50 protein-coding genes (2 of these 50 cut by a window edge) are annotated in these 57,671 nt (G+C 64.8%); 11 read left to right on the forward strand and 39 right to left on the reverse strand.

Going from position 1 to position 57,671, the window contains the following annotated elements:
- Together GPA22_RS08615 and GPA22_RS08620 are read left to right on the forward strand one after the other, a co-directional pair.
- Positions 1-1,126 carry the 3' portion of an ABC transporter substrate-binding protein gene (locus GPA22_RS08615; protein WP_169255685.1) on the forward strand. It extends 26 nt beyond the left edge of the window, so the window shows 1,126 of its 1,152 coding nt (coding positions 27-1,152); its start codon lies off the left edge, out of view; the stop codon is at positions 1,124-1,126.
- A gap of 238 nt (positions 1,127-1,364) precedes the next feature.
- Positions 1,365-2,570, forward strand: coding sequence for an NnrS family protein (locus GPA22_RS08620; RefSeq protein WP_169255686.1), 1,206 nt, complete (start codon positions 1,365-1,367; stop codon positions 2,568-2,570).
- Between the two features lie 265 nt (positions 2,571-2,835).
- Here the strand turns inward: GPA22_RS08620 and GPA22_RS08625 are convergent, their stop codons facing one another.
- Together GPA22_RS08625 and GPA22_RS08630 are read right to left on the reverse strand one after the other, a co-directional pair.
- Positions 2,836-3,420, reverse strand: coding sequence for a hypothetical protein (locus tag GPA22_RS08625; RefSeq protein ID WP_169255687.1), 585 nt, complete (start codon positions 3,418-3,420; stop codon positions 2,836-2,838).
- Positions 3,421-3,589: 169 nt separating this feature from the next.
- Positions 3,590-4,714, reverse strand: coding sequence for an EVE domain-containing protein (locus GPA22_RS08630; RefSeq protein WP_169255688.1), 1,125 nt, complete (start codon positions 4,712-4,714; stop codon positions 3,590-3,592).
- A gap of 279 nt (positions 4,715-4,993) precedes the next feature.
- Between GPA22_RS08630 and GPA22_RS22610 the strand changes: the two genes are divergently transcribed.
- The 3 genes from GPA22_RS22610 (at position 4,994) to GPA22_RS08645 (ending at position 7,547) form a co-directional block, all read left to right on the forward strand.
- Positions 4,994-5,215, forward strand: coding sequence for a recombinase XerD (locus GPA22_RS22610; RefSeq protein WP_211169017.1), 222 nt, complete (start codon positions 4,994-4,996; stop codon positions 5,213-5,215).
- A gap of 428 nt (positions 5,216-5,643) precedes the next feature.
- Positions 5,644-6,450: a response regulator transcription factor gene (locus tag GPA22_RS08640; protein WP_169255689.1), complete on the forward strand. Its 807-nt coding sequence runs from the start codon at positions 5,644-5,646 to the stop codon at positions 6,448-6,450.
- Positions 6,447-7,547, forward strand: coding sequence for a sensor histidine kinase (locus GPA22_RS08645; RefSeq protein ID WP_169255690.1), 1,101 nt, complete (start codon positions 6,447-6,449; stop codon positions 7,545-7,547). Before GPA22_RS08640 ends, GPA22_RS08645 begins: the two co-directional genes overlap by 4 nt.
- A gap of 326 nt (positions 7,548-7,873) precedes the next feature.
- On the opposite strand, the gene GPA22_RS08650 is transcribed toward GPA22_RS08645, so the two are convergent.
- The 25 genes from GPA22_RS08650 to GPA22_RS08775 form a co-directional block, all read right to left on the reverse strand.
- Positions 7,874-8,296, reverse strand: a complete 423-nt coding sequence (locus GPA22_RS08650) for an iron-sulfur cluster assembly scaffold protein (RefSeq protein ID WP_169255691.1) — start codon at positions 8,294-8,296, stop codon at positions 7,874-7,876.
- On the reverse strand, positions 8,293-9,369 hold the full coding sequence (locus GPA22_RS08655; RefSeq protein WP_169255692.1) for a molybdopterin-binding protein: 1,077 nt from the start codon (positions 9,367-9,369) through the stop codon (positions 8,293-8,295). Before GPA22_RS08655 ends, GPA22_RS08650 begins: the two co-directional genes overlap by 4 nt.
- The gene (meaB, locus tag GPA22_RS22615) at positions 9,366-11,192 is read right to left on the reverse strand and encodes a methylmalonyl Co-A mutase-associated GTPase MeaB (protein WP_211169018.1); all 1,827 of its coding nucleotides are present in this window, start codon (positions 11,190-11,192) and stop codon (positions 9,366-9,368) included. The genes GPA22_RS08655 and meaB overlap by 4 nt, the downstream gene beginning before the upstream one ends.
- Before the next feature lie 111 nt (positions 11,193-11,303).
- Positions 11,304-11,696, reverse strand: coding sequence for a hypothetical protein (locus GPA22_RS08670; RefSeq protein WP_169255693.1), 393 nt, complete (start codon positions 11,694-11,696; stop codon positions 11,304-11,306).
- A gap of 9 nt (positions 11,697-11,705) precedes the next feature.
- The gene (locus tag GPA22_RS08675; protein ID WP_018992080.1) at positions 11,706-12,098 is read right to left on the reverse strand and encodes a RidA family protein; all 393 of its coding nucleotides are present in this window, start codon (positions 12,096-12,098) and stop codon (positions 11,706-11,708) included.
- Between the two features lie 211 nt (positions 12,099-12,309).
- Positions 12,310-14,280 carry an oxidoreductase gene (locus GPA22_RS08680; protein WP_169125478.1) on the reverse strand — a complete coding sequence of 657 codons (1,971 nt, stop codon included), beginning with the start codon at positions 14,278-14,280 and terminating at the stop codon, positions 12,310-12,312.
- A gap of 60 nt (positions 14,281-14,340) precedes the next feature.
- Entirely contained in the window at positions 14,341-14,580 is a 240-nt protein-coding gene (locus GPA22_RS08685; protein WP_169255694.1) for a hypothetical protein, read from the reverse strand.
- 307 nt (positions 14,581-14,887) lie between these two features.
- Positions 14,888-15,898: an AraC family transcriptional regulator gene (locus GPA22_RS08690; RefSeq protein WP_169255695.1), complete on the reverse strand. Its 1,011-nt coding sequence runs from the start codon at positions 15,896-15,898 to the stop codon at positions 14,888-14,890.
- A gap of 236 nt (positions 15,899-16,134) precedes the next feature.
- Positions 16,135-17,517 (reverse strand): NADH-dependent phenylglyoxylate dehydrogenase subunit beta, encoded by a 1,383-nt coding sequence (padI, locus tag GPA22_RS08695; RefSeq protein WP_246264190.1) that lies wholly within the window; start codon positions 17,515-17,517, stop codon positions 16,135-16,137.
- Positions 17,518-17,521: 4 nt separating this feature from the next.
- Positions 17,522-18,808 carry an NADH-dependent phenylglyoxylate dehydrogenase subunit epsilon gene (padH, locus tag GPA22_RS08700; RefSeq protein WP_169255696.1) on the reverse strand — a complete coding sequence of 429 codons (1,287 nt, stop codon included), beginning with the start codon at positions 18,806-18,808 and terminating at the stop codon, positions 17,522-17,524.
- Positions 18,809-20,071, reverse strand: coding sequence for an NADH-dependent phenylglyoxylate dehydrogenase subunit alpha (padG, locus tag GPA22_RS08705; RefSeq protein ID WP_169255737.1), 1,263 nt, complete (start codon positions 20,069-20,071; stop codon positions 18,809-18,811).
- A gap of 194 nt (positions 20,072-20,265) precedes the next feature.
- On the reverse strand, positions 20,266-20,556 hold the full coding sequence (gene padF / locus GPA22_RS08710; RefSeq protein WP_169255697.1) for an NADH-dependent phenylglyoxylate dehydrogenase subunit delta: 291 nt from the start codon (positions 20,554-20,556) through the stop codon (positions 20,266-20,268).
- Positions 20,553-21,125, reverse strand: coding sequence for an NADH-dependent phenylglyoxylate dehydrogenase subunit gamma (padE, locus tag GPA22_RS08715; RefSeq protein WP_169255698.1), 573 nt, complete (start codon positions 21,123-21,125; stop codon positions 20,553-20,555). Before padE ends, padF begins: the two co-directional genes overlap by 4 nt.
- Positions 21,126-21,135: 10 nt before the next feature.
- A complete protein-coding gene (locus GPA22_RS08720) occupies positions 21,136-21,924 on the reverse strand; it encodes a cyclase family protein (protein WP_169255699.1) in 789 nt (262 codons plus the stop codon).
- A 10-nt stretch (positions 21,925-21,934) separates the two neighbouring features.
- Complete coding sequence (gene fdhD / locus GPA22_RS08725; protein ID WP_169255700.1) at positions 21,935-22,903, reverse strand: formate dehydrogenase accessory sulfurtransferase FdhD; 969 nt, start codon at positions 22,901-22,903, stop codon at positions 21,935-21,937.
- A gap of 22 nt (positions 22,904-22,925) precedes the next feature.
- Positions 22,926-23,825 carry a DmsC/YnfH family molybdoenzyme membrane anchor subunit gene (locus tag GPA22_RS08730; RefSeq protein WP_169255701.1) on the reverse strand — a complete coding sequence of 300 codons (900 nt, stop codon included), beginning with the start codon at positions 23,823-23,825 and terminating at the stop codon, positions 22,926-22,928.
- Between the two features lie 11 nt (positions 23,826-23,836).
- Positions 23,837-24,451: a 4Fe-4S dicluster domain-containing protein gene (locus GPA22_RS08735; protein ID WP_169255702.1), complete on the reverse strand. Its 615-nt coding sequence runs from the start codon at positions 24,449-24,451 to the stop codon at positions 23,837-23,839.
- Positions 24,451-27,066 carry a molybdopterin-dependent oxidoreductase gene (locus GPA22_RS08740; RefSeq protein WP_169255703.1) on the reverse strand — a complete coding sequence of 872 codons (2,616 nt, stop codon included), beginning with the start codon at positions 27,064-27,066 and terminating at the stop codon, positions 24,451-24,453. The genes GPA22_RS08735 and GPA22_RS08740 overlap by 1 nt, the downstream gene beginning before the upstream one ends.
- A 372-nt stretch (positions 27,067-27,438) precedes the next feature.
- Positions 27,439-28,134 carry a hypothetical protein gene (locus GPA22_RS08745; protein ID WP_169255704.1) on the reverse strand — a complete coding sequence of 232 codons (696 nt, stop codon included), beginning with the start codon at positions 28,132-28,134 and terminating at the stop codon, positions 27,439-27,441.
- 258 nt (positions 28,135-28,392) lie between these two features.
- Positions 28,393-29,034 (reverse strand): hypothetical protein, encoded by a 642-nt coding sequence (locus tag GPA22_RS08750; RefSeq protein ID WP_169255705.1) that lies wholly within the window; start codon positions 29,032-29,034, stop codon positions 28,393-28,395.
- Between the two features lie 479 nt (positions 29,035-29,513).
- Positions 29,514-30,290 carry a hypothetical protein gene (locus GPA22_RS08755; RefSeq protein WP_169255706.1) on the reverse strand — a complete coding sequence of 259 codons (777 nt, stop codon included), beginning with the start codon at positions 30,288-30,290 and terminating at the stop codon, positions 29,514-29,516.
- A 411-nt stretch (positions 30,291-30,701) separates the two neighbouring features.
- Complete coding sequence (locus tag GPA22_RS08760; protein WP_169255707.1) at positions 30,702-32,003, reverse strand: DUF1329 domain-containing protein; 1,302 nt, start codon at positions 32,001-32,003, stop codon at positions 30,702-30,704.
- 17 nt (positions 32,004-32,020) lie between these two features.
- The gene (locus GPA22_RS08765; protein ID WP_169255708.1) at positions 32,021-34,033 is read right to left on the reverse strand and encodes a DUF1302 family protein; all 2,013 of its coding nucleotides are present in this window, start codon (positions 34,031-34,033) and stop codon (positions 32,021-32,023) included.
- Between the two features lie 28 nt (positions 34,034-34,061).
- Complete coding sequence (locus tag GPA22_RS08770; RefSeq protein WP_169255709.1) at positions 34,062-36,437, reverse strand: MMPL family transporter; 2,376 nt, start codon at positions 36,435-36,437, stop codon at positions 34,062-34,064.
- Between the two features lie 9 nt (positions 36,438-36,446).
- On the reverse strand, positions 36,447-37,436 hold the full coding sequence (locus tag GPA22_RS08775) for a YCF48-related protein (RefSeq protein ID WP_169255710.1): 990 nt from the start codon (positions 37,434-37,436) through the stop codon (positions 36,447-36,449).
- Between the two features lie 757 nt (positions 37,437-38,193).
- Here GPA22_RS08775 and GPA22_RS08780 point away from each other — a divergent pair.
- Entirely contained in the window at positions 38,194-39,249 is a 1,056-nt protein-coding gene (locus GPA22_RS08780; protein WP_169255711.1) for a GTP pyrophosphokinase, read from the forward strand.
- A gap of 498 nt (positions 39,250-39,747) precedes the next feature.
- On the opposite strand, the gene GPA22_RS08785 is transcribed toward GPA22_RS08780, so the two are convergent.
- Genes GPA22_RS08785 through GPA22_RS08795 form a run of 3 tightly spaced genes read right to left on the reverse strand, consistent with a single transcriptional unit; the run spans position 39,748 to position 43,552 of the window.
- Positions 39,748-42,129 carry a xanthine dehydrogenase family protein molybdopterin-binding subunit gene (locus GPA22_RS08785; RefSeq protein WP_169255712.1) on the reverse strand — a complete coding sequence of 794 codons (2,382 nt, stop codon included), beginning with the start codon at positions 42,127-42,129 and terminating at the stop codon, positions 39,748-39,750.
- Positions 42,126-42,638: a (2Fe-2S)-binding protein gene (locus GPA22_RS08790; RefSeq protein ID WP_169255713.1), complete on the reverse strand. Its 513-nt coding sequence runs from the start codon at positions 42,636-42,638 to the stop codon at positions 42,126-42,128. Before GPA22_RS08790 ends, GPA22_RS08785 begins: the two co-directional genes overlap by 4 nt.
- 32 nt (positions 42,639-42,670) lie before the next feature.
- Positions 42,671-43,552: an FAD binding domain-containing protein gene (locus GPA22_RS08795; RefSeq protein WP_246264193.1), complete on the reverse strand. Its 882-nt coding sequence runs from the start codon at positions 43,550-43,552 to the stop codon at positions 42,671-42,673.
- A gap of 326 nt (positions 43,553-43,878) precedes the next feature.
- Here GPA22_RS08795 and GPA22_RS08800 point away from each other — a divergent pair, with 326 nt between their 5' ends.
- Entirely contained in the window at positions 43,879-44,271 is a 393-nt protein-coding gene (locus GPA22_RS08800) for a universal stress protein (protein ID WP_169255714.1), read from the forward strand.
- A 9-nt stretch (positions 44,272-44,280) separates the two neighbouring features.
- Here the strand turns inward: GPA22_RS08800 and GPA22_RS08805 are convergent, their stop codons facing one another.
- On the reverse strand, positions 44,281-45,246 hold the full coding sequence (locus GPA22_RS08805) for a LysR family transcriptional regulator (RefSeq protein ID WP_169255715.1): 966 nt from the start codon (positions 45,244-45,246) through the stop codon (positions 44,281-44,283).
- 216 nt (positions 45,247-45,462) lie between these two features.
- Here GPA22_RS08805 and GPA22_RS22920 point away from each other — a divergent pair, with 216 nt between their 5' ends.
- From GPA22_RS22920 to GPA22_RS08825, 4 genes are all read left to right on the forward strand, one after another.
- A complete protein-coding gene (locus GPA22_RS22920) occupies positions 45,463-45,591 on the forward strand; it encodes a hypothetical protein (protein ID WP_281374117.1) in 129 nt (42 codons plus the stop codon).
- 180 nt (positions 45,592-45,771) lie between these two features.
- Positions 45,772-46,245 (forward strand): (2Fe-2S)-binding protein, encoded by a 474-nt coding sequence (locus GPA22_RS08815; protein ID WP_169255716.1) that lies wholly within the window; start codon positions 45,772-45,774, stop codon positions 46,243-46,245.
- 11 nt (positions 46,246-46,256) lie between these two features.
- Complete coding sequence (locus GPA22_RS08820; RefSeq protein WP_169255717.1) at positions 46,257-48,497, forward strand: xanthine dehydrogenase family protein molybdopterin-binding subunit; 2,241 nt, start codon at positions 46,257-46,259, stop codon at positions 48,495-48,497.
- 41 nt (positions 48,498-48,538) lie between these two features.
- Complete coding sequence (locus tag GPA22_RS08825) at positions 48,539-49,582, forward strand: XdhC family protein (RefSeq protein ID WP_169255718.1); 1,044 nt, start codon at positions 48,539-48,541, stop codon at positions 49,580-49,582.
- A gap of 46 nt (positions 49,583-49,628) precedes the next feature.
- Here GPA22_RS08825 and pcaF read toward each other — a convergent pair whose 3' ends face one another.
- The 8 genes from pcaF to paaA form a co-directional block, all read right to left on the reverse strand.
- Positions 49,629-50,819, reverse strand: a complete 1,191-nt coding sequence (pcaF, locus tag GPA22_RS08830; RefSeq protein ID WP_169255739.1) for a 3-oxoadipyl-CoA thiolase — start codon at positions 50,817-50,819, stop codon at positions 49,629-49,631.
- Positions 50,820-50,847: 28 nt separating this feature from the next.
- Entirely contained in the window at positions 50,848-52,167 is a 1,320-nt protein-coding gene (paaK, locus tag GPA22_RS08835; RefSeq protein WP_169255719.1) for a phenylacetate--CoA ligase PaaK, read from the reverse strand.
- 217 nt (positions 52,168-52,384) lie between these two features.
- Positions 52,385-54,046 (reverse strand): phenylacetic acid degradation protein PaaN, encoded by a 1,662-nt coding sequence (gene paaN / locus GPA22_RS08840; protein WP_169255720.1) that lies wholly within the window; start codon positions 54,044-54,046, stop codon positions 52,385-52,387.
- 78 nt (positions 54,047-54,124) lie between these two features.
- Positions 54,125-55,201: a 1,2-phenylacetyl-CoA epoxidase subunit PaaE gene (gene paaE / locus GPA22_RS08845; RefSeq protein ID WP_169255721.1), complete on the reverse strand. Its 1,077-nt coding sequence runs from the start codon at positions 55,199-55,201 to the stop codon at positions 54,125-54,127.
- 28 nt (positions 55,202-55,229) lie between these two features.
- Positions 55,230-55,763, reverse strand: a complete 534-nt coding sequence (gene paaD, locus GPA22_RS08850; protein WP_169255722.1) for a 1,2-phenylacetyl-CoA epoxidase subunit PaaD — start codon at positions 55,761-55,763, stop codon at positions 55,230-55,232.
- Between the two features lie 22 nt (positions 55,764-55,785).
- Complete coding sequence (paaC, locus tag GPA22_RS08855; protein WP_169255723.1) at positions 55,786-56,541, reverse strand: 1,2-phenylacetyl-CoA epoxidase subunit PaaC; 756 nt, start codon at positions 56,539-56,541, stop codon at positions 55,786-55,788.
- Between the two features lie 20 nt (positions 56,542-56,561).
- Positions 56,562-56,843 carry a 1,2-phenylacetyl-CoA epoxidase subunit PaaB gene (gene paaB / locus GPA22_RS08860; RefSeq protein WP_169208644.1) on the reverse strand — a complete coding sequence of 94 codons (282 nt, stop codon included), beginning with the start codon at positions 56,841-56,843 and terminating at the stop codon, positions 56,562-56,564.
- Between the two features lie 25 nt (positions 56,844-56,868).
- Positions 56,869-57,671, reverse strand: the 3' portion of a protein-coding gene (paaA, locus tag GPA22_RS08865; protein WP_169255724.1) for a 1,2-phenylacetyl-CoA epoxidase subunit PaaA. It continues 199 nt past the right edge of the window; only the last 803 of its 1,002 coding nucleotides appear in the window; the start codon falls outside the window, past its right edge — the gene reads right to left on this strand; it ends in the stop codon at positions 56,869-56,871.

Below are 57,671 nucleotides of genomic sequence, written 5' to 3' on the forward strand. Positions count from 1 at the left end.
CCTCGCGATCGCCCTGGCCGCCTTCGCGTCGCAGTCCGCCCTCGCCCAGGTGAAGATCGGCGTCGTGTCGTCGGCGACCGGCCCGACCGCGCTGGTCGGCATTCCGCAGAAGAATACGGTACCGCTGCTGCCGGCGAAGATCGGCGATCTCAGCGTCGAGTACGTCCCGCTCGACGACGCGAGCGATCCCACCGCCTCGGTCACCGCAGTGAAGAAGCTGATCTCGGAGCAGAACGTCGATGCGATCATCGGCCCCTCGGGCTCGCCCAACGCGATGGGCGTGATCCAGTTCGTCGCCGACGCAGGCGTGCCGCTGCTCGCGCCGGTCGGCACCGCCGCCGTCGTGACGCCGATGGACGACAAGAAGAAGTGGGTGTTCAAGACCACGCAGAACGACGACATCATCGCCACGGCGCTGGTCGAGCACATGGTGAAAAGGGGCGTGAAGACGGTCGGCTTCATCGGCGTCGGCGACCCCTACGGCGAGAACTGGTACAAGGTGTTCTCGGCGCTCGCCGAAAAGAACGGCATGAAGATCGTCGCCAACGAGCGCTACCAGCGCCAGGACGCATCGGTCACCGGCCAAAGCCTGAAGATCCTCGCCGCTAAACCCGACGCGGTGCTCGTCGCCGCCGCCGGCGGTCCCGCGGTGCTGCCGCAGACCACGCTCGTCGAGCAGGGCTACAAGGGCCAGATCTACCAGACCCACGGCGCCGCCCTGCCCGACTTCCTCAAGCTCGGTGGCAGGAAGGTCGAGGGCACGATCCTCGCCGCGAGCCTGATGCTGGTGCTGCCCGAGATCGCCGACAGCCATCCGTCGAAGAGGATCGCCGCCGACTACATCGCCGCCTACGAGAAGGCGCACGGCACGAAACCCGCGACCTTCGGCGCCAACGTCTTCGACGCCGGCCTGCTGCTGCAGCAGGCGATCCCGGCCGCCGCGAAGGTCGCCAAACCCGGCACGAAGGAGTTCCGCGCCGCGCTGCGCGACAGCCTCGAGCAGACCCGCGAGCTCGTCGGCACCCAAGGCATCTACAACATGAGCGCCACCGACCACAGCGGCTTCGACGAGCGCGGCCGCGTGCTCATCGCCGTCAGGGACGGCGGCTGGACGCTGGCGAAGTAAGCCGGTCATTGCATAACCCGTAGGGCGGAACAAGCGCAGCGCATTCCGCCGGATGGCGCCCCTCGCGGATCGGCATCCGGCGGATTACGCCTGCGGCTAATCCGCCCTACGGTTCACGTCCCGCACACGAAACACTCGCACCACCCTCACCACCCTCACCACCTTTGACAACGGACAGAATCCCCGCGCGACATCCCCTCTAGACTGAAGCAATTCCAACAATTGCCCGGTCACCGAAATGCTCGCAACCCTGCCCCGCATCGTCCCGGTGTCGCTATGGGTGAGCGCGTTCCGCCCCTTCTTCCTGCTCGGCACCCTGTACGCCCCGCTGCTGATGGGTGCCTGGCTCGGCGCATGGCTCGGCTGGTGGAGCGGCCCGGTCGGCAACATGCCGGCGGCGCTGTGGCACGGTCACGAGATGATCTTCGGCTTCTCCACCGCAATCATCCTCGGCATCGTGCTCACCGCGCTGCCGAGCTGGGCCGGCACCGAGGAGATCCACGGCACTCGCCTCGCCCTCATCGTCGCCGCATGGCTCGCCGGCCGGCTCGCCTTCTGGGCCCTGCCGCTGCTGCCCGCCGGCGTCGCGGCCGTGGCCGACTGCCTGCTGTTTCCGCTCGTGTTCGCGACGGTCGCACCGCAGCTGCTGCGGGCGGCGAACCGCCTGTACCTGTTGCTGCTGCCGGTTCTCGCGGCCTTCTTCACGGCGAACCTCGCCTTTCATCTCAGCATCGGCGCAGGCAATCCGGCCTTCGCCACGCTCGCCCTGCACGGCGGCGTCTATACGATCCTCACGCTCTACGTGCTCAAGGGCGGCGTGCTCACGCCGATCTTCACCGGCAACGCGCTGCGCGAAAAAGGGCGCGGGGAACAGGCGCCGTTCCGGATGTGGCTCGACGTCACCGCCGTCGGCCTCGTCGTCGCGCTCGCCGCGCTCGACCTCGCCGGCGCGCCGGCCCGCTGGGTCGGCCTCGCCGCCCTCGCCTGCGCTCTCGTCCATGCGGGGCGCGTCGGCCGCTGGAAAGGCTGGCGCGTCGCCGACGTCCCCCTCCTCCTCGTCATGCACCTCGGCTTCGCCTGGCTGATCCTCGCCTTCGCCCTCAAGGCGCTCGCGGCGCTCACCGGCCTCGTTTCCGGCACCGCATGGCTGCACGCCTTCACGGTCGGCAGCCTCGGGATGATGATGCTCGGCCTGATGACCCGCGTAAGCCTACGCCACACCGGCCGCCCCCTCGCGCTGCCGTCCGCAATGCGCCTCGCCTGCGCGCTCGTCTTCACCGCGGCAATCGCGCGGCTACTGCTGTCGATGCCCGAAGTGCGACCAGCCGCGATCACCGCGGCCGCGGTGCTCTGGGCGGGGGCTTTCGCAATCTACTTGTCCAGGTTCGGGGCGCTGCTGGCAAGACCGAGCCTTCCGCGCAAGAGTGGCGGACTCAACAATTGAAGCCGAGAACCCGTGCCCGACTCAAGATAAATGCAGGGGCCATCCTTCTCTTCTAAGCGACTGGCAAGTCGCGAGCCCGAGCTCCCGTTCTGACTCCCCAGCGCGAACGTCAGCTGTATGTGTTGCAGTTGCTCGAAATCGTGGTCGACACCCTCGCAGGTACTCAAGCTTTGCGCAGCGATCGGCGCTGCCCCTGTTCATCATCTCATCCGGCCGTGCTACGCCTTGATGTTTCCAAATTGAATTTCTCCGAATCCAATGATCATCAAGGAAGCCGACGACAAGCGCGCACAACTTGGCCGCGGGGTGTATTGGATGAGGGGAGGGGAAAAGCTGGATTCCCTCGTGCGATGACAGACTCGATGCCGATCCATTCAAAGTTGTCATGTCCATCGATCCAGATTGGAAGGGTCAGCAAGTCCTCAGGCAGACCTTTCATGTTCTCCCACCAGCAGATCGGAATCATGCCGCCACCTTCGAGGAAGCCGACAAGCTCTGAAAGCCAACCCGAATATTCCCAGTCACGGCCTTTGCCTTTTGCGGCAATCTCTGGGAAGCATTCGAGAAATTTTTCAGCCAACGCCCTGGCGTCCTTTCCAGAAGCGTCCTTCCATCCGAAATATTCGCCAGAACCCGTGATTGCAACAAGCTCGTTGTCACCTGCGAGTCTTCCGGCAGGAATTGCTATTCCGTTTTCGGCGAAGCAGTGTTTCGGGGCAATCGCGAAACGGAAGCCGAGTGGGTTCATGTACGGCATACCACGCAACTGTTGGTAGCCAAGTCGGTGAAGCTCGGAGAGCATACGAAGGCATCTCTGTGCCCTACGAACCCATTCGATCCTAGATTTCATTCGTCTCTCCGTTTTTCACAAGACTAGCATTTAGAGATAATTCTGGACAGATCGTTCCGCCAACCGCGAGTCCGTGGGCGTTCTTGAATTTTCCAGAAATGCATACGATGCTAAGTCTTCCATCTCATTGGCCGGGACCGACTTCTATCAAGTCATTTTTATCACATAACTATTCAGCTTCGTCGGCTGACTCCTCGAGCTTTTCGAGCACTTCTTGTTTTAGGTACTCGAGGTTCGGGTCCTCTGCAAGTTGCTGAACCTTCTCATATGGCAGATATGTACAAAGTTTTGATAATGCACCTTGATTGAATATAGCGAAAGCCGGGCGACGTAGTTCCTGGAATACCTTCTTGCGACGTTCCTCTGGCGCGACGATGTGCAATTTCGTGTGGAAATTGGGCTGCAAGGCAAGTAAGTCAGCCATGCGCAGTAGGCCTGAGTAGATCGCTGTCGTGTGCTCCACCTCGAAGGCACGAACGATCGATTTCTTCTGGAGCCAAAGTACATCTATCTGCTCGACAGTTTTGATTGCGGGCTCTGAAAACTGGGCGTATGGAAGTTGGTTGAGCAGAATGGGCTCATCCATCTCTGAGGCGACAGCCTCCTTGTCAGCCTTCGGAATCCAGACCTCAAAACCCATCGCTAGACCAATATTCGCGAGCAAGGCCTGCATCTTGTGAGAGGTCCGAACCGGGCCCGCTTCAGCTTGGCTGTCAGTTTGCTGATCTACCACTGTGTCTTCTGGAGGCTCCGGTTCAGGGATGTGAACGGAAACGGCTTGGCCAACGACGTTGGTCATTTTGTAGCTTCGCCGCTTGTCCCAGTCGTCCTTAGTGATGCCGTCTGAAATTGGCTTGGCGGCTTGGCTGGCAAGTAGTTCCTCGACAAATTGACCGTCGACTTCGGAAAGTCTGACGCCGCTGCTGCGAAGGATTGCGTTCCAACCGCCAGCGCCCTGTTCTACATTCTTCGTGAATGATAGGGCAGTCCAAACGTCCTTCCGTTTGATAGGAACTAGGGAACCTTTATCTAGCCATATCAGCGGTTTGCAGGCGAACTGTAGAGAGTATTCTTGGATGACCTCGTCTCCAGGCGCCGCCTCAGATAAGTTACCCGTGACTTCTAGAATGCCAACCCAGCAGGACAGACCTTTCAGGTAGCAGACGATCTTGTCGCCGGGCTTGATCTTGGTAACCCACGCTCTTCGGTTAGGGTGAAAGCCGCAGATGGACTTTTCTGTCTTGGAGAATTCTTCGTAGGTCTCAACGGAAAAAATATCGACAAAGTAGGTCATGACTACGGGCCTTTGTGTGTTTCTTTGGCGGAGGTGGGCGTGGGAAGTAATCTACGCCAGAAGCATGAGCATGGGAACTGCTCAGCCAATAATCGACCGCCCAAGTTGAATGTAGGCTGTCAGGCTGGTTACAGCGTGAAGCCGCCATCCGAATGACAGGTTTGTCGCCTGGACAAGTGCCAGGAGGTGGCCGGTAGTACGCTCTGGGCATCTACCCCGATAGCCGCCGGAGGCAGCCAGTTCAAGAATCAGGCTCCGTTCAACAGCAAGGAGCCGATCATGGAAACCCATGAGCATCGGCATCGGGAAGCTTGGAACAAGGGGAAGTTGGCTAGTCAGAAAGCACCGCTCAAACCCAAGGACATCTGGGCGATCCGCATCCGTCTGCAGAATGCGCATGCGGTGCGCAACCTGCCCATGTTCAACCTCGCGATCGACAGTAAGCCCAGCGACTGCGATCTAGTCAGCGTGAGGGTGCGCGACGTGACGCACGGAAACTAGGTCCTCTCACGCGCGACGGTAGTGCAAAGGAAGACGCAGCGGCCCGCGCAGTTCGAGCTGACCGAGTCTACGCGCACTGCGGTCGCTCCCTGGATCGCGAAGGCCGCGCTGAGGCCCGAGACCAACCTCTTTTAGATTCGCCTGCACCAAACTCCACATGTCTCCACCTGGCAGTACGCGACTCGCCATCCCGGAACTTGAAAAATGTCCATTTAGGTCGCTCATGGGTCGCTGGCACGTGCAACTAAGAATACTTTCCGCCTGGTCTCAACTCATGTAGCCGACCGCATGTACTCCGGATTACGCGAGGCGTCAAGGATATGAGAAATCTTGTCATCATAATGCCAGTACATTACCCTAGCTGCCTCTACGTACTTTCATGTATCCATAGCCCCCGTGTTACTTGAGCAGGGGCAATCGAGCTAATAATGGACCCGATTTCATTAATCGAAACAGCAAAGCAATTTTTTGACGGGCAAGGTGCCCTGGCAAACGCCGCTGGCATAGTAAGTTTTATCGGAGGCGGCGCGATCGCCGCTTGGAAGATTTCTGCGTACGTCCTTCAACGGGTTTCAACGAAAAAATTTAACTCCATTTCCGAGTGGGCTCTTGCCAAATACGGAAACAACGGCGGTCTTTTAACCGAGAAATTGCGGCAATCCATAAGAATATCATTTGTGGATGACAACCTTGCAGACCTCCCAGAAGCATACATTCGCAGCCTAAAATATGATCTAACGACGTTCGACCATATTTCGCTTGCCGATATATCTATACTAGAAAGATTTGATGTTGTTGTTCTCGATATAACAAACGTAGTCCCTGAGGACATGAGAAACGGCGGACTTGAAATCATCAAGCGATTAAAATCACTGCCGACCCCGCCCCTTGTTATAGCCGTCTCCCAAAAAAAATATGATCCGACTGTCTCAAATTTTTTTAAGCTAGCTGACGCGGTATTGAAGAAACCTGTCAAGGAAGCGGAGTTAGAAGCCGCATTAAATAGGCTACTAATTACCCTCGTCACCCCAAATGGGCTGGCAAAATCTATCGACACCTTGCTAGACACGTATGTGATAAGCGAGAATGATAGAAAAAATTTAAATGGCCAATTGATCAAGGCATTGGAGACAAACGGGAAAATCATGCCAGAATTTGAGAATATCAAACCAATTTCCAACCGAATTAACAATTTACTGCAGCGGTTCTATCGTTTCTCAGTGTGCTACGTATGAATCTCATTGATGCTTTTGAGAGCGGAGCTATCGCAATACCATGGGCAGTGTCTATAGATGGGAAATACTTCCCATCTTCCACTGGACGTGATGCGCCGATGCACTGCATTACCGATTGCAATGATAAATACTGTCAGAATCCAGGAGGAACGTTACTTGGCCATCAGTGCACCGTAGGCTTCACCTATTATCACGGCAAAGTTGGCGAGGCAATCATTATCCTCTTTGGGACATTAGGTTCAAAAGGATGGGAGTCCGTTGATACCGGAATTAGGCAAAAGAATAAAGACGATCTAAAGGGAAGATCTGTCTCCGCAAGAGATTTTTCCAGTTGGCTGGAAAAATTAAAGTCGCTGAATAAACTATTTGTTGACTATAAAAATAACATTCTAAGTGAAGCTCTTCATCCATTGCATGAGACGCCAAAGATTGCCGAAGAAATACGAAATCTGGCTGATTCACTAGTAAACTTAAAGCCAGGCAAGACTTTTGACGAGCGCTTTTCCGCCGCATTGCCAGCGGAGAGAGGTATCTACAAAGGCGCGCAACTCTTGGTTGACTCATTTGACATGCTGAGTATTTTCTTTAACCCGGAAAGTGCCAAATTGGGCGAAAAACGGATTGCTGAGCCATACAAGCTTATACACAAATTAGTCTTGCTTCTTTCCAATAGCAATAATGGCTTGACCCGACGACGTCCAAAAATTTACGGTGAATCGTACAAGAAGTATCTTGCTCTAGAGTCCTTTCGGATAATACCGCTTGCCCTATTGAATAATGCGATCAAGTACTCCATGACGGAAGAAGTTATAATCGACGTTCGCGACGTTGATAATGGAACATTATTTTCACTTGTAAGCACAGGACCTTATATTTCTGAAGAAGAATGTGGCCGCATTTTTGAGCGAGGATTTCGTGGAAAATACGCGCAGTCGATCGACCGAGACGGCATGGGAATAGGCCTTTACGTTGCACGAGAGGCTGCCATTGCCAATAGAACCACTATTAAGGTCGTTAGTGAAGACTTGGGTTACAGTTTGAAGAGCATTCCCATGGCACGTAATACATTCAGCTTTGTTGTCAGAGATGTAGTCTGATGGCGCTGATTGTATTATTCGCTCTTTCGTCTGCTCCACTGCGCGTTAGCGGATGTGCAAAGCGTTAGACCGTGCAGAACCTTACGTTGAAAGGTTCGCTATGGCTGCGAATTTGCCAGCAAACAGTCCTCAGGTGCGACTGGATTCGAACTTCGAAGCGGATGCGGCAGAAAACGTGCGGAGCTACAACGGCTGACCGACGCGTTGCTGCCTTAGGCGTGGCTATACGCCAACGGCAGGTCAGGCCGACCAACTGCCCTCGCTCGGAGACTCCCCCGATCAGTCTGCGCTAGCGCCCGGCAAGCCGGGCACGCCGGATGCGCGCCTCAGCTGGCGCCAAGGGCGATCGTCAGGGCTTCGAACGGGATCATCACGCAGCCATGCCGGCTGCGGTACCCCTGCACCGGCGCGAACAGCGCGATCTCTTCAGCCCCCTCGGACATCCCCGACACCTCGCCCCCGGCCAGCATCGCAGCCATGCGCGCGCGCAGCCGTTCGACCTCGGCCGGCGTACGGCCGACCGCATGCAGGCCGAGCAGCGATGCCGATGCGCGGCACAGCAGGCATCCCTTGACCTCGTGCGCGAGCGCCGCGATACGGCCGTCGACAAGTTCGACGTCCATCCGCACGCGGTCGCCGCACATCGGGCTGTCGCGTAGCGCCGAACCGGTCGGCGCAGCGAGGCGGCCGGCGCCGTGGGCGGCGTCGGCGAGCTCGCGGATGGCTTTGTTGTAGAGGGCTTCGATCATCGGACTGTAGTCGTTCCGCTTCGGTTCACGACGTGGGCGGCAGCTCGTGTGGGGGCGCGGGCGCGGTCATTGTCAGGGTTCGCGTCATCACCCTCCTCGGGCGCGCTGCGGATCAGGCCGCCGACGCCCATGCGCATGATGTCCTCGCGCGTCGGGGGGATGCCGGCCATCAGGCGCGGCAGGACGAGGTCGAGGCCGTTGCTCTTTCGCGAGCGGCCGCAGCCGGGCAGGATCACGACGGGCACGGCGCCGATGCGGCCGAGCACGAGCATGTTGCCGGGCTCGACGGGCATGCCGAAATGCTCGATCGTGCCACCCACCGCCGTGACCGCGGCGGGGGCGATGTCGTTGCGGTCCTTGGCGACGGTGGCGCCGCACACCATCAGGAGTTCGCACCCGGCCGCGAGCGCCTGGTGCAGCATGGATTCGAGGGCGTCGCGGCGGTGGGGCCCGCGCAGCGCGAGGGTGAGCCGTCCGCCAAGCGCCTCCACCCGGTCGCGCGTGACCTTCACTGTGGCGGCGAAGATCGAGTCCTTCATGCCGGGCAGTTCGGTCTGGATCAGCGCGGCGCGGCAGGGCTTGAGTTCGGCCACGGTGGTCGGCGGCGTGCCGGCGGCGATCTCGCGGCAGGCGTCGAGCAGGCGTCGCGGCACGGCGAAGGGGATGATCTTCACGGTGGCGACGACCTGACCGGGACGCACGACCGCATGTCGCGGCAGCGTTCCGATCGCGATGGCCTCGTCGAGCAGATTCATCCGGTCGATGCGTTCGGCGTCGATGCGCAGCACGCCGGATGCGGACGCGTGCAGGTTGCAACGGCCGGCACGCGGCGCGCGCGTCTCCGTGTTGAGGCCGACGAGCAAGGCAGCGAGTTCCTCCGCTGCGGCGTCCTCGGCAACGTCGTCGGGATCGAGCCGCGCGCCGGTGACGGTCGAGAAACCCTCGTCGTCGAGCAGATCGAGATCGAGCGCATTCAGCACGCGGCCCTTCTTCAGCGTCTGCCCGCCGATCTTCAGTGTGTGGGCGAGCATCACGCCTTGGGCGGCGGCGAGGGGAAATTCGTCGAAGATCATTGCTGGTGCCTCGTCTGGATGACCTCGGCGAGGATCGCGACCGCGATCTCGGCCGGCGCGCGGCCGCCGAGGTCGAGGCCGACCGGCGCGCGGATGCGCGGGATCGCCTCGCCAAGTCCCGCCTCGGTGAGCCGCGCGACGCGCTTCGCGTGCGTGCGCGTGCTGCCGAGCGAGCCGATGTAGAACGCGGGGCTCGCGAGCGCGATGGTCAGCGCGGGATCGTCGAGTTTGGGGTCGTGCGTCAGCGTGATGACGGCGGTCTGGGCGTCGGGTTGCAGGCGTTCGAGCGCCTCGTCGGGCCATTCCGTCGACACTTCGACGTTCGGCAGCCGCTCGGGCGTCGCGAACGCGCGGCGCGGGTCGACGACGACGACGTCGAAGCCGGCGATCGCCGCCATCGGCGCGAGCGCCTGGGTGATGTGCACCGCACCGACGATGATCATGCGGGGTGCGCCGACGTGGCAGCGTGCGAAGAGCGGCGCCTCAGTCGCGTCCTCATTTGCGTCCCTGGCTGCGGCGAGCGCACCGCTGCGATTGGCCGCGAGGCGGGCGCGCGTCTCGGTGAGTTGGGCGTCATCGAGAGGGAGCTCGCCTGCCACGGCGTCGTAGAAGACCAGCGCGTGTGCGCCGTCGGCGAGCCGGGTGACGAGCGCGACCGGCCGCTTCGCGCGCCGCGCCGCCAGCAGCGGCCCGAACAGCTCGTCATCGACGCGCTCGACGAGCACCTGCACGCGACCGCCGCACGCCAGCCCGACTTCCCACGCCTGCTCGTCGCTGACGCCGAACTCCAGCAGCCGGGCCTTGCCGTCGGCGATCGAATCCTGCGCCTCGCCGATGACCGCGCCCTCGATGCAGCCGCCGGAGACCGAGCCGACGAAGGCGCCGCCCCGCTCCACCGCGAGATGGCTGCCCTCGGGGCGCGGCGACGAGCCCCAGGTGCGCACGACGGTCGCGAGCGCGACGCCGCGGCCCTCCGCCCGCCAGCGTTCGATCTGGGCAAAGAGCTGGTCGTCCGTCGCCGGCGCGGAAGGTGCCGACGGCGCTGCAACGGCGGCCGCTTCCCGCCGTCGCCCGACGCCCGCGACCCGCGCATGTTCGTCGATGCGGTCGGCCAGCGCGGCCACGCCCTCGCCGCTCGTCGCCACCGTCGTCAGCACCGGCACCTCCCAGCCTGTGCCGTGTGCACCGCCGCGTGCTTCGAGGTCGCGGACCGTGGCCGCGGCGACCGGCGAATCGGCCTTGTTGACGACGAGGATGTCGGCGATCTCGAGCACGCCGGCCTTGATCGCCTGCACCTCGTCGCCGAGCCCCGGCGCGCACACGACGACGCGCGTGTCGGCGAGCCGGGCGATCTCCACTTCCGACTGGCCGACGCCGACGGTCTCGACGATGACGACATCGAAGCCGGCCGCGTCGAAGAGGTCCACCGCGTGCGCCGTCTTGCGGGACAGGCCGCCGAGCTGGCCACGCGACGACAGCGAACGGATGAAGACGCGTTCGTCACTGCCGTGAGTGCCCATGCGCACGCGATCGCCCAGCAGCGCGCCGCCGCTCACCGGGCTGGAGGGATCGACGGCGACGACCGCGACGCGCCTGTCGCGCGCGAGCAGTTCGCCGAGCAAGGCATTGATCAGGGTCGACTTGCCGGCGCCGGGCGCCCCGGTGATGCCCACGACGTGCGCGCGCCCCACCCGGCCGGCGAGCGACGCGAGCAAGGCGTCGGCACCGGGGAGATCGTTCTCGATCGCGGTCAATGCGCGCGCGAGCGCCGGGCGGGAGCCGGCGGCAATCGCATCGAGGTCCGGGCTGGGCGGCGGGGGCATGGGCAGGTCTCAATCAGAGGGAGGTCGGCGTTCTCTTGCGCTGGCACATGGGCGGGGGAAGCCTCCTTGCGCGGGATCGACGGTTTGCGCCGAGCACGACCGCATCCTCGCTCAATGACGTGGAAAGACGAGTCCGAAGTCCTCGACAAAGTCCGCGAGGCCGGCGGCCTCCAGCCCGTCGAGGGACCTCAGCATGTAGGGATGGAGCCGGCCGCGACGCACGAGCTGGGGCACCTCGCCGAGGCCCTGCTCCAGCACCGTGGCGAGCGCATCGCCATCGGCGACGAGCAGCATCGCGACGTCGGCATCGAAATCTCCGCGGAAGTCGCGCAGCGCGACGCTGGCGCCGGACGCCGTGCCCCGCCAGACGAGGACCCGGCCGCTGCGCGCGGAGAAATCGTCCTTCGTCAGCACGCCGACGGACGCCTCCGCCGCGGCGAGCCCCTCGCGATCCAGCATCGCCTTCCACGCCGTGCAGTCGAGCACCTCAACGGCCGTTTCCATCGCGAGCTCCTATGCCGGCAACATCGCCGTCACTTCGATCTCGATCTTCGCGCCGTGCTCGACGAAACCGGCGACCTGCAGGGCCGTCATCGCCGGGAAATGCTTGCCGATCAGCTCGCGATACACCGCGCCGATCTCGGCCAGCCGCGCGTTGTACTCCGCCGCGTCGCCGAGATACCAGTTCATGCGCACGATGTTCGACGGCTGCGCGTCGGCCTGCGCGAGGATCGCGACGATGTTGGTGAGAGCCTGGCGCACCTGGCCGACGAGGTCGTCGGTCTGGAACTTCTCGTTCTCGTCCCAGCCGACCTGGCCGGCGACGAATACCATGCGGCCGCTCGTGACGACGCCGTTCGAATAGCCTTTCGGGCGAACCCAGCCCGGCGGTTGCAGGAATTGCATGGGTTGTTCTCCTCAGTGTTGGGGGCCGCCGTCTTTCGGGGCCGTCTTTCTGTTAGCTCGACAGGCAATGACATGATGGTCACGTTGAGTGCTGCACTGTCGCTCCCTCCCCTTCAAGGGGAGGGCTGGGGTGGGGATGGGTTAAACGGACATCGCAGAAACCCATCCCCCTCCTAACCTCCCCCTTGAAAGGGGAGGAACAAAGAACGGCTCAGATCCGCACGCCGAGCCGGTAGCCCTCGTGGATCGACGCGTCGAGTCCGCGCGGTATCACCGCGTCGCCGGCGCCGTGCAGCTCGTCCACCATCCACTGGAACTCGTGGAAGAGGTCGTGGTTCGCCTTGCGCGGCCCGGACACGAGCACCGTGTCGGCCTCGACGAAGGTCTCCTCGCCTTTCGCGTTGCGGATCATCGCGCCCTCGCCGGTGACGCCGACAAGCATCGACGACGTCAGGGTGCGAATCTCGAGCTCCTCGATCCACGCCGAGTGGCGCCACTTGAAGGACGGCATGACGTCGCCGGCGATGCGCTTGTCCTCCTCGACGATGACGACCTCGTGGCCCTGCTTGCACAGCGACTCGGCAAGGGTCAAACCGATCTTGCCCGCCCCGACCATGACGATGCGCTTGCCCGGCTTCGCCTTGCCGGTCGCGACATCCAGCGCATCGACAAGCTTGTCGTGGCCTGGGATATGGCGGTAGGCGTTCATGTCGGTGCGCGAGCCGGCGGCGACGATGCAGACGTCGAACTGGTGCAGGATGCTGCGCATGAACTTGGCGTTGGCCTCGGTGTTGAAGCGCACGTCGATCTCCATCTTGCGCGCCATCGTCTCGTAGTACTTGATCACCGAGATCAGGTCGTCGGGCCGCGCGAGGTCGTTCGACGCGTAGCCGACGAGGCTGCCGCCGATGCGGTCGCCCTTCTCGAACACCGTGACGTCGTGGCCGCGGCGCTTCGCCGTGATCGCGGCCTCCATGCCGGCGGGACCGGCGCCGATGATCATGATCTTCTTCTTCACCGCCGCGGGCGTGACGTGGTATTCCGGCTCGACCTCGTGGCCGAGCGTGGGGTTCATCGCGCAGGTGTAGGGCAGATCGCGGAAGAGCCGCGACAGGCAGTTGAGCGAGCCGATGCAGCGGCGCACCTCGTCGAGCCGGTCCTCGGCGGCCTTGTGCAGCAGCTCGGGGTCCGCGAGCATCGGGCGGCACACTTCCCAGTAGTCGAAGACGCCGTCGGCAATGCACTGGTTCGCCATCACCGGGTCGGGCAGGCGGTTGCCGAAGGTGATCAGCGTGTTCGGGAAGAGCTTCTTCGCCTTCGCCGAGAGGTAGTTCCAGTGGCCCGGGGCGACGTCGCGGCCGATCGACGATTCGGGCGCCTCCTGCCAGCCGACGGTCACGGAGATCATGTCGACGCCGCAGTCGACCGCCTGCTGCATCAGCTCGAAGCACTCGTCTTCGCTGTTGCCGCCCCAGCGGTCCATCAGCTCCGCGCCGTTCAGGCGCACGACGAGCGGATGCTCGGGGGTGGCCTGCTTGATCGAGTCGATGAGCTCGCGCATGAAGCGGCCGCGGTTCTCGATCGAACCACCGTATTCGTCGGTGCGCTGGTTGGTGAAGCGCGAGTTGAAGTTGGCGAGCAGGTAGCCCATGAAGCTCGTCACTTCGGTGCCGTCGAAGCCGGCACGGATCGCGCGCTTCGCCGCGTCGGCGTGCTGCATGACGATCGCGCGGATCTGTTCCTTCGTCAGCTCGCGCGGCGGACGGAAGTGCGGCAGGGTCTGCGGCACGACGGACGGCTGGATGCAGTAGCCGAGGTCGATGCCGCCGTAGCGGCCGGCGTGCAGGATCTGCTGGATCGCGACCGCGCCGTTGTCGTGGATGTACTGCGCGATGGTCTCGAACTGCGGCAGGAACTTGTCGTCGAAGATCGCGACCTGGCGGAAGTAGGCCTTGCCCTCACCAAGCGGATCGGGATACGCGCCCTGGTTGGTGATGATGCCGGCGCCGGTGCCGGCGATGACGCGCGTGCGGGCGAGCTCGCGCGGGGTGATGTAGCCGTCGCGCGTGTTGTAGTTCGATACGCAGCAGGCGCCGTACTTGACCATGTTCTTGGTCTCGTACTTGCCGATCTTGCCGGGCTTGAACAGGTGGGGCAGCTTGAGCTCGCCGGGTCGCTTCATCGTTGTCTCCTCGTCAATTCGGTGTGGCTGGAAAATCGTCTCAATCCGCGGCCGCTCGCCTCAGGCGGCGACCACAGTGCGCGGCGCCTTTACCGGCGGCAGCGTCGCGATGAACTCGCGCAGGCTGTCTCCCTGCGACTCGCGGATGTACTCCAGCACGTCGCCCAGCGACGACGCGCAGACACAGGAACACGTCGCCGGGAAGACGAACCCGCGGGGCGGGAGGGTTTCTTCGGTCATGGCGGCCTTCTCTTCCTGAAGTTCCTGCACCATTGCCATCACATTTCCCAGAGCTGTCATGTTGTTCTCCTCGAACGAATCGGCCCGGATCGCCGAAGCCGTGGTACGTGGAGTCAATGTAGCGGGACGCTCTCGGCAAATCCCCCCCCACCCGGTATTGGTCGGACGAGGCGAATTCGGGCGTTGCGAAGAACCTCCAATTCACGCGCACGAGCGCACTCTCCCGCTTGCGCGGGAAAGTCATATTGCATGGTCGGTTCCGTAGGGCGGAAAAGCGAAGCGCCTTCCGCCGCATTTCGGCGGTCGCGCGCACCCATGCGGCGGATAACGCCGCTGCGCGGCTCATCCGCCCTACGAAGTGCGGGGATCAGGCGAGCGCCTTCTCCCGCGTGCGCGAGGGCGATTCGCCAAAGCGCGCCTTGTATGCGATCGCGAAATGGCCAAGGTGGTGGAAGCCCCAGTGGGTCGCGATACAGGTGACGGTCTTCTCGGCAGACGTCGGATCGCGCAGTTCCTCATGCACGCGCTGCATTCGCACCGATTTCAGGTATGCCATCGGCGTCGTATTGCGAAATTCGCGAAAACCCGCAAAGAGTGCGCTCGTACTGACGTTCGCATGCGCGGCAAGGTCGCCGACGGTCAGTTCCTGGTCGGCGTGCGCGTCGATGTATTCCTCGACACGCCGGACGTGGCGCGGCGCGATCGACTGCGGCGGGCTGACGAGTTCGTCGCGAAAGTTGTTCGGCTGGATCATCAGCAGCGTGGTGACGAGCAGGTGCTCGATCTGCGCCACAGCGAGCGACGATGCGAGCATCGGCGACCGATGCTCGAACTCCGACACGATATACGACACCAGCGCCTGCCAGCTGACGCCCCCCTGGCTCGACATCTCGAGGCCAAGCCCGAACTCGAGCGGCTTGCGCAATGGATGGCCGAGATGCTGCGCGCAGACGTTTTCGAGGAGGGTGCGGTCGATCTTGACCATGATCTGGTCGCACTCGTCGTAGATTGTCTCCGTCAGCGGCAGCGTGGGCGTGACCACTGATGCGACTTCCGGCGTCGAGTGGATCTTGTGCTCGCCGCAGCGCACATCGGCGTGGCCGGCGATCGGCATCATCACGAGCAGGAAATCGTGCAGACAACCGGCGTCGATTGCGACGGTCGCCCCGTAACCCAGGCGGTTCACCGACACGCCGCGGATCGGCGCGTGCTGCATGCGGGTATTCACCCGGCTGTCGCAACCGGCGAACTTCAGCTCGTGCGGACAGAACACGCCCGCGACGCGGTTCCGGGCCTCATCGAGATCCTGCGTGTGGAAAAGCGTGAAACGCGAGAGCGCATCGCGCCCTCCCAGCGACGTCATCAGCGCCTGGGTCATGGTTCTCCTCCGGTGTGGGTTCCGTGCCTTTTTTTCGGTGCAAGGCATCGGAACGAGTGCGGACGCGTGCGGTCTGCGCCGTCGTCGCATCCTGGTCAGCGTCTGTCGTCGAACCTCCTGTTCCTTCGAATGACTGGGCCGCGCCAACTTGACGCAGGCGCATGCGAGGCTGTCGGGACACTGTATACAGTATCCCTATATAACCTTATGCATAGTAGGCCCAAGCAGGTCGGCCGTTACTGATCCAGGTCAACTGCCATCGAATCGGATGGATGGCAAACTATCCGTTCCCCCTCACGCGGTTGCATGCCGGCGAGTTCGCACAGCACCTGCGCCTGCTCCGCGACATGCCGCTCGATGTGCGCGATCTGCGCGGGGTCGAGGTGCCGGAACTTGCCGAGCAGCTTCAGGTAATCCGTGACCGGCAGCGGGTCGTCGATGTCGCGCGAGAGCGTCAGCCCCTGCTCGCGGCGGTACTCCCACAGCACGGCGAAATTCGTCTCCACGGCCGTGCGCGCGACCTCGATGTTGCTCGCCGACGGGAAGCGCCAACCCGAAGTGCAGGGCGAATACAGGTGCAGGTAGGCGAAGCCGCGTTCCGACGCTTCGAGCGCCGCCTCCAGCTTCGCGTAGAAGTCTTCCATGAACGCGGTCGAGGCCGTGGCGACGTATTCGCAGCCATGCCACATCATCAGCAGCGGCAGATTCTTGGCGTCCTGCGCCTTGCCGCGTGCGCTGTCGCCGATGGGCGTCGTCGCCGTCCACGCGCCGTAGGTGGTGCTGCCCGAGCGCTGCGCGCCGGTATTCATGTAGCCCTCGTTGTCGACGCAGACGAAGAGGATCTGTTCGCCGCGCTCGGCCGCGCCCGACAGGGACTGGAAACCGACGTCGCCCGCGCCGCCGTCACCGGCCAGCGCGAGCGCGGTCACGTTGCGGCCCTTGCGCTTGTGTTGGCGACGGATGCCGGTGAGCATCGACGCGGTGTTCGTGAGCAGCGGATGGAACACCGGCACCTTGCAGCCCAGCATGCCGTTGTAGCCGACCGAGCCCATGCCCGGGATGCAGCCGGGCGGGGTCGCGAGCACGGTATTCGGGCCGACGCGGCGCAGCGTGTGGCGCATGATGAGTTCGGTGTTGCAGCCCTGGCAGCCGCCCAGGCCCGGCACGAACAGGTCTTCGAGTTCGCCCCAGCGGTTGTAGAGCTTCGCCGCCGTCACGTAGCGCAGCGCGCCGCGCGTGCAGGCGGTGACGCACTGCGGGGTGCCCGCGCACTGGTCGCATTTGACGACGTGGCCTTCGTCGGCACTGAACGCGATGCCGCCGAAGGTGCAGCCGGCGGTGCAGATCAGGCAGTTCACGCAGCGTTCGGCGTCCCACGCGACGATGCCGTCGTCGCCCTTCGCGAGCGCGGCGGCGGGGCACACGGACGCGCAGCGCGGGTCGCCGCACTGGCGGCACAGCGCGACGCCCCAGTGGCCCGCCTCGTCGTCACGCACGATGCGGATGCGGGACTGAGCCGTGTTTCCGTCGGTCGATTTCGCGCTGGCGCAGGCGCTCATGCAGTCGCCGCAGCCGTCGCAGCGCTCGGCATCGAAGGCGATGGTCGGGGTTGCGCTCATCGGCTCATCTCCACAGTCCGGACATCAACGCCCGCGCTGCGTCTTGCGGGTTTTCAAGCAGCACGTCGCGGCGGGCGCCGATCTCGACGCGGCGCAGGATCAGCTCCCACATGATCCCCGGGTCGAACAGCACGTCGACGCCGAAGATGCCCTGCAGACGGCCATCGCGCAGCACGAGCTTGAGATAGGCGTCGCCCCCCTCCTCGCCGCGCACGAGCACTTCCCACTCAGGCCCGGTCCCCTCGGGCGCGTCGCGCCCCACCGACAGCGCGCGGTGGCCGAAGAAGCCGTAGGTGTTCAGCGACACGCCTCCGGGATAGGGCTGCAAGGCCGGATCGCCCGCCATGCTCATGCCTGCGGTGCGCCCCTGCTCCACCGCGTCCGGGAGGATGCCGCCGGCGGGCGTGCCGTCACCGAAGAAGCTCGGCGTCCGCACGACGTCGCCCGCTGCCCACACGTTTGGCGCGGCGGTGCGCATGAACGCGTCGACGACGACGCCGCGCTCGACCGCGATGCCGGAGCCGGCGAGATACGACACCTCCGGCCGCACCCCCGCGGCGACGAGCAGCAGGTCCGCGTCGCGCGCCTCGCCGCCATCGAGCCGCAGCGTACAGCCCTCGCCGCGCGGCGCGACCTGTTCGACACGGCGGCCGGTCAGGACCTCGACGCCCTTGTCGCGGAACACCGCTTCGATACGGGCGGCGGCCGCGGCGTCGAAGTAGCCGGGCAGCACCTGGCCGCGCATTTCAACGACCGTGACGCGGGCCCCTGCCCGTACGAGGTTCTCGGCTGCGTGCATGCCGACAAGGCCCGCGCCGAGGACGATCGCCCTGCCCGCCGCACGGCCCGCCTCACCTGCAACCTCACTTGCAACATCACGCAGCGCGAGCGCGTCGTCGAGCGTGCGCAGCACGTGATAGCGCACGTCCGACAAGCCCTCGATCGGCGGGATCGCGGGCGCGGCGCCGGTCGCGAGCAGCAGCTTGCCGTAGCCGATCTCGCGGCCGTCGGCGAGGCGCAGCCGCGCGTTCGCGGTGTCCAGCGCCGCGGCTGCCGCCTGCTGCCGGTAGTCGACGCGCTGCGCGTCGAACCAGCGCCGCTCACGCAGCGCGATGCGATCCTCCGCGCATTTGCCCGACACCACGTAGGGCAGCACCGTCGGCGACACCGGCAGGCGCGCCTCGCGGTCGAGCACGGCGATGCTGCCGTCCGCATCGTGCGCACGGATCGCCCGCAGCGCTTCGAGACCGGCGTGGCTCGCGCCGAGCACGACGTAGTCGAACTGTTCCATTCATCGATCCTCGGCGTTGAGCCACACGGGCTCGCGCGGACAGGGGGCATCCAGGAGCTTCGCGGTTTCGGCAATCGCGCGCTCGAAATGCGTCTGGGTCAGGTCGGCCCCGGCAAGGCCGCCGATCAGCGACAGGCAGGGGACGCGGTGGCGGCAGTGCTGCAGCGCCGCCAGCGTCTCCTGATGCACGGGGCCGCTGTTCCAGCCGTAGGACACGGCGCGGTCCACGACGCCGATCGCGCGCACCTTGTCGAGCGCGGCGACCATCGCGTCGAGCGGGAACGGCCGCAGCGTCTTGATGCGGATGAGGCCGACGCGCTCGCCGCGGTCACGCGCGGCATCGACCGCATCCTTCGCGGCACCGGCCATGCTGCCGATGGTCACAAGCGCGTGGTCGGCGTCGTCGAGCCGGTACTCCTCGACCAGCGGCGCGTAGCGGCGGCCGAAGCGGCGCGCCCATTCCTCGTGCACCTCGACGATCACGCGCAGCGCATTCTGCATGCCTTCGCAGTGCCCGCGCCGGTAGCCGACGAAGAGCGCCGGCCCCGGTCCGGTCGCGCCGCCGGTGAGCGGATCGACGCCCATCGGCCGGTCCGGGTCGAGCGCCGCGTGCCAATTCACATCCGGCATGCCGAGGAAGTCGTCCACCTCGCCCTGGTCCGGCAACTCGATGCGGACAATGCCGTTCGAGAGGTAGTTGCCGTCGTGATTGACGTTTACGGGCAGCATCACCGAGCGGTCCTCGGCAATGCGGTAGGCCATGACGATGGTGTCGAGCACCTCCTGCACCGTCTCGCAGAAGAGCTGCACCCAGCCGACCTCGCGCACCGTCATCGCGTCCTGCTGGCCGCCCCACACGCATTGCGGCGTGATGCCGTCGCGGTTGACGATGGACATGACGATCGGCAGGCGCAGGTTGGGCGTGCGGAAGTACGGCTCGAACATGAACGCGAGCCCCTGGCCGCAGCTAGCGGTGTAGGTGCGCGCCCCCGCGAGCGCCGCGCCGTGCAGCACCGACAGCACGCTGTGTTCGCCCTCCGCTTCGACGAGCTCGGCATCGAGCACGCCGTCGGCGACGAACTGCGCGACGTACTCGGCGAGCGAGGACTGCGGCGTGATCGGGTACACCGCGACCATGTCGGGGCGCGACAGCACGACACCCCACGCCGCTGCCTCGTTGCCGTCGCAGACGAGGATTCTCGGTTCCTTCTTCGCGACCGCCGAGCCGGTACTCGGTGCGATCTTCTCGACGGCCTCGCTCATGTCATTCACTTGTCCATTCCTGTTCTGGAACCATCGTGCGCGCGCAAATCCCGCACGAACGTAGGGCGGAAAAGCCGAAGGCGCATCCCGCCAGCCCACGGGTGCAGCGGAGTTCGACCGCCGCGTGGCGGGATGCGCTTCGCTTTCCCGCCCTACGAGTGATGCTACGGTCCGCACTCATGTCCTTCCCTCATTCATTCCTCTTCGGCGACCATCGAAATCGCTCGCTGCGGGCATTCGCGCGCGCAGATGCCGCAGCCCTTGCAGGTGGCGAGGTTCATGTCGAACCAGCCGGCGCGCTCGACGACGCACTGCACCGGGCAGTACAGCCAGCACACCGCGCATTTCACGCACTTGCGGCGGTCGACGACCGGGCGCAGCGAACGCCAGTCGCCCGGCAGCATGCGGCTATACTCGGTCGCGATCGGGCACAGGGTCTTCGGGATCGCGCCCGCATCGAAAAGCGGCACCGCCTGCTTCTTCATGCCGCCTCCCGCCGCTCGACGCGATGCACGACCGTGCGCGCGTGGCCGAGCGCCAGCGCACGCCGGTTCTGCGCCAGGCCGCCGTCGCGGAAACTCGTCTCTTCCAGTGCGCGTTCGAGCGCGTCGAGCGACACGAGCCCGGTCGCGCGGGCGAACGCGCCCAGCATCACCGTATTGGTGATCGGCCGTCCGAAGACCTCGCGCGCGATGCCCACCGCATCGCACACGGCGACCGTCGCGACCGACACCGGCACCACGATGTCCTGCGGCGCGAGCCGGCTCGCCTGCACCAGCGTGCCGCCGGCGCGCAGGCCGGCGAAGATGTCGACGACGCGCGGCAGCGACGAGTCGATGCACACGACGCAGTCCGGCGCGTAGATGTTCGTCATCGCCCGCATCGGCGTCTCCGACGCGCGCAGGTAGGCCGCGACCGGCGCGCCCCTGCGCTCGAAGCCGAACTGCGGCACCGCGACGACATGCTTGCCCTCGGCAACCAGCGCCTTCGCGAGTATTCCGGCGGCGAGCACCGTCCCCTGGCCGCCGCGTCCGTGCAATCGCACCTCGAACATGCGCCCTCCGTCAGGCCGGCACGAGCGCGAGCACGCGCAGCGGGCTGCCCGAGCCGCCGACGAGCTTCAGCGGCGACGCGACGACGACGGCCCCGGTCGGCGGCAGGCGGTCGAGGTTCGCGAGGCTCGCGAGCCCGAACTTGCCGTTGCCCTGCATGATGTGGTGCGTCCAGAACGGGGGGTCGAAGCTGTGCGCCTGGCCCGCGTCGGTGCCCACCGTCTCGACGCCGACGCCCAGCACGTCGCGCTCCAACGCGAGGAGTTCGGTCGCGCCGCGGTCGAAGCCCGGCGAATGCGGCCCGTCGTCGCGGCAATTCAGGAATTCGGCGACGCCGACGCGCTTCGACCAGTCGCTGCGCAGCAGCACCCAGGACTTCGGCGGGATGCGACCGTGCTTCGCCTCCCATGCGAACACCCCGTCCCGCGTGAGCAGGAAGTCGGGGTCGGCCGCCGCCTCGCGGCTGATGTCGATGACGCAGGCGGGACCGACAAAGCGCTCGGCGGGGATCGTGTCGAGCGTGTTGTCGGCGCGATCCTTGCCGCTGACCCAATGCACCGGCGCATCGAAATGCGTGCCGGTGTGCTCACCCATGCGGATCGTGCGCCAGTACCACGCCGGCCCCTTGTCGTCGTACTGCGAAATCGTCTCGAAGCTCACGCCGGGCGAGTTCGCGAACGGCGGGGGCAACCCCAGCACCGGCGTATCGGGGCCGAGCGGCTGCGTCAGGTCGACGACCCGGATCGCGCCGCGGGCGAGCTCCGCGGCGAGCTGCGTCAGTACATTTCCATTGGCGGTCATGCTTCTCTCCTCAGTCGTCAAGCGTGAAGGGCACTACCGCGGCGCCTGTTGTGCGGGCGGACTCGTGCCCGCCGGCGCCGTCGCGGATGCGTTGCGGATGGGTGTAGACGGTCGCGGAAGCGCCGCGGACGAAGCCGCACAGCGTGATGCCGGCGCGTTCGGCGAGTTCGATCGCGAGCGAGGTTGGCGCGGACACGGCGGCCACGAGCTCGAAACCCGCGCGCGCGGCCTTCGCGACCATCTCGTAGCTCAGGCGCGAGGACAGCACCACGCCGCAGCCGGCGAGCGGCACCTCGCGCAGCAGGCATTCCCCGACCACCTTGTCGAGGGCGTTGTGGCGGCCGAGGTCCTCGGCGACGGCAAGGATGCCGCCCTGCGGCGAGAACACCGCGGCAGCGTGCGCACCGCCGGTCGTGCGGAAGAGGCGCTGCCGGCGCTGCATCGCCGCCATCAGCGCGGTCAGCTCCGATGCCGCGAGGCGCAGCCGCGCCGCGACCGGCGCGAATTCGTCGAAGCCATCCTCGATCGCCTCGCGCCCGCCGCACACGCCGCAGGAGCTCGCGACGACCACGTCGCGCCGCTTCACCGCGACGCGCTCGGGCGCGTGGAGCCGCATGCGCACAACCTTGCGTCGGTCGGGACAGACCGCCATCGTCGCGATATCGGCGAGACCGCCGATGATCCCTTCCGAATACGCGAAGCCCGCCGCGAGCGCCAGCCGCTCGGGCACCCTCTCGGACACCATCGCGTCGCCCAGCACGCCCTCCCCGGCGACGAAGCCCATGGCACCGTCATCGTCGCCGTCGGCCGGCGTCCACATCAGCGTGTAGCGTCCGACGCCTTCGACGTCGATCGTCAGCGCGTCCTCGTCGATGACGCGACAGGTCGCCTCACCGCGCGCGTCCCCGGCGGTCAGGCGCAGCGCGGACACCGCGCGGCTGCCGCCCGCTCGCCACAACCGGGCAATGCTCGTATGCATCGACCGTCTCCGTCGCCGCGGCTCAGTGCCGGAACCGGTATGCCAGGCTCAGCGCCGGATCGTAGCCCCCGGCCTTGAACACCAGCACGCGGAAGGCGTAATAGCCGGTGAGCTCGAGGCCGGCGACCGCGAGCATCCAAGCGAAGTCCGGCGGCGCGGCCAGCATCATCAGCGCCGAGACGACGAAGCCCGCGCCGATCACGAGCGGCACGAACCAGCGCGCGAAGCCGCCCTGCAGCAGCAGCGCGACCGACTGCCGCCCCGCTTCGGATGCGTGGCGCGCACCGTGCAGCAGGCTCAGCACCGTGACCAGCCCGTAGAGCATGAGCGCGACCGCGAGCACCTGCAGCAGCCGCACGGTGTCGGGCCGATCCGCGAGGAAGGGCTCGCCCAAACCGAACACGAGCGTCAGCAGCACGCCGTTCAACAGCGCATAGGTCAGGCTCGCGACGGGCATCAGGCCGCTGCTCCACAGCGTGATCGCCGATGAATGCGACATCGCGAAGCCCTGGTAGATCATGATGACGAAGCACGCCGCGAGCGCGACCGCGGCGACGAGCTGCGACACGCCGGCCGGCAGCAGGCCGGCACGCACGTCGATGAGGTGCAGCGCGCCCGCGACGACGAACAGCACGATCGCCGCGAGCCCGCGGCTCACCCACGACGTGCGCACCTTCGTCAGCGCGCGCCAGCCGCGCAGCGGCTGCCCGAGGTGCAGCATGTGCCCGCCGGCCTTGCCGAACAGCACCATGAGGAGGCCGGCGAACATGCCGAGCGCGAAATCGAAGAACTGCGCGACGAAGTACAGTCCCGCGCCGGCCTCGCCGAAGAAGAAGGCCGTGGCCATCTGCACGCCCCACGCCTTCTGCAGGCCGACGCCGACGCGAAAACTGCCATCCGAGATGCGGTTGCTCGCGAGCATGTGCTTCCCCTTCAGTCGATGTAAAACACGCGCGGGTTGGTGTTCTTCTCCGGCAGCGGCTGGCGCCCGCGGCGTTCCAGGATCAGCTGGCGCGGCCGGCTTGTCGGGTCGTCGAGGTCGCCGAAGATGCGTGCCTCGGTCGGACAGGTCGCGACGCACGCCGGGAGCAGGCCGGCATCGACGCGCTCGTGGCAGAACGTGCATTTGACGACGGTGCCCACGGTGAAGCGCCCGATGCCCTGCTTCTCGAAGGGCGTGAGGCGGCCGCCGCCGAACAGCCCCTCGTTCAGCATCTCCGGCTCGAGGCGCGTGCGCTGGTCGTACGGACACGCGACGATGCAGGTCCCGCAGCCGATGCACTTGTCGCGATCGACCATGACGATGCCGTCGGGACGCGTGTAGGTCGCGCCTGTCGGACAGGCGCGCTCGCACGGTGCATCCTCGCAGTGGTTGCAGATCGTCGGCACGTAGCTGCGCGTGACGTCGGGATACTCGCCGACCTCCTCCGACAACGTCTTCGTGAAGAACACGCCGTCGGGCAGGCTGTTCTCCTGCTTGCACGCGACCGCGCACGCATTGCAGCCGATGCAGCGGCGCAGATCGAAAACCATCCCCCACGTGGCCATCAGTGCGCCCTCCCCTTGCCGCGGCCTTGCCCGAACACCGAGTTGCCGGCGGCGATCTCCGCGGGCACGGCACCGAGCTTCGTCAGCTTCACTTTCGCGACCGTCTCCGGCTGTCCGCTGCACGCGTCGGTGTGCCGCAGGTTCGCCGGCAGCAGCTGATTGAAGTTGCCGCCGCCGTGGCGCACGCCGGTGTTCTGCGTCGCGACACGCGTGAGCGCGTTCGACACGCATACCGCATCGGGATGGACGCCTTCGGACAGCGCGAGCCTCGCGACGATCGCGCCGTACGGCGACTCGATGCGCACGATGTCGCCCTCGTCGAGCCCTCGATCACGCGCGCTCTTCGGGTTCAGCAGCACCGCCGTATGCACCGGGTCCTTGAACACGATGTCGTTGATCCACGGATTGCCGATGCTCTCGCCGAAATTGATCTGGATGTCCTTGAACGTGATCGCGTACAGGTCGAAGTCGGCCGGCTCCAGGTGCACCGGATCGGGCACCGCCGTCGGCAGCGGCTGGTAATCGCCCCACTCCCACTCGTGGCGGAACGGCACGTCGGCCACTTCCATCTTCTGGCGCAGCGTGTCGCGCGCGCGCACGATGTCCTCGATGTAGAAATGCAGCCGCAGCCCGTCCCACGGCCGGTACCACTTGTCGGGGCGGCGCGGCGTCACCGCGTGGCCGTGCTCGACGTACCAGTCGAGATCCTTGCCGTTCCACAGCTTGCCCTTGCGCTCGGCGATCTCGCGGTCGCTGTACTTGCGCTTCGGTTCGAGCAGCAGTTCGGGCTGCTGGTGGAAGCCATTGACGAAGTTGAGGATGCCGTTCCAGGTCTCGAGCACGCCGAGCCGCTCGGAGATCTCGTAGAAGATCTCTTCCTCGCTCTTCGTGTCGTACAGCGGCGGCGTCGCGGGCTGGCGCAGGCACATGCCCTCGTGATGGGGCGGCTCGATCATCGTCATGTTCCACGACTCGAGGAGATCATGCGACGGCAGGATCACGTCAGCCCACTCGTTCGATTCGTTGGGCAGGATGTCGATCGCGACGATGAAGCGCATCTCGCGCAACAGCGCGTACCACTGCTCGCGGTCGCCGGGCAGATTCCACAGCGGGTTGGAGTGGCACATCAGCAGCGTGTCGGGGCGGTAGTCGAGCCCGAACTTCTCGGCGTTCGCGAGCGTGTGCTGCGTCAGGTGCCCCGGATCGACGCCGATCGGGAAGAAGCCCATCAGGTGCGTCTCGTTGGGTGGCCACGAGAACGGCACCTCGGGATGGAGCTGGTGCGGCATCGTCTGCATCATGCCGTTCTCGCCGGCCTGGATCTGCCCACAGCCGCCGCGGATGTCCTGCATCTGATCGTCCAGCGTGACCCCGACATGCCCGCCCGGCGTGTCGATCGCGCCGACGAGGAAGTTCACCAGCTTGAACGCCTGGTTCGCCATCGCGCTGTACTTGTGGCCCTGCGCGCCGCGGTAGTAGTTGTACGCGGCGGGGCGCAGCGGCAGCATGCGACCGTCGATCTCGATGTAGGAGCCGATCTGCGCCGCCTTCGCGAACTCGCGCGCGATGCGCCGCGTCGTCGCCGCCGGCACGGTCGTCAGCGTCTCCATCTGCTCGGGCGAGCAGTCGGCGAGGATGTCCTTGAACTTCTGGAACGCCGGCCGGCAGGGCTTGCCGTCGACGGTGTAAGTGCCTTCGAGCGCGAAGTCCTTGATCTCGGGGTCGTCCCACAGCCGCGCGCAGTTGTCGACCGCATCCCACACGTAGATCTTGCCTTCGCCGTTACGCACGAAGTACCCGTCCGGCCCGACGAGGTAGGGGGCGTTGGTGTCCTTCTTCAGGAATTTCGCGTCGTAGAGCTTCTCCGCGACGAGCACGTGGGCGAGGCCCAGCGCGAACTGCCGATCGGTCGCCGGGCGGATCGGCACCCACTCGTTCGCCTTCGCGGCGCCGATCGACAGGCGCGGCTCGACGACGACGACCCGCATGTTGCGCTCGACGCGCGCCTTCGCGACGTGATTCGCCTGGGCGGCGGTATGCAGGTGCGAGGAGAAGCCGTCGCCACCGCCGTTGTTGATCCAGTAGTTGCAGTAATTGACGTCGTTCGCCGCGGCGAAGGCGGAATGGATGAACCCATTCATCGGGTGGTAGCCGCCGCCGCAGAAGTTGCCGACCGACGACAGGTAGTTCGCGTTGCCGAGCGCCGCGGGCCAGGCCCACAGGAAGAGCTTCTGGAAGTCGTTGATCGCCGGCAGCAGCTTGCGCGGATCCTCGTCCAGCGTCTTCTTCAGCTCGCGGCCGACGAGATCCAGCGCCTCGTCCCAGCCGATCGGCGCCCACTTCGGATCGACGCCGGGCCCCTTCTGCGGGTTGGTGCGCCGCAGCGGCGTCCTGAAGCGCGCCGGATCGTAATGCCGCAGGATCGCCGCATTGCCTTTAGGGCACAGCCGCCCGTTGTTGCTCGGGCTAGTCGGGTTGCCCTCGATCTTGTTCACGACACCGTCTTCGGTGACGTGGACCCGCGTGATGCAGGAATGAATGCACATCTTGCAGCTCGAATTGAGCCACTTGCCCGGCTTCATCGAGTTCTGCACGGGCTGCGTGAGAGTCTCCATTGCCGCTCCTCGGTGGAAAGTCGCGTCGCTTTTTCGAGGCTCTACACTATTGGAGCGCCCACGGCCGGGCTATCCGGCGACTGCGGCGCCTATCCGGGGACAGCAGATGTTTCCGGAGCGCGTTTCGTAGGGCGGAAAAGCCGAAGGCGCCTTCCGCCGCATGGTCGCGTCTGCGCCGGAAGCGCGCAGTCCATCTGGCTAGGCGAAACTGAGGACGACCGGTTGGAAGGCGGAAAACGCAGGGCACCTCAATTTGCTGCCTCACCCAAGTGGTGGCAACGGCATGCACCTAACGCTCAGCGGACGGCAAAATGCGCAGCTTTTTGACGGTCCGCTGGAGCGGAAAGTTGGGCGTCTCGTTGACGACTGTAGTCACCGTTTGCCAGACGATTTGATGCGTTCGTCGCATTCCCAAAACGCTGTGAATTGGCCGGCCTGTAGAACGCCGTCACACGCCTGGGCGGCGAGCGCTTTTCGTCGTAGATACTCTGCTCGCGAGATGCCGTAGCGTTGGGCTTCGCTCGAGTCAAGTATTTCCTGTTGCACAGGGTCCAAACCTTCAAGCCCGAAAGCAAGCAGCTCATCGCGCGTCAGCACACGGATGTTCTCCGGAGGGACTCTCAGCATGGCGTCGTAGAGCGTGTCGGATACGTTCATGTCCTGGAAGAACATACGAACCAGTGTCTGTAGCTCGCGATACTCGCGTTGAGCAGTGTCATAGTCCTTGGCACCAGTATCAGTGCTGAAGGGACGATGGATGCCGACGGTTCCCGGAGCAATTCGGCTTGTAGCTCCGGCCAAAAGGAACACGCAGGAACTAAGACAGACGTCGCTTTGGCCGCCGACAGCGGTAGCGCGGAGGCGGCGCATCCACTTGGCGAGTTCGATAGCAGTGCGTACGTCGCCGCCTCGTGAATTGAGACGAAAGGTCATCGAGAGCCTTTGCGACAGCGCCCGTTCGATGATTGGTCGCAACAGAACAAGATCTGTCGGGCCGATAAAGCCGGAGATCAAGAAGCAGCCGCCGGTGTCGGGACAGGGGCCGGGCATTGGTGCAACGTCAGCCACGGAGGCGCCGGATAGCGCCGCAAGGGTGGCAGCAAGAAGGAGCGGGCGAAGACGAGACCACGAGGAAAGCATTAAAATCCCCCAACAACAGGCCTACCGGCCATTCGTGCGATCTTCTCAGCTACGAGCGACTCCGAACGCTGCCCAAGACGCCAACGAATGCCGTTGACCAGGCGCCAGCGCGAACCGCGACGGGTACCCAACGGCGACGACTTTGGGCGCTCAGGTTAAAGGCGGGATGGACGTCATACTGATTTCTCAAGTCCAGCCAGTGTCGAAGATCTGCCTCGAACGATTAGGTTTCTGCTCATAGGCTGCGCCTGCTTCGTCGACAAAAGTTCCGTTCAACAGTACTGACAAGCCCTCGGGAATCGGTGCGAGTAGGCCCTTTCGAGGCTTTTCCATTGTCCTCCAGTATTCCATCCACCGCGGTATCCGAAGCTCCTCTTTCAATTCGAGCAGTTCGGCTTGGGCACTGGGATCAGTGAGTTCCTTTGGATACCAGAACTTACTGAATGGGCCCAGCAGTGATTTCCGGCAAAGAGGCTGATCAAACTTATCTCCGTAGAGCGTTTCCGAACACGCGATGATTGGCGCAACGGCGTCAACCAGACGGCGATTGAATGCCTCTCCAGCCTCGACGCTGACCGAGTAGTGTGCGCGGTAGCCATTCGCGCCGTTCATGAGCTGATCGAAAAGCGTAGACGTCAGCGGGATCGTGACGGAGACCCGGAAATATCCATCCCGATCTCCGCAAGGTTCCGGCCCTTCGGGCAGGGCACAGTACCCGCGAATCGCTCGCTCCGTCTGTGTGACCAGGGCATCAATTATTTCGTCAGGCGAAGCTTCTGGCGAATGATGACCCCATAGCTCGGAAGAAGGAAGGAGAACTTTCGTCATGACGGCGCTTCTTATGACGCCCAACGTGAAAGCTCAGCCGCCCGGTCGGCTGAAGCGTATCGTTGGGCTCTATCTTCGACCCGGAGCACGAGTATACGCATCAGCAAAATCCTCAGCAGAAGGTGCCTGAAAAGTAAGCCAATCCCGTGCGAAGGATTGTACTTGCGCTAGCGGGACGTTCTCAGCAAGAAATCCATCACCCGGCAGTCCGGTGCTCTTGTTTACAATTAGGCTCGTAATTGGAGGGAGGCCTTTTTCGGTGCAAAGCTGCTGAATAGGGCGAAGAAAATCACCAATGCTTGGAGCAGGAACTCCGCACGCTTGTGCGACAAGCTCATACGTGAGCACTTGGCGATTGCGAGCTGCTAGAACGAGGATGCTCCAAAGTTGCTGCGCTCTTTCCTCTCGTCTCATGTATTCCTCTCCGTGATGCCGTTTATGGACGCCTAACGTTCGCCCCGGTCGGCTCGACGCGGTTGTTAGGGCCGATTTCGTCTATGCTTTTCAATGAGCACCAAAACCTCTCTGGCTAGCTCTTCGGCCTTTTCCGGCGTGTCGCAACGGCTCGCGGTAAACCGCTCAACAATTGCTCCCTCGTTACTGAGGATACGAGTTCTGGCGTTGGCCTCCGCAGGCGTCTCCTTGTGCACGGTGTCACCGTCAATTTCAATGCAGAACACGATACCGTCTTTGATCAAAATGAAATCAGGCTCGATCCGCGAGTATTCTTTGCCACCCTTAAGAAACACTGGCAAAGGTGCAAAAGTCAACCCCTTACTCTTCAGAGCTCTATAGAGGTTAATCTCGGGAACAGATCGAAATAGCAGGCCATCGCACTGACGGCTGGCGATGTTGTTGGAACGGACCCGCCCTTGGTTAGTAATGCCTTCACCCGAAAGCCAATCTCTTGCATCCTGTTGCCAACTTTCCGACTCAATGAGCTGCGGCGAGATTGCGATGCCACCAATCCACGTACGATCGTACCGGTGCAAGAATGTACCGAGCCTTTCCTGAATCGCTTTCGCGATGGCATCGAGCTCGGCATTTATTTCGAGGTAGATGGCCTGAGGTACTTCGAGATAGACAGTGTAAATGTCGGTTCCCCCGTCCCAATTATCGAATCCCGTTTGATCGGCCGAAATCGTGGCGTAGGACAGGATAGAAACCAGTTTCGCGTTTCCTTCGTGAGCGAAAAGCCGTGCAACGTTCTGTACGAGCAGGTTTATATCTTTTCCGAAGTCGCCTGTCTGCGGCATAAATTTAAGGCCCTAACGTTCGACACCAAGTGTCGAGATGAAAGTGTTATCGGACAGCGTGAATGTCCTGTCGCCCACTGACAAGCCAATGTTTTGCAAGGCGGTATACGTCATGGTGTCCGAGATCGTGGGAAAACCCCTCCTCCCCCGTGTCCGTCGCGCCCCCGACCCCGCAACTGCTTGACCTCGTGCATGAATGCTTCGGTTGAAGCATCACAGCATGCAGACCTAAACGACGTAGCTCGTTGGATCAGACGATACAACATGTTTCGGGGCCAGCACCATCTCGGTGACATGGGAAAGCGCCAGATGGAGGCGTTCCTGACATCGTTCTCGGCGGAGGCGCCCTTCCCAACAAGAAAAAAAAGGGGCGCTTTCGCGCCCCCCTTTCCTCGACCTACCCTGCGGTCGTCAACTCCCCCGCATGTACTGCACCGAGAACAGCTTCGTCGGACTCATCTCCTGGTCCAGATGCACCTTGAACTTGCCGGTCGAGCAATGCTTCGCCTGCACGTCGATGATGCTGAAGCCGTCGTTGATCGCCACGCCGCGCCCGGCGTTCTTCGGCATGTGGCTCTCCGAATCCGTGTAGGCGATGATGAAGGTCTTCCACAGCTCGCCCTTGCGGTCGTAGATCTCGTTCAGGCTCAGCGCGTAGGTCTCGGCATCGACGTAATGCACGCGCTTGCTGATGACATGGTCGGGATTGACCGGCACCGACTCGATGACGTAGGTCTTGCGCAGCTGCCACGTCACGTTCGGGAAGCACGCCCCTTCGCCGCCGAAGTCGATGAACTTGAAGCCGTCCGCCTCCTTCGGCTCTTCGGCGAGCTTCTGCTTGTTGTGCGCGTAGAACGGCACCAGCAGGTCGCGCGTGCCCTTGTATTCCCACTTCATGTCGCGCATGCGCCCGTTGTAGCCCTCGAAGTCCTCGACCATCAGGTCCGAGCCGAGGAAGGGGTCCGTGACCTGGTTCGACGCGAGGCGGCGCACACGGCGCTGGAAGCCGAGGTACAGATACACTTCGTCGAGCTTCGCGTCGTCCGAGAAGCGGCTGATGAGGAGCTGCGTGTCCTTCAGGTCCTGCGGCTCATGCACCTTCAGGTAGCCCGAGCGCAGCAGCTGCGACGGGTTCGGCTCGACCTCCGGGCGCGGCTCCTGGTCGACGCGATGCTTCCACTGGATGATGTGGTACTCCTGCTTCAGCGTGCGCTCGACCTTGCCGCTCGCCATGTTCTTGTATTCCATGTACCACGGCCAGATCGTGTAGCTGTCGCCGATGCGGTTGTTGTGCTGGAAGTTCCAGAACACTTTCTCGCCGGCGCGCGGGTCCTTCGCGTCGGGCTCCTGCGGGAAGGGCCGGCCGGCGACGAAGCCCACCAGATCGCCGACGTTGGAACCCAAAGACACCTTGTTGAGGTTCTTGCGCGTCGCGTCGATGTAGTTCTTGCTGATGCCGAACGAGTAGGTTTCGCCGACCGCGAGCGTGGTCTGCCCGCTCTTGATGAACTGCGCCATGCTCGGGATCAGCGAGGCCTTGGCGGCCTCGACGTTGCCCTTGTCGATGACCATGCCGGGCTTGACGCCCGCGACCGCGGGCACGCCGCCCTTGTACGGGCCGAAGCTCTTGTCGACGTCGGCCTCGGTCGCGGCCTGCGCCGTGCCGATCGCGCCGGCCGCCAGCAGCATCGATGTCATTGTCCTCATCTTCATTGTCGTCCTCCTCCGGATCAGAATTTGTACTGCATCACGAACTGCAACTCGTCTTCCTCCTGCGCCATGCCGATCGGGCCGGCACGGAAGCGGCCGAGCGGCTCGAATCCGCCCAGGCCCAGCGATCCGTCGTTCGGCCCCTGCCCCGGCGAAGCGGAGAAGGGATGGAAGGGGTTGCAGGTGCGGCAGTCGTCGAACTTGCGCGCGCCGCGGCCGACCTTGACGTTGGCGCCGATCGTGAGCTTCAGGTTGTCGCTGACGAGCCAGTCGATCGACGGCGCGATCGTGGTCGCCTCGCCGCGGAAGTCGTGGGCCATGATCACCTGCGGGCTCAGGCGGTCGTTCAGGTAGAAGCCTTTCAGGAGCAGCGTGAAGATGTTGTTGTCCTTCCAGTCGGGCATGCCGACCTTGCCGAGCGGCCGGTCCTCCAGCTCGTGATCGAGCAGGTGCTGGCCGAACAGCTGCGCCGAGATGAGGAAGGCGCGGGTCTTGTTGAGGAACGGGATGAAGGTCGGGCGGTCCCAGCCGACCACGTAGCGGAACACGCGCGATTCGGAGAACAGGCGCTTGCGCAGGCCGTTCGGGAACTCCTCGCCCTCGGTCAGCGCGGCCTCGAGCCGGAACACCGACTTGATCGCATCGACCTGCAGGTCCATCGAGCCGCCGATCAGGTTCACGCGCGGGAAATGTACGTCGAACGCGATCAGGTAGGGATAGGGATGCGGTTGCGGCTGCGTGTCGACGGCACCGACGGGGTCGAAGGGATTGCGCGCCGGGATGCCGCCGCGCAGCGAAGGCAGCTGCGAGCGGTAGGTCAGCGCATTGAGCGAGAAGCCGACGCCGCTCTTCTGGCCTTCGAGCTTGACGCCCAGCTGCGTGTTCGCCAGCGACCAGCTCGGCAGATGCGCCTTGCGGATGCCGATCTGGTTCGGGCCGAAGTCGGTCGCCGCCAGCCCCGGCAGACCGAGGTTCGCGAAGTTCGCGACGGTGCCGCCGTTGTCCCACAGGTTCTTCATGCCGCGCATGAAGCAGCCCGCGTCGAGGATCACGTTCGGGCTGCCGCACTGGCCGATGTTGTGCGGGCGGAACTTGTCGAAGTTCCACACGACGGCGAAGTTCAGGTCGTCGAAGGTCTCGGTCGCCCCGGCGCGGTACTCCGCCTGCATGATCCACATCGGAATGCGGATGTCCTGGAGCTCGTCGTAGATATTGTTGCGCGAGTAGTCGACCGGGTTGATGACGTCGAGCACGCGGAAGAGGTCGGTGCGCCCCCACACCACCTGCTGCTTGCCGACCTTCATGAAGACGCTCGAGCCGTCGTCGAAGGGCACCGAGCCGGTGACGTAGGCTTCGCGGATGAAGTCCCATCGGTCGTTGAACTCGGGCGACTCCAGTTCCTGGCGCGTCGCGTCGAGGTAATCCTTGATGCAGCCGCGCGAGTCCTTGTCGCACGGGCGCACCGGCACCGCGAACGCCACGCCGCCGTCGGTGCGGTGCAGGTGTTCGCCGAGCACGACCAGCCCCTCGTTGGGGTTGTAGCGCGGCGCCGAGGGGTCGGTCGAGTTGAAGCCGAAGGCGCCGCCGCCGGGCAGTTCCGCGAGCCCTGCGGTCAGGGGGTTCGCCGGGCTGCCGAGGCCGCCACCGTGCGGTACGGTGGGCCCCGGGATGCCGATGGTGTTCTCGAGCTGCACCGCGCGGCCGGCCTTGTTGCCGTAGGTGTCGTCGTTGATGCGATAGACGCCGTCGAATGTGCCACGCAGCTTCAGGTTCACGCCTACGTCGTCGAACGCACCGCGCCGTCCGAGCTTGCGGTCGATGTCGACCTTCAGCGTGTTGCGGAACTTCGACAGCCCGACGTCGCGGCGCGCGAACGTTGCGTTCTCGTAGACGACGTCCACGCGCGCTTCCTCGTTCGGGATGTCGCCGGCCGCGGCACTGCCCGGTTGCGCCGCGCCGACGGCGAGCGTCAGCATGCCGGCCGCGAGCGGCGCGTTCCCGCGCCGATGCTTTCCTGCGGATTTCCTCACCATCGTCCTCCCCTCGTTGTTATCGGCCGCTTCAGGCGACCTGCAGCACGCCGTCTTCGTCGAGCCGCGCCTTCGTGATGAAGGCCGGCTTGAACATCACGACCCACGCCGGCATCAGCAGCATCGCGGCGAGCGCGTTGAGCACCAGCATCAAGGTCAAGAGCAGTGCGGAATCCGCCTGGAAGCGCAGATCGGACAGGAGGACCCACATGATCACGCCCGCGATCAGCGTCACCGCCGTGAACACCACCGCGAAGCCCGTCGTGCCCGCCGCGGTGCGCACTGCCCGGCCGAGGTCGCCGCACGCGGCCATCTCCTCGCGGATGCGGTTCATGATGTAGATCGCGTAATCGATGCCGACGCCGATGCCGACCGCGATGACGGGCACCGTATTGACGTTGATGCCGATGCCCCGGGCGCCCATGTAGGCGTAGGTCATGACCGTGGCGAACAGCATCGGGAGCACCATCAGCCAGCCGGCATGGAGCGAGCCGTAGGACAGGGTCACGAAACCAAAAGCCAGCGCGATCACGAGCGGCACGATCAGGCGGTTGTCGTCGTCGACGGCGTCGTTGATCGCGGCATTGACGCCGATCGCGCCGCCCCCCAGGCGCAGCTCGAAACCGTCCACCGCACCGACCTTCGCGATGCCCTCCTCGGCCACATGCACCGCGCGCCGGATCGTGTCGGCCTGCTTGTCCTTGTAGTAGAAGACGAGGTTCGCATCGCGCTCGTCGGCATCGAGGAACTCGGCGAGCGCGCCGGGAATGGGGCTCGCCGCCATGTATGCGAAGAGCAATCCGCCGATCGCGGAGGCCGACTCGGGGATCTGGTTCCAGCGCGGATCGGTGTTGTGGATCATGCCGTTCACGGCGCGGACGAGGCCGGGCAGCGCCTTCGTGCCGCCGAGCGCCGGGTCGAGCAACATGTGGTGCTGGAAGCGTTCGATCGCGCGCAGCACCTCGGGCCGCTTCAGGCCGCCCTTCTCCTGCGTGCGGGCGACGATGTAGAGCTCCTCGGAACCCGGGAAGCGCGCGTTGATCGCGCGCGACGACACGTTGTAGTCGTGGTCCGGATACAGCAGCGGCGAGCCGGCCTCGGCCTCACCGATCTTCACCCGCGCGGCGAGTCCGACACCGACGACGAGCAGCACCGTGGCGACCGTCAGCACCGAGGCCGCGGCGCGACGCCCGGCGACGACACCGAACACACGCTCGACCACCGCGTGCGCCAGCCCCCGGCGGTTCTCGGTGTTCCGCGGGGCGGGCAGCAGCCACAGCAGCAAGGGCACCACCAGCAGCACCGTGAAGAACACCGAGAAGGCCCAGAAGCCTGCGTAGTAGCCGAGCTTGGTGTTGATAGGCGCAGCACCGAGCGCCAGCACGGCGATGCCGATCGCATCCACCGTGATCGCGAGCGAACCCGGCCGGAACAGGTCCTCGAACGCCGCGCGCGCCGCCACGCGGCCGTCCCGACTCGTCGCAAGCTCGGCGTAGTAGCGCTCGACGAGCTGGATGCTGTGCGACATCGCGCGCGCGGCGATCAGGAACGGGATCACGAGCGACAGCGGATCGAGGTTCCAGCCCATCTTCGACACGAACCCGAGGCCCCAGATCGACGACAGCGCGATGCCGACGAGCGGCAGCGCGACGCCGTAGAAGCGGCGGAAATACGCGACCAGCAGGCCGACCATCAGCAACAGCGTGTACAGGAAGATCTGCAGGATCTGCGGCAGGTAGGTGTAGACCCAGCCGATCAACACAGGCTGACCCGTCGCGTGGATCTGCGTGCCGGCGGCCTGCTCCTTCGCACGCACCGCCTGCAGCTCGGCGAAGATCTTCTCGTAGTCGATCGCGCCGGCTTCGTTCATCTGCGCCTTCACGAGCGCGGCCTTCGCGTCGGGCGACACGAGCAGGCCGTAGATGCGCGGATTGGCGCGCACCTCCTTGCCGAGCGCCTCGAGCTCCTCGGCCGTCAGCGCCGGGCGCTGCGGGTCGTAATACGGCTGCGAACGCATCTCGCCGTCCTCGGTCAGCCAGATCTTCCGCGCCGTACGGTGCGTCAGGCTGGAGACGAGGTTGTGATTCACGCCCGACAGACTGTCGACGGCCTGGGTGACGCGGTGGATAAGCGCCAGCGTCTCGTTCGTGAAGATCGTGCCGTCCTCGACCTCGACCGCGACGACGATCTGGTTCGCGCCGCCGAAGGTGTCGCGGATCTCGTTGTGCAGCCGGATGAACGCGTGGCCCTGCGGCAGCAGGTCGGCGAACTCGGTGTGCATCTTGAGCGCCGGGATCTGCAGCGCGAAGTACGCGGTGAGCGCCAGGATCGCGGCGAGCACGAAGCGCGGGAACGCGAAGATCTTCAGTTCGAGTTGGTGCAGCGCGTGGGTGAATTGGTGTCGCACGGGCGCTCCTTACTTCGGCGTGGCGGGGATGGAGGAAACGATGTCGAGCGTGCCGGCGCCGCCGGCGACGAGGAGCCCGCGCCCGGCGAGTGACACGCCGCTGCGCAGGTAGGGCGCCGGACGGCCTTCCGCGGACTGCCACTGCCCGTCGCGCAGCGCGAGCACCAGCCCGTTCGCGCCGAACGCGTACATGTGCTCGTCATGACGCGCGAGGCCGTACATGGGCGCGCCGGTCGGATTCGGCTGCTTGTGCCAGCTCGCGCCGCCGTCGGTGGTGTGCAGGATGGTCCCGGCGAGCCCGCTGACCCAGCCGGTCTGCGCGTCGGTGAAGAGCGCGCCATACGGATAGAAGTCGTTCGGGATCGGCGTGCCATCCTGCCAGCTCTCACCGCCGTCCTGCGTCGTCAGGAAGCTGCCGAATTCGCCGGTGATGACGCCGTGCCGCTCGTCGACGAACTGCACCGTCGTGAACATCTGATCCTGGCCGAGCGAGGCGTCGCGCCACGTCGCGCCCCGGTCCGCGCTCGACAGGATCGCGCTCTCGCTGCCGACGACCCACAGCTGCCCCGTCGGGTCGCAGGCGAGCGCGAGCGGCGTCGCCTCGCTCGAGATCGGGCGGGCCGTCCACGTGGTCGCCGTGGCGTCGCCGACCCACACGCGGCGGCCGAAATCGAGCGCGACGAAGCCGCCATCCGGACACACCGCGACGCCGATCAGCGACGCGCCGGCATCGACGACCTGGCGCCGCCAGCTCTTGCCGCCGTCGGCGGACGACACGACGACGCCGTTCGCGCCGACCGCCACGAGCACACCCGGATTGGCGACCGCAGCCTGGAACTGGTCCGAGCGCAACACCGCTTGGGATTGTGTCTCGGCAAGTTCGGCGAGATTGGCCGATGCGCTGCAGCCGAGCAGACCGGAGTGCGCGAGCGCGAGCGCGAGCGCGAACGCGAACGCGAACGGCAGAAGACAGGTACGGAAGCGGTCGATCCCAATCATGAAGTCCCCTTGCGATCAGCAACGACGCCCCTTCAGGGGCTGCGAACTCTTGGGCTGGGGTTGAATGCTCCGACGCGCACGACGCACGCGCGCCGGCGCATCTGCGACTCGGCCGATTCCGCTTCCGGCTCTGTGATCGGGGTCACCCCCCGGCGTCGCACGACATCGGAAAGGTAAGGATTTCGGGGATGGGGCCGCTATCCACGGAATGCCGCGCCTATCCGCGGAGTTCCGAACAATTTCTTTCGGGGGAGCGTCGCCCGACGGGGGGAGTCTTGTCGGAGCGTCGAGGTTCGTGTCGGCCGCCAGGTGCGAATGCACCGGCGTCATGGGCACGAGCTCGATCTTCGGCACTGACCCGCAGCGGAGGCCGGTCGTGATGAACCCGCTTTTACGATTCCTTGATGCCGGCTCACCCTTGCTCGGACGAGCAGTAGCCTTCAGGGATGGGGCAACTTTGAGTATTCAGAGCGGGCCGGCAGGAACAGGCCAAGATCGGACAATCAACCTTTGCCTCCAGACAGAACTACCGCCTGCCGAGCGCGGGATATCTGCGCCGCTTCGCCGTCCGACCATTCCATTTGCGCATTTCCACATTCTGCGCTGTATGATCTGCGTATAAGTCGGGTCTTCCCGAACGGGCCCGTGGAATCAAAGCCTCTTGGTGATCTGCATTCTGGCTGACGCGGCACTTCACCGCATATATATAACATCTGCTGTTTGCAAATCGTTAGCCACACAATCTCTGGATACGCTAATGAATACAGAACAATGGCTTGACGAAACTCTACCACGTCATGCTCGCCTAACTCAGGCCGTCGTAACCATAATTGAAAACCTTCTTAAATCAAGGGAAATCGATTATTTGACAATCACGGGTCGAACCAAGGATAAACAAGGGGCTTTAGAGAAGATAAAGCGCAAAGGCTACAAGGATCCAGCAAAACAACTGACAGACCTCTCTGGCATAAGGATCATCGTTTTCTTCGAATCTGATATCCAAGCTGTGTCTGAATTAGTAACAGCGTCCTTCTGCGTTGACAAGGAAAATTCTTTAAATAAGGACAGACTTCTCTCCACGGATCAAATTGGGTATCGATCCGTGCACTTCGTCTGCGATCTTGGCGACCAGCGAGGAACCCTACCCGAGTTTCATGGCCTTTCGGGTTTGAAATTTGAGTTTCAGGTACGAACGGTACTTCAACATGCGTGGGCCGAACTAGCCCATGACAGGAACTATAAGTTCTCTGGGAAGCTCCCGCGCGAAATAGAAAGAAAGCTTTACCTTTACGCAGGAATGCTTGAGATCGCAGACAAAGGATTCGATGAAATATCAACGCAGATCGACGACTACATCCGTTCTCTTCAACAGAGATCTGCCGAAGGGGATTTAAGCGCCGAAATTGATTCAATCAGCTTGGCGCAATTCATTGAGGACTGGAGCCGGGAAAACGATTTCCCACTTGATGAAGCGTTCTTCAAGGACAAGTACGGAGAGCTAGTCGAGGAACTCAAGCAATTTGGCGTCACTACACTATTCGATCTGAAAGAAATAATACCAAATGGTTACCAGAAAATATCAAAACAGGTGGGGCATTCAACCACTGCGTACGGTCTTATTAGGAACTGGATGCTAATTACGGATTGGCGCCGATTCCTTCGAGAAGTCACTTTTAACTGGGTCATGTCCGAACCAGAAATATTTAGGGCATACTTCGACGTCAATGAATTCTCAGAGTTTGCAAAATCATTTGAGTGGGAGATAGAGTCGAATGAAGTAAGCGACGAAGATGACTTCGATATAACCAACTAAGAACACATGCCATCGTGCTTTAGCCCGTCGCCATGCCTCAACAACGCCACTAGCATTATGCGTCGATTGGAAATATCAAACTTCAACTTATCAAACCCGGCTCTTGGAATAACTTCTTCGATCGTCACTATTTAGCAGCCGTCCACACTCAGCAAAACCATTTGAATCCGAGGTATCTTCAAAGTAAGTTAATACTCAATCTGAAAGCAGTCATCGATTGCAAATTAGCGCCGACAACTACCACACCCAAATGGGGCCGCGGTCAATCACTTATTTCTTCGGCGTTAAGATAAAATAGAAATTAATATGAATATTTTTTGTGGATCTTGATCGTATTAGGGCTTCTATATAAAGGTGTTGCCTTAGCTAATCAGTCTGCTTTAGGTCGATCACTCTCCACCGTCACCCGCCCCGTCCCCGCACCGGCGTCTCCCCGCCCAAAAAAACACGGCCGCCCAACGGCGGCCGCACTGCTGCCCAACTCCGTCCGGTAGCCGGTCAGCGATTCCCCCTTATGCTTGCGTAATCCCGCACGCCCTTCTCCAGAATGCCCTTCAACACCTTCTCCGGCGTGATCGGCGCCTCCGTGAACTGGATCCCGATCGCGTGGAAGATCGCGTTGGCCACCGCGCCGACCGGACTCACGAGCCCCGACTCGCCGACGCTCTTCGCACCGAAGGGGCCGATCGGATCGGCGTCCTCGACGAGGATCGTCGTGATCCTCGGCATGTCCTCCGGGCCGAACATCTTGTAGTCGGTGAAGCTGTTGTTCTGCACGCGTCCCTTGGCGTCGTAGTCGATCTCCTCGCTCAGCACGAAACCGAGCCCCTGCTGGATGCCACCTTCGAGCTGCCCCTCGACCGCCGCCGGGTTGATCGCCCGGCCGATGTCGTGCGCATTGACGAGTTCGATCACACGCACCTCGCCGGTCTCGGTGTCGACTTCCACTTCCGCGAACGAGGCACCGAAGGGCGGCGAGTTGTGCGGCGCGAAGAAGCTCACGTAGCCCTGGATCTGGCCCGGCACCCCGCCCGGTTCGCCGGTCATGGGGTCGACGAAGTGGTACACGCCGGCGCGCGTGATCGCCTCGGCCTCGATGCCCCGCGCCGGGTCCGCCTTCACGAAGATCCGCTTGTCGCGGATATCGAGCTGGTCGGCAGGCACACCGAGCTGCAGCGACGCGCGCTCCAGAAGCTGGCGCCTGGCCTCCTCGCACGCCTTCTTCACCGCCGCGCCCCCCACATAGATCGTACGGCTGGCGTGCGCGCCGATGTCGAAGCCGGCGACGTCCGACGTGCCGCCCGACAGCTGCACATGGTCGAACGGGAAGCCAAGCGTCTCGGCGGCGATCTGCTTCAGGGCGGTGTGCGAGCCCTGCCCCATGTCCGAGCAGGCGAAGAGGATCTCGGCCGTCGCATCCTCGTTAAGCTTCACGGTGCAGGCCGTGTGCTCCAGCAGCATCGGCATCGCGCCGCTGGTGTGGTTCATCACCGCGACGCCGACGCCGCGCCGGATCGTGCCCTCCTGCCTGGCGTACTTGCGGCGCTTTTCCGTCCACCCGATTGCGGCCGCTCCGCGGTCGAGGCACTGATCGAGGGCGCAGGACGGATAGGTGACGCCCGGACACCAGCCGTCGTCGCCGACGCCCTTGTGCCATTTCTTGCGCCATTCGACCGGATCGGCGCCGAGCTCGGCGCAGCCGCGGTCGATCAGCTGTTCGAGCACGAAGTTCGTCTGCGGATTGCCGTAGCCGCGGTAGGCGCCGGTCAGGCCCTGATTCGTGAAGTAGGACTCGCCGCGGTAGCGCAGCGTCGGGAAGCGGTACATGCCGCCGAGCCAGGCGCCGGCCGTGAAGGCGGTGCCGGAGGCATCGAGGTAGTAGCCGCCCTTGTAGTTCTCGAAGCGGGCGTCGCACGCGACCGGCGTGCCGTCGCGCTTGAAGCCGATCTTCATCCAGTACTTACCCGGATGGCGGCTCGGCGAGATCACCCAATCCTCCTCGCGCAAGGTCTGCAGCTTCACCGGATGGCCCGGAACTGCCAGGGCCATGGCGCAGGCCTGCGGTTCCGAGATCATGCCGAGGCGCGTGCCGAAGCCGCCGCCGATCACCGTCGGGACGATCTTGACGAGGTTCATCGGCAGGTCGAAGAGCTTCGCGAGCTTGCGCTGCACGAGCTTGGGCATCTGCGAAGAGGTCCAGCACGTGAGCCGCCCGCCGCTGTCGACCTTCGCGACGTACGCGTGCGGCTCCATCTGGCATTGCTTCTGTTTCGGGACGTAGAACGCGTCCTCGACGACGATGTCCGCGTCGCGCATAGCACCTTCGACGTCGCCGCCGCCGAGCGCGTGGTTCGGGAACATCGGCTCCGGCAGCTGGAACGCCAGGTTGCCGGGCTTTTCCGGCGTGAACTGCACCGCACCCGGCGCCCGCGACGCTTCCGCGGTCAGGTACACCGGCAGCGGCTCGTATTCGACGACGATCTTCGCCGCGGCGCGCTCGGCCGCCTCCTCGGAGCGCGCGATGATCCCGCAGATCGCATCGCCCTGGAATTTCACGTGCTCGGTGAAGATGGGCTGGTCGTCGATGTCGCCGAGCATGTCGTGCATCGACTCGGACACCATCAGGTCGAGCACCGACGAGTTGTAGCGCTTCGGCGTGACGTCCTTCGGCCCGATCACGCGCACGACGCCCGGCGATGCCGCCGCCGCCGACAGGTCCAACCGCTTCACGCGCGCGTGGGCATGTTCCCAGCAGCGCACGACCTTGCCGTACAGCATGCCCGGCAGCTGGATGTCGGCCGCGTACTGCGCCTGCCCGGTCGCCTTGTCGCGCACATCCACGCGCGGCGCGTTGGTGCCGACGATCGCTTGCTCGCTCATTGCACGGCCTCCTTGCAGGGTTCGACCGCCGCGGCACGGCCCGGCATCGTCTGTGCCGCCTTCTTCACCGCCTTCACGATCTTCTCGTAACCGGTGCAGCGGCAGATGTTGCCCTCCAGCGCGTGGCGGATCTCGGCCTCGCTCGGGTCGGGGTTCTTCGCGAGCAGGCTCGCCGTCTTCATCACCATGCCCGGCGTGCAGTAGCCGCACTGGATCGCGGCCTCGTCGACGAAGGCCTGCTGGATGTGATCGAGCCGGCCGAAGTCCGACAGCCCCGCGACCGTCGTGATGCGCTTGCCGTCCATCGTCGCGGCGAGCGTCAGGCAGGAATTGACCGCCTTGCCCTCGACGAGCACGGTGCAGGCACCGCACTCACCCGTGCCACAGCCATATTTGGTTTCCGTCATGCCGAGCTCGTCGCGCAGCACATCGAGCAAGGTGCGATTGACCGTGACGGTGAGACTATGCGCCTCGCCGTTGATGTGCAGCGTGATGTTCCGATCCTTCATTCCTGTCTCCTCGTTATGTCCGGGTTCCCGGCTCAGGCCACGCCGCACGCCTGCCGGATCGTGCGTCGCAGCAGCACGCCTGACACCTGCCGGCGGTATTCCGCGGTCGAACGCTTGTCGTCGATCGGGCTGATCTCGCCCGCGACCGCGGCAGCCGCACGCTCCAGCACCTCGGCGGTGAGCGCCTTGCCACAAAGCTGCGCCTCGGTCTGCTTCAAGCGCAGCGGCGTCGGCGCGACACACCCCATCGCAACGCGCGCCTCGACACAGGTCTCCCCGGACATCCGCAGCTGCACTGCAACGTTGAGCTTGGCCAGATCCTCGCTCGTGCGCGTCAACCGACGAAACGCCGAATGCGTACCGGCCGCCGGCGGAGGCAGCACGAGTTCGACCGCGAGTTCATCGGGCTGCCGCGCGGTCTGGCCGTACGAAATCCAGAAATCGTCGATATCGACCTCGCGACGCCCAGCGCGGCCCTGAAACGCAACGGTGCCGCCGATCGCGTAGATCGCGCAGCTACAGTCGCCGGCGGGCGACGCGCGCAGGAGGTTGCCAAGGACCGTCGCCGTGTTCCTGACCTGGCCCGTCGCAAACACCTGCGCGGCGTCCCACAAGGAGCGGTAATGTTGCTTCACGTCGGGCGACTCCAGCAGGTCGGCAACCGTCGCCTTCGCGCCGACCCGCAGACCCTTCGCCGGGTCGTACAGCACGTAGGCGAGTCCCGGTACATATTCGAGGCTCATGACGTACTCGGGTAGCTGCGCAGGCTGCTGCGAGAACTTCAGCGCCACCATGACATCCGTGCCGCCGGCCATCACGGTGATGCGGCCCCCGTGCGTCGCCAGCAGCTCGACCGCTTCGGGGATGCTTTGCGGCAGCAACAGGTCAAATTCCGGCAATGTTCGGCTACTCATTGAGTCACTCCTTTTGCGAAGGGCGGATGACGGCAACCGCACTGCGCAGGCGGAACATCGGCCACCAGCGCATGCGGAACGATGCCGGCGGTGGCTGAGGCTGCGGCCGGACCGCGCGGATGTGAACATCGACAGTGATACCGGCCACGGGGCGCGGAGGCTATCCGACCGATACGGCGGCTATCCGGAAACTTCGAGATTTGTTCGCGGCGCGAGTGAACGACCCGTCAATCGCCGCTTCCGATTCGGCATAAAGGCATCCGATATCGGGCCGCCCGTTGTACGATGATCGTGTCCTGTCACGCGTTACGTTACGAGGAACCTCCATGACCATCATCGTCGCTTATGCCCCTCGCCCCGAAGGCCGCGCCGCGCTGGAAAAGGGTATCGAACTCGCCGGGCGTTTCCAGGAACGCCTCGTCGTTGTCAACGCCGGTCCCGGCGGCACATCGAACGATCCGTCGCTCGCGGACTGCGCGGACGCCGAGGACGTCGAGAAGCGGCTCGCTTCCTGCGGCGTGGAGGCCGAGTTCAAGCAGTTCGTGCGCGGCAACACGGCTGTCGAGGAAATCGAGGACCTGGCCGAGAAACTCCACGCGTCCCTCGTGATCATCGGCCTGCGCAAGCGTTCGCCGGTCGGCAAGCTCTTCCTCGGCAGCACGGCCCAGGACCTGCTGTTGAAGATGGATTGCCCGGTGCTGGCGGTCAAGGCGGGCTGACGCGCCCTACTACGAAGACGGGAGCCTCGTCCTCGCCGTCATCTCGCGGATCTCGCGTTCGCTGAGGACATAGTCGGGACTGTCGGTGAGGCGCTCCACCGCGAAGTCGATGAACCTGCGCACCCGCGCGGGTTGCGCTCGCCGGCTTCCGTAGAAGAGATGGACGCTCATGTGGTCGGTCATGTGCTGCGTGAGCACGGGCACCAGACGGCCCGCGCGCAGGTGCGGCACGGCGGAGAATGCGGCGAGCTGTCCGATGACCCTGCCGTCGAGCACCGCCTGCAGTTCGGTCTCGGTATCGTTGGTCGACAAGGCGGGGGGAAACTCCCGCTGCACCAGCTCGTCGCCCACCTTCAGAAACCAGGGATAGACCTGGCCCGTTGCAGGACGACGGAACACGCTGCAACGGTGATCCGAAAGCTCGTTTAACGTCTTCGGTATTCCAAAGCGTTCGAGATATCTCGGGGCGGCACAGATCACGAGCGGCACCACAAAAAGCTTGCGGGCGATCAGGCCCTCTTCGGGCGCGGCGCCGATGCGGAATCCGACGTCCGCCCGCTCCTCCACCCAGTTCGCGATCTGGTCGTCGAGATGGAGATCCGGCTGCACGTCCGGATATTCCTCGCAGAACGCGTTGATCACCGGCCATAGCAGCGTCGCGAAACTCGATCGCGGCGCGATGATGCGCAGTGGGCCCGCGATCTCGTCCTTGGCAACCGTTACCCGCTGCAATGCGCGTTCGAGCATCGCCATCGCCGGTTGGGCCGACTCCAGGAATTGCTGACCTTCGTCGGTCAGCGCGATATGTCGGGTCGTGCGGTGCAGCAGACGCACGCCGAGGTGTTGCTCGAGCTGCGCGACGGCCTGACTCGCCGCCTGCGGACTGACGCCGAGCGCCGCAGCCGCCTTGCGCAGGCTTCCCAGCTCCACGGCCTTCGTGAAGGTGCTGATCGCGCGCATCTCGTTGATAGGCATCCCAAGGCTCCCGGCATCGATTCCGCCGGGATTATCAAGTTTTTATTGATACTGGTTCAAGCCTTTGCACGCTATACGCTGAACAATCCAGCCCCTAAGCTTCATGCCACGAAAATAACGGATCGAGAGGCGGCGCAATCGGCCGCGCATCCGTGACGTCTTTCGCCAGTGCGAAGGGCCAACTGAAATGAATCACACTCAAAACAGGAGTGCTTCGTGAAAACTCGCACACTCGGCAACGGCCTCGAAGTGTCCGCCCTGGGCCTGGGCTGCATGGGCCTGAATTTCGGGTTCGGCAAATCGGTGACCAAGGACGAAACCTCGGGTCGGCCGCGCTTGAACTGAGCCCCGGCGACCTTGAGGAAATCAGCACCGCAGCGCGGATCAGGATTCAGGGCGAGCGCTACCCCGAAGCCCTGGAAAGGATGACCGGCCTGTGACCGGGCCTGTCGTGAAGGCCGCCAAACGCGCGGGCGGGAATGCTCCCGCCCTGTCCTCCCCCACCCCATCGAGCACCCAAGAACAATGATCACCCTGCACATCAACGGCCAAGAGCACAGGCTGGACCTGCCCCCGGACACGCCCCTGCTGTGGGCCCTGCGGGATACCCTGGGCCTCACCGGCACGAAATTCGGCTGCGGGGCTGCGCTGTGCGGCGCCTGTACCGTTCATCTGGACGGGGAGGCGATTCGCTCGTGCGTGACGCCGATTTCTGCCGTGGAGGGCCGCAAGGTCACCACCATCGAAGCGGCCACCGAGGGCGGTGACCGAATCGGTGCGGCGGTCCGCGATGCCTGGGTCAGGCACGACGTCGCCCAGTGCGGCTACTGCCAGAGCGGCCAGATCATGAGCGCGATGGCGTTCCTGAAATCGCTGCCCAAGGGCAAGCAACCGACGGCCGCAGAAATCGACGCGGCGATGGCCGGCAACCTCTGCCGTTGCGGCACCTACTCCCGCATCCGTGCTGCCGTCGCCGACGCGGCCCGCGCGCTCGTCTGACGGAGGCCGACATGCTGCCCGACTTCTTCCCCGATCAATTGCCGCCCGCCTTGCGCGACCTGCTGGAGCGTGGCGTTCCGGCGCCGGACCCCGCGATGTCCCGCCGCAGCTTCCTGAAACTCGCCGGCCTCGGCGGGCTTGCGCTCGGCGCCTTCCCGCTGGTGGCCGCCGCACAGGGCGCCGGCGCGCAAGCCGACGCCCTCAAGCCGACACAGCAGCCGTCCGCCTTCCTCCACATCGATGCGGACGGTGTCGTGACCGTCGCGATCAACCGCCTCGAATTCGGTCAGGGCGTCCAGACCGCCTTGCCGATGATCCTCGCCGAGGAACTCGATGCGGACTGGAACAAGGTGCGGACGCGCTTCGGCGACAACTCGCCGGCCTATGTCGATCCCGCGTACGGCATGCACATGACCGGAGGCTCCAACTCGATCAAGAACAGCTTTGTCCAGTATCGCGAACTCGGCGCGCGTGCGCGTTCCATGCTGGTGTCCGCCGCGGCGGCGCGATGGAAGGTCGACGCGGCGAAGTTGCGCACTGCGTCGGGCCAGGTTCTCGGTCCGGGGGGACGCCGGCTGACTTACGGCGAACTCGCCGAGGCGGCGATGGCGCAGCCCGTGCCGGGGCACGTCGCGCTCAAGGACCCGAAGAATTTTCGCCTCATCGGACACCCGACGCCGCGTCTCGACGCCCGCGCCAAGAGCAGCGGTCGTCAGGACTTCGGGATCGATGTGCGGCTGCCCGGCCAGCTCACCGCGGTCATCGCCCACCCGCCGGTCTTCGGCGCAAGACCGCGCAGCGTGGACGACTCGGCCGCGCGCGTGGTGAAGGGCGTCAAGACCGTGGTACGCATCCCGCTCGAACGGGGCGGCGAAGGCATCGCGGTGGTGGCCGACGGCTACTGGCCTGCGCGGCAGGGCCGCGAGGCGCTGAAGGTGGAGTGGGATACGAACGCGGTCGAGGGCGTAGACAGCGCGCGCCAGCTGGCGCAGTACCGCGAACTGGCCGGCCAACCCGGTCCGCGCCATTTCGATGCCGACATGACGCCGCTCGACAGCGCACCGCACCGGATCGATGCCGAATTCGTCTTCCCCTACCTGGCCCACGCGCCCATGGAGCCGCTCAACTGCACGGTGCGGATCGGCAGGGAAGACGCCGAGCTGTGGGTCGGCACGCAATTCCCGGGAGTCGATGGCGCGGCGGCGGCACGCGTGCTGGGGCTGAAGCCCGAACAGGTGAAGGTGCATGTGCAGATGGCGGGCGGTGGATTCGGCCGCCGCGCGGTCGCCACCAGCGACTACGTCGTCGAGGCCTGCGAGGTGGCCAAGGCGGTCCGCACGGCCGGCATTGAGGCGCCGGTGCGCATGATCTGGAGCCGGGAGGACGACATCCGCGGGGGCTATTACCGTCCGATGCATCTGCATCGAGCCCGGATCGGCTTCGACGAGCGCGGCCGCGTGCTGGCGTGGGACCACGTGCTGGTCGGCCAGTCGATCGCCGCAGGGACCCCGTTCGAAGGCGGCATGGTGAAGAACGGTGTCGACCACAGCGCGGTGGAAGGCATGCGCGAACCCTATCCGCTGCCGATGCGTCTCACCGTGCATCACCCGAAACTCAACGTGCCCGTGCTGTGGTGGCGCAGTGTCGGCTCGACCCATACCGCCTTCGTGATGGAAACACTGCTCGACGAAATCGCGCGCAGCACACAGCAGGATCCCGTCGCCTATCGCATGGCCCTCTTCGGGGACCAGCATCCGCGTCATCGCGCAGCCCTGAAACTCGCGGTGGACAAGAGCGGCTATGGCAAGCGGCGGCTGCCGGAAGGCCGTGCGTGGGGTGTGGCCGTGCACGAGTCCTTCAGTTCCGTTGTCGCGTATGTGGTGGAGGCTTCCGTGCAGCAGGGCCGACCGGTGCTCCATCGCGTGACCGCAGGGGTGCACTGCAATCTCGCAGTGAACCCACGCGGGGTGGAAGCGCAGGTGCAGGGCGCGGCCATGATGGCCTTGTCGACCTGCCTTCCGGGCTCCGCGATCACGTTCAAGGACGGCGAAGTGGAGCAGCGCAATTTCGACGGTTTCACTGTCGCGCGCATCACCGATACGCCCGAGATCGAGGTGCACATCGTGCCCAGCGCCGAACCGCCCACGGGCATGGGGGAACCGGGCCTGCCCCCGCTCGCGCCGGCCTTCGCCAATGCCATCGCGCAACTGACGGGAAAACCGATGCGTGAACTGCCCTTCAGGCTCGCGTGACGTCACCGGGCGGGCACAGGGACATATCCAAGGACCAGACGATGGAAGATCTCGACACCCTCGTTCTGCGCACGGCGTGCGCGTGGCAGGACCAAGGCCTGCCGGTCGTGCTTGTCACGGTCGCGCGCACCTGGGGTTCTTCGCCGCGTCCGCCGGGTTCCTTGATGGCGATCGGCGCGGACGGGGCAACCGTCGGGTCGGTGTCGGGCGGCTGCATCGAGGACGACCTGATCAAACGCATCCGCAACGGCGGGATCGAGTCGATCTGCGCGTCCCTGGCACCGACCGTCCAGCGCTACGGCATCTCCGCGGACGAGGCGCACCGCTTCGGTCTGCCCTGCGGGGGCACGATGGAACTGGTGCTGGAACCCGTATTGCCGCATACCCGGCTCGACGAGCTGCTCACGGCCTGCGAGCAGCGCCGCAGTGTCGAGCGCATCCTCGACCTCGCGACCGGCCACGTCGAATTGCGGGAAGGCCGCCGGGACGGCGTGCCGCATCTGGACGAGCAGCGCCTCACGACCTACCTCGGGCCGCAGTTCCGCATCATCGTCATCGGCGCCGGCGACCTGTCGCGTTTCCTGTGCGAAATCGCGCGGGGTGTGGGCTTCGAGGTCATCGTCTGCGACCCGCGGGTCGAGCGGCACGCGGCGTGGTCCCTGCCCGGCGTCGAGATCAGCCGCGAAATGCCCGATGACCTGATCCTGCGACTGAAGCCCGATGCGCGCACCGCCGTCGTGGCGCTGACGCACGATCCCAAACTCGACGACCTCGCGCTGATCGATGCGCTGCAGTCCGACGCCTTCTATGTCGGCGCGATCGGCTCGCGGCGCAACACGGCTTTGCGACGCGAGCGGCTCGCGACGCATTTCGGCCTTTCGGAGTCCGCGCTGGCGTCCCTGCACGGGCCGGCGGGGCTCTATATCGGCAGCAAGACGCCCGCCGAAATCGCGTTGTCCATCATGGCCGAAGTGGTTGCGGCAAAGAACGGCGTGGCGCTGCCCGCACAGATCGGCGTCGAGGCCGGCAAGCCGCTGCACGAACAGCACGGCCTGCGGCTAGCCGCGCAAGGCTGCATCGTGTGAGGGGCCCCCCGGACTCGACGGCGAATAGGGACAACTGCTTACCGCCTCACACCCGCTCGATGATCAGCGCGATGCCCTGCCCCACGCCGATGCACATCGTGCACAGTGCGTAGCGGCCGCCGGTGCGTTCGAGCTGGTTCAGCGCGGTGGTGACCAACCGCGCACCGGAAGCGCCGAGCGGGTGGCCCATCGCGATGGCGCCGCCGTTCGGGTTCACGTGTGCGGCATCATCCGGCAGGCCGAGATCGCGCGTCACGGCGAGCGCCTGCGCGGCGAAGGCTTCGTTGAGCTCGATGACATCCATGTCGGCGAGCGTCAGGCCGGCTTTCGCGAGCACCTTCTTCGACGCGGGCGATGGGCCGAAGCCCATGATGCGCGGCGCAAGTCCGGCCGCGGCCATCGCGACGACGCGGGCGCGCGGCTTGAGGCGGTAGCGATCGACCGCGGCTTCGGACGCGAGCAGCACGGCGCAGGCGCCGTCATTCACGCCCGAGGCGTTGCCTGCCGTGACCGTGCCGTCGGGGCGCACGACGCCCTTGAGCTTCGCGAGCGTTTCGAGCGTCGTCTCGGGGCGCGGATGCTCGTCGGTCGTGAAGCGCTTCGGCTCGCCCTTCTTCTGCGGAATCGCGACCGGCACGATCTCGCTGGCGAAGAGGCCCGCGGCGTTCGCCGCCGCCCAGCGCTGCTGCGAGCGCAGCGCGAGCGCGTCCTGGTCGGCGCGGCTGATGCCGAACTCCTGCGCGACGTTCTCGGCGGTCTCGGGCATCGAGTCGATGCCGTACTGCGCCTTCATCACGGGGTTCACGAAGCGCCAGCCGATCGTCGTGTCCTCGATCTTCGCGCTGCGCGAGAAGGCGGTGTCGGCCTTGCCCATCACGAAGGGGGCGCGGCTCATGCTCTCGACGCCGCCGGCGATCACGAGATCCGCTTCGCCCGACTTGATCGCCCGCGCGGCCATGCCGACCGTATCGAGGCTGGACCCGCACAGGCGGTTCACCGTCGTACCCGGCACGTCCTGCGGCAGCCCGGCCAGCAGCGCGGCCATGCGCGCGACGTTGCGGTTGTCCTCGCCGGCCTGGTTGGCGCAGCCGTAGATCACGTCATCCACCGCGGCCCAATCGACGCCGGGGTTGCGCTCGACCAGCGCGCGGATCGGCAGCGCCGCGAGGTCGTCCGCGCGCACCGCGGACAGCGTGCCGCCGTAGCGGCCGAAGGGGGTGCGGATGGCGTCGCAGATTTAGGCGTTGTTCATGCTCGTGGCCTCCTCAAACCGTCAGGTTGCGCTTGTCGACCAGTCGCTTGGCCTTGCCGACCGAACGGAACAGCGAGCCGGGCTGTGCCAGCGTGGTCTTGGTGCTGATGCCGATGTAGGACTTGATGTTGTGCTGGAGCAGCTTGGCGATCTCTTGCTGGCGCGCCGGGCCGAGCTCGGCCGCTTCGGGGGAGAGCTCGACGACGACTTCCATCTTGTCCATGTGGCCGTCGCGGGTCAGCTCGAGCTGGTAGTGCGGCGACAGCTCCTTCTGCTTCAGGATCAGCTCCTCGATCTGACTCGGGAACACGTTGACGCCGCGGATGATCAGCATGTCGTCGGAACGGCCGGTGATCTTGCCGATGCGGCGCATCGAGCGCGAGGTCGGCGGCAGCAGGCGCGTCAGGTCGCGGGTGCGGTAGCGGATCACCGGCAGCGCTTCCTTCGTCAGCGACGTGAAGACGAGCTCGCCCTCTTCGCCGTCGGGCAGCACTTCGCCGGTCTCGGGGTCGATGACTTCGGGGTAGAAGTGGTCTTCCCAGATCACGGGGCCGTCCTTGCTCTCGATGCACTCGCTCGCGACGCCCGGTCCCATCACTTCGGACAGGCCGTAGATGTCGACCGCGTCGATGCCCGCGCGCGCCTCGATCTCGTGGCGCATCGCCTCGGTCCAGGGTTCGGCGCCGAAAATGCCGATCTTCAGCGACGACTCGGCGGGATCGAGGCCCTGACGCACGAACTGCTCGAGGATGTTGAGCATGTAGGACGGCGTCACCATGATGACCTTGGGCTGGAAGTCCTGGATCAGCTGGACCTGGCGCTCGGTCTGGCCGCCGGACATCGGCACCACCGTGCAACCCAGGCGCTCGGCGCCGTAGTGCGCGCCCATGCCGCCGGTGAAGAGGCCGTAGCCGTAGGAGATATGCACGACGTCGCCCTTGCGGCCGCCCGCGGCATAGATCGAACGTGCGACGAGGTTCGCCCAGTTGTTGATGTCGTTCTGCGTGTAGCCGACGACGGTCGGCTTGCCGGTCGTGCCGCTCGACGCATGCACGCGGACGACTTCTTCGCGCGGCACGGCGAAAAGGCCGAAGGGGTAGTTGTCGCGGAAGTCCTTCTTCACCGTGAAGGGGAATTTCGCCAGGTCGGCCAGCGTCTTCAGATCCGACGGATGGACGCCGGCTGCCTCGAAGCTGCGGCGATAGTGCGGGACGTTGTCGTAGGCGTGCTGCACCGTCTTCTTCAGGCGCTCGAGCTGCAGGGCGCTCAGTTCGTCGCGGCTCGCGGTCTCGATCGGGTCGAAGCCGATGCCGTTTTCCATGCGTGCGTTCATTCCTCTACTCCTCTCTCTGTGGGGTTGGAACGGCGGCGGACCTTCCTGTCCGGGTCCGCTTCACCGTCCGGTCTCTGGGGAAATTTTTTCTCCCCCTTCAAGGGGGAGGTTAGGAGGGGGATGGGTTTCCGTCGGGACTGCATAACCCATCCCCACCCCAACCATCCCCTTGAAGGGGAGGGAGTAAGCGTGCCGGGTCGGACGGAATCCGCTCGATTTACACCGCAAACCGGTGCTGGATCACGCGGAAGCGGTTCGCCACGAAGGCGCTGTCCGCGTAGCTCGCGTTGGCCGACGGATTGGCGCCGGTGCCGTGGTAGTCGGAGAAGGCCGCCGACTGGTTCACATAGACGCCGCCGGTCAGGTTCAGCGACAGGGCGACACCCGCGCGCTGCGTGGCGGCGATCACCTGTTGCACGAACTCGGGCTTGCTGCTGTAGGCACCGACCGTGAGGGCGCCGTGCTCCGTCGTGATGCGCTCGGACAGCGCGAGCGCCGCGGCGGCATCGGCCGTGCGCACGACGAAGGCGATCGGGCCGAAGCGCTCTTCCATGTAGCCCGCCTCGTCGGCGGCGTCGCACTTCAGCAGCACGGGGGTGCGGACGGTCGCTTCCGCGTATTCGGGATGGGCGACCGGCTTGGAAGCCAGCACGACTTCGCCCCAGCGCGAGGCTTCGTCAAGGCGGCCCAGCGTATCGGACGACTGGATGCAGCCCAGCACGGCGGCCGCGACGGCCGGATCGCCCAGCAGCTTGTCGATCGAACGGCCGAGGTCGGCCGCGACCTCGTCGAAGCTCTTGTGGCCCTGGTCGGTATCGATGCCGTTCGCCGGCACGAGGATCGCCTGCGTCGTCGTGCACATCTGGCCCGAGTACAGCGACAGCGTGAAGGCGAGGTTGCGCAGCATGCCCTTGTAGTCGTCGGTCGATTCGATGACGACGTTGTTCACCCCGGCGAGCTCGGCATACACCTGCGCCTGGCGGCAGTTCTCGATCAGCCAGTTGCCGAAAGTGTTGCTGCCGGTGAAGTCGATCGACTTCACCGCCTTGTGCGTCGCGAGGAAGCGCGTCAGTTCGCGCGAATCATCGACGGCGAGCAGCACGGCGTTGGGATCCGCGCCGGCTTCGGCGAGCACTTCGCGCAGCACGCGCACGGTGATCGCGGCGGGCAGGATGGCGTTGCGGTGCGGCTTCACGATCACCGGGTTGCCGGTCGCGAGCGCGGCGAAGAGGCCCGGATAGGTATTCCAGGTCGGGAAAGTGCCGCAGCCGATCACGAGCCCAGTCCCGCGCCCCACGATCTCGTAGCGCTTCTTCAGCACGAGCGCCGGGTTCTTGCCCTGCGGTTTCTCCCAGTGCGCCTCGGCGGGAATCGCCGACATCTCGCGCCAGGCGTAGGCGACGGCTTCGAGCGCGCGGTCCTGCGCATGCGCGGCGCCGGCCTGGAAGGCCATCATCCAGCCCTGGCCGGTCGTGAACATCACGGCGTGGGCGATCTCGAAGCTGCGCTTGTTCAGGCGGACCAGGGCTTCGAGCAGCGCGCCGACGCGGCCCTGGGGCCCGAGCGCCTGCAGCGACTCGCGTGCGGCCTGCGAGGCCCCGATCAGCGCCTCGCCGCTGCAACGCGGATAGCGGATGTTCATCGGCACGCCGTAGGGCGAGCGCTCGGCGCCCGCGGTGCCGGTGCAGCCCGGCTGGTCGAGCTGGAAGTCGGTGCCACAGTAGGCGTCGAAGGCGGCGCGTCCTTCGGCCATCGCGTTCTCGCCATACACCTTCGGGCTGGGCATTTCGGAGAACGGGCTCCAGTAGCCGCGATCGGCAACGGCCTGGACGGCGGTATCGAGCATCGCCTGATGGCGCGCAAACATCGGGTGGGTCATGTCGATTCTCTCTCTAGGGGGCTTGGGAGCCGGCGCGATCTCTTTCGGATCGCTGCCGGTGATGCGTCAGGCGATGGCTCAGGTTTCCTGGTCGAAATCCAGCACCAGCTTGTCCGTGACCGGATAGCTCTGGCACGACAGACGGAAACCCCGGGCGATCTCGTAGTCTTCGAGCGCGAAGTTGGTGTCGTGATCCACCTCGCCATCGATGACCTTGCAGCGGCAGGTCGAGCAAACACCGCCCTTGCACGAGTACGGCATCTCGATCCCCTGCGCGAGGCCCGCGTCGAGCACTGATTCGCGGTTCTTCGGCATCGTGAATTGGCGCACGCGCCCGTCCTGGATCACGGTGACCTCGCACTCCTCGGCGCCCTTGACGGGGTGCGAATGCGCCGGGCGCGGGCCCTTCGGCAGACTGGTCGCGAAGAGCTCCATCTTGATCGCGGACTTCTCGATGCCATGCGCCTGCAACGACGCCGACACCGCTTCCATCATGTCCATCGGGCCGCAAATGAAGGCCATGTCGATGCGCCTCGGATCGATCCACTGCGCGAGCAGCGCGTCGCAGCGCTCGCGGTCGATGCGGCCGTTGAAGAGGTCGATGTCCTGCTGCTCGCGCGACAGCACGTGCACGAGGTTCAGGCGCTCGCCGTACTGGTCCTTCAGGTCGGCGAGTTCTTCGCGGAACATCACGCTCGATGACGAACGGTTGCCGTACACCAGCGTGAAGCGGCTGTCCGGTTCGCCCGCCAGCAGCGTCTTCATCAGCGACAGGATCGGCGTGATCCCGCTCCCGGCCCCGAAGCCGACATAACGGCGCGCGGTGTGCGCATCGGGCGCGATGCCGAAGTGGCCGGAAGGCGGCATCACCTGCACGCTCACGCCCGGCTTCAGGAAGTCGTTCGCCCAGTTCGAGAACAGGCCGCCATGCACGCGCTTGATCGCGACGCGCAGCTCGCGCTCGCCGGCGCCCGAACAGATCGAGTACGAGCGGCGCACGTCCTCGCCGCCGATCTCGGTGCGCAGGGTCAGGTGCTGGCCGGGGGTGTAGTGGAACGACTCCGCGAGCGAAGGCGGCACGTCGAAGGTGACGACGATCGCGTCGCGGGTCTCGGGACGCACGCTGGCGACCCGGATATCGTGGAACTTGCTCATCTCTCTTGCTCCTCTCGGAGTGCCTTTCTCAGTGGCACTTGAAGTAGTCGAACGGCTCGCGGCAGTCGAGGCAGCGATGAAGCGCCTTGCACGGAGTCGAACCATGACGGCTGATCGGCTCGGTATGCGCCGAGCCACAGTGCGGACACGCAGCGGGCGCATCCTCCGCGGTGCGCCGGCGCAGCCCGCTGATGTCGATCACCTGGCGTCCGTCGGCGCGGCGGGCCGGAGGAGCGATCCCGTATTCGCTCAACTTCCGGCGCCCTTCGCTGGTCAGCCAGTCCGTGGTCCAGGCCGGAGCGATGCGGCTTTCCAGCCGCACCCGCTCCACCCCGCGCTCGCGCAGCGCTTCCTCGATGGAGCGGCCGATCACCTCGGTCGCCGGACATCCCGAATAGGTCGGCGTGATCACCACCTCGCACACCGCCCCGGCCGGATCGTCGTGCCAGTTCACCTCCCTCACGATCCCCAGATCGACGATGGAAATGACCGGGATTTCGGGATCGGGCACATCGGCCAGCCAGCCCCATACCCTCTCGCTGCGTTCGCGCAAGTCGACCATCGCTGCCTCACTCAACTCGTTGTCACCAGCTCGCGTTGGGGTAGGCGCGCTGCAGGAACTGCATCTCGGCCAGCAGCAGGCCCAGGTGTTCGCCGTGCCGGCCCTGCTTGCCGCCCTTCTGCATCCATTCGCTGTCCGGCACCGTCAGCGTCGCCTCGGCGAACACCTCGCGCACCATCGCCAGCCACGCGTCCTTCAGCGTCGAGGGATCGCAGGCCAGGCCCTGTGCGCCGAGCAGCTCCTCGGTCTCGTCTGCCTTGAACATCTCGCCCGTGTACATCCACAGCGCGTCGACCGCGTCCTGCATGCGGCGGCGACTCTCGGCCGTGCCATCCCCAAGGCGCACCACCAGGTCGCTGCTGCGGCGCAGGTGATAGGCGACTTCCTTGATCGCTTTCGATGCGATGTCGGCGATGCGGTCATCGGACGAGCGCGTCAGCGCATCCAGCGTCAGCTGGTGCCACACGTCGAAGAAGAACTGGCGCACCAGCGTGTGGGCGTAGTCGCCGTTCGGCTGCTCGACCAGCAGCAGGTTGGTGAACTCGTGCGAGTCGCGGCGGAAGGCCAGCGCGTCCTCGTCGCGGCCGCGCCCTTCCACCTCGCCGGCGTAGGACAACCACATCCGCGCCTGGCCGATCAGGTCGAGCGCGGTGTTGGTCAGCGCCATGTCCTCCTCGAAGGCGGGACCCTTGCCGCACCATTCGGAAAGGCGCTGCGACAGCACCAGCGCGTTGTCGCCGAGGCGCATCAGATAAACGGATTTGTCATCGAGCAGCATGTCTGTCTCCGTCCCGCCGATCACATGTGCTTCACTTCTTCCGGCACCGGGAAGAAGGTCGGGTGGCGATAGATCTTGTTGTTCGCGGGCTCGAACAGCGCTTCCTTGTCCGCCGGGCTGCTCGCCGTCACTTCGGCAGCGGGCACGACCCAGATCGACAGGCCTTCATTGCGGCGCGTGTAGACGTCGCGCGCGTTGTTGATCGCCATCTCGGCATCCGGCGCGTGCAGGCTGCCGACGTGCTTGTGGGCGAGGCCGTGCTGGCTGCGGATGAACACTTCCCAAAGGGGCCATTCCTTCATTTCTTTTCTCCTCTCGATCTCGTTATCAGGCGGCCTTGGCGGTCGCGACTTGTCTTTCGGATTTCTTCTCGGCGTGGGCGAGCAGCGCGTCGCGGAACCATTCCCCGTCTTCCCAGGCCTTCACGCGGGTGCGCAGGCGGTCGCGGTTGCACGGGCCGTTGCCGGCGACGACCTGGCGGAATTCTTCCCAGTCGATCTCGCCGAAGTCGTAGTGGCCGGTGTCCTCGTTCCACTTCAGGTCGGGATCGGGAATCGTCAGGCCCAGGTACTCGGCCTGCGGCACGGTCTGGTCGACGAACTTCTGGCGCAGCTCGTCGTTCGACAGGATCTTGATCTTCCACTGCATCGACTGCGCGCTATGCACCGACTCGCCATCGGACGGACCGAACATCATCAGCGCCGGCCACCACCAGCGGTTCAGCGCGTCCTGCGCCATCGCCTTCTGTTCCGGCGTACCCTTCGCCATCGCCATCACGAGGTCGTAGCCCTGGCGCTGGTGGAAGGACTCCTCCTTGCACACGCGCACCATCGCCCGCGAGTACGGGCCGTAGGAACAGCGGCACAGCGGGATCTGGTTCATGATCGCCGCGCCATCGACCAGCCAGCCGACCGTGCCGATGTCGGCCCAGTTGGTGGTCGGGTAGTTGAAGATGCTGGAATATTTCACCTTGCCCGACAGCAGGTCCGCGTAGACCTGGTCGCGCGTCACGCCCAGCGTCTCGGCGGCGCTGTAAAGGTACAGGCCGTGGCCCGCCTCGTCCTGGATCTTCGCCAGCAGGATCGCCTTGCGCTTCAGGGTCGGTGCGCGCGTGACCCAGTTGCCTTCGG

The organism is Aromatoleum toluvorans (assembly GCF_012910905.1).
Taxonomy (GTDB): domain Bacteria; phylum Pseudomonadota; class Gammaproteobacteria; order Burkholderiales; family Rhodocyclaceae; genus Aromatoleum; species Aromatoleum toluvorans.

Bases quoted from the DNA above. Each gene is read 5' to 3' on its own strand.
- paaC (WP_169255723.1), bottom strand. From the start codon at position 56,541: ATGCTGCTCGATGACAAATCCGTTTATCTGATGCGCCTCGGCGACAAC.
- GPA22_RS08790 (WP_169255713.1), bottom strand. From the start codon at position 42,638: ATGAAGGATCGGAACATCACGCTGCACATCAACGGCGAGGCGCATAGT.
- GPA22_RS08735 (WP_169255702.1), bottom strand. From the start codon at position 24,451: ATGGCCACGTGGGGGATGGTTTTCGATCTGCGCCGCTGCATCGGCTGC.
- GPA22_RS08655 (WP_169255692.1), bottom strand. From the start codon at position 9,369: ATGATCTTCGACGAATTTCCCCTCGCCGCCGCCCAAGGCGTGATGCTC.
- GPA22_RS08805 (WP_169255715.1), bottom strand. From the start codon at position 45,246: ATGCCTATCAACGAGATGCGCGCGATCAGCACCTTCACGAAGGCCGTG.
- paaD (WP_169255722.1), bottom strand. From the start codon at position 55,763: ATGGTCGACTTGCGCGAACGCAGCGAGAGGGTATGGGGCTGGCTGGCC.
- padG (WP_169255737.1), bottom strand. From the start codon at position 20,071: ATGAGCGAGGCCGTCGAGAAGATCGCACCGAGTACCGGCTCGGCGGTC.
- GPA22_RS08670 (WP_169255693.1), bottom strand. From the start codon at position 11,696: ATGGAAACGGCCGTTGAGGTGCTCGACTGCACGGCGTGGAAGGCGATG.
- GPA22_RS08640 (WP_169255689.1), top strand. From the start codon at position 5,644: ATGGACCCGATTTCATTAATCGAAACAGCAAAGCAATTTTTTGACGGG.
- GPA22_RS22610 (WP_211169017.1), top strand. From the start codon at position 4,994: ATGGAAACCCATGAGCATCGGCATCGGGAAGCTTGGAACAAGGGGAAG.
- meaB (WP_211169018.1), bottom strand. From the start codon at position 11,192: ATGCCCCCGCCGCCCAGCCCGGACCTCGATGCGATTGCCGCCGGCTCC.
- GPA22_RS08675 (WP_018992080.1), bottom strand. From the start codon at position 12,098: ATGCAATTCCTGCAACCGCCGGGCTGGGTTCGCCCGAAAGGCTATTCG.
- padI (WP_246264190.1), bottom strand. From the start codon at position 17,517: ATGAGCGCAACCCCGACCATCGCCTTCGATGCCGAGCGCTGCGACGGC.
- GPA22_RS08685 (WP_169255694.1), bottom strand. From the start codon at position 14,580: ATGACAGCTCTGGGAAATGTGATGGCAATGGTGCAGGAACTTCAGGAA.
- GPA22_RS08795 (WP_246264193.1), bottom strand. From the start codon at position 43,552: ATGAGTAGCCGAACATTGCCGGAATTTGACCTGTTGCTGCCGCAAAGC.
- GPA22_RS08650 (WP_169255691.1), bottom strand. From the start codon at position 8,296: ATGATCGAAGCCCTCTACAACAAAGCCATCCGCGAGCTCGCCGACGCC.
- GPA22_RS08750 (WP_169255705.1), bottom strand. From the start codon at position 29,034: ATGACGAAAGTTCTCCTTCCTTCTTCCGAGCTATGGGGTCATCATTCG.
- GPA22_RS08720 (WP_169255699.1), bottom strand. From the start codon at position 21,924: ATGACCGCCAATGGAAATGTACTGACGCAGCTCGCCGCGGAGCTCGCC.
- GPA22_RS08625 (WP_169255687.1), bottom strand. From the start codon at position 3,420: ATGAAATCTAGGATCGAATGGGTTCGTAGGGCACAGAGATGCCTTCGT.
- GPA22_RS08755 (WP_169255706.1), bottom strand. From the start codon at position 30,290: ATGCCGCAGACAGGCGACTTCGGAAAAGATATAAACCTGCTCGTACAG.
- GPA22_RS08775 (WP_169255710.1), bottom strand. From the start codon at position 37,436: ATGATTGGGATCGACCGCTTCCGTACCTGTCTTCTGCCGTTCGCGTTC.
- GPA22_RS08730 (WP_169255701.1), bottom strand. From the start codon at position 23,825: ATGCTCGCGAGCAACCGCATCTCGGATGGCAGTTTTCGCGTCGGCGTC.
- GPA22_RS08620 (WP_169255686.1), top strand. From the start codon at position 1,365: ATGCTCGCAACCCTGCCCCGCATCGTCCCGGTGTCGCTATGGGTGAGC.
- padF (WP_169255697.1), bottom strand. From the start codon at position 20,556: ATGAAGAAGCAGGCGGTGCCGCTTTTCGATGCGGGCGCGATCCCGAAG.
- GPA22_RS08785 (WP_169255712.1), bottom strand. From the start codon at position 42,129: ATGAGCGAGCAAGCGATCGTCGGCACCAACGCGCCGCGCGTGGATGTG.
- GPA22_RS08760 (WP_169255707.1), bottom strand. From the start codon at position 32,003: ATGAAGATGAGGACAATGACATCGATGCTGCTGGCGGCCGGCGCGATC.
- GPA22_RS08815 (WP_169255716.1), top strand. From the start codon at position 45,772: ATGATCACCCTGCACATCAACGGCCAAGAGCACAGGCTGGACCTGCCC.
- GPA22_RS08825 (WP_169255718.1), top strand. From the start codon at position 48,539: ATGGAAGATCTCGACACCCTCGTTCTGCGCACGGCGTGCGCGTGGCAG.
- GPA22_RS08820 (WP_169255717.1), top strand. From the start codon at position 46,257: ATGCTGCCCGACTTCTTCCCCGATCAATTGCCGCCCGCCTTGCGCGAC.
- padH (WP_169255696.1), bottom strand. From the start codon at position 18,808: ATGGAACAGTTCGACTACGTCGTGCTCGGCGCGAGCCACGCCGGTCTC.
- GPA22_RS08630 (WP_169255688.1), bottom strand. From the start codon at position 4,714: ATGACCTACTTTGTCGATATTTTTTCCGTTGAGACCTACGAAGAATTC.
- GPA22_RS08780 (WP_169255711.1), top strand. From the start codon at position 38,194: ATGAATACAGAACAATGGCTTGACGAAACTCTACCACGTCATGCTCGC.
- GPA22_RS08740 (WP_169255703.1), bottom strand. From the start codon at position 27,066: ATGGAGACTCTCACGCAGCCCGTGCAGAACTCGATGAAGCCGGGCAAG.
- GPA22_RS08645 (WP_169255690.1), top strand. From the start codon at position 6,447: ATGAATCTCATTGATGCTTTTGAGAGCGGAGCTATCGCAATACCATGG.
- paaK (WP_169255719.1), bottom strand. From the start codon at position 52,167: ATGAACGCACGCATGGAAAACGGCATCGGCTTCGACCCGATCGAGACC.
- fdhD (WP_169255700.1), bottom strand. From the start codon at position 22,903: ATGCATACGAGCATTGCCCGGTTGTGGCGAGCGGGCGGCAGCCGCGCG.
- padE (WP_169255698.1), bottom strand. From the start codon at position 21,125: ATGTTCGAGGTGCGATTGCACGGACGCGGCGGCCAGGGGACGGTGCTC.
- paaN (WP_169255720.1), bottom strand. From the start codon at position 54,046: ATGACCCACCCGATGTTTGCGCGCCATCAGGCGATGCTCGATACCGCC.
- GPA22_RS08800 (WP_169255714.1), top strand. From the start codon at position 43,879: ATGACCATCATCGTCGCTTATGCCCCTCGCCCCGAAGGCCGCGCCGCG.
- GPA22_RS08690 (WP_169255695.1), bottom strand. From the start codon at position 15,898: ATGACCCAGGCGCTGATGACGTCGCTGGGAGGGCGCGATGCGCTCTCG.
- GPA22_RS08680 (WP_169125478.1), bottom strand. From the start codon at position 14,280: ATGAAGCGACCCGGCGAGCTCAAGCTGCCCCACCTGTTCAAGCCCGGC.
- paaB (WP_169208644.1), bottom strand. From the start codon at position 56,843: ATGAAGGAATGGCCCCTTTGGGAAGTGTTCATCCGCAGCCAGCACGGC.
- paaE (WP_169255721.1), bottom strand. From the start codon at position 55,201: ATGAGCAAGTTCCACGATATCCGGGTCGCCAGCGTGCGTCCCGAGACC.
- GPA22_RS08765 (WP_169255708.1), bottom strand. From the start codon at position 34,033: ATGGTGAGGAAATCCGCAGGAAAGCATCGGCGCGGGAACGCGCCGCTC.